General features: G+C 74.3%; 44 protein-coding genes and 1 tRNA gene. 28 read left to right on the top strand and 17 right to left on the bottom strand.

The genetic code is table 11. The features are described from left to right. The first annotated feature begins 124 nt into the window (after positions 1-124). Positions 125-1,423, top strand: coding sequence for a hypothetical protein (locus tag AB6N23_RS02970; RefSeq protein WP_412864618.1), 1,299 nt, complete (start codon positions 125-127; stop codon positions 1,421-1,423). A gap of 198 nt (positions 1,424-1,621) precedes the next feature. Then, a tRNA-Arg gene (locus tag AB6N23_RS02965) sits at positions 1,622-1,697 on the top strand. A gap of 117 nt (positions 1,698-1,814) precedes the next feature. Here the strand turns inward: AB6N23_RS02965 and AB6N23_RS02960 are convergent. Beyond that, positions 1,815-3,104 (bottom strand): type II toxin-antitoxin system HipA family toxin, encoded by a 1,290-nt coding sequence (locus AB6N23_RS02960; RefSeq protein WP_412864617.1) that lies wholly within the window; start codon positions 3,102-3,104, stop codon positions 1,815-1,817. Then, entirely contained in the window at positions 3,104-3,343 is a 240-nt protein-coding gene (locus AB6N23_RS02955) for a helix-turn-helix transcriptional regulator (RefSeq protein ID WP_412864616.1), read from the bottom strand. Before AB6N23_RS02955 ends, AB6N23_RS02960 begins: the two co-directional genes overlap by 1 nt. Before the next feature lie 496 nt (positions 3,344-3,839). Here AB6N23_RS02955 and AB6N23_RS02950 point away from each other — a divergent pair, with 496 nt between their 5' ends. The 8 genes from AB6N23_RS02950 to AB6N23_RS02915 all read left to right on the top strand — a co-directional run bounded on the left by AB6N23_RS02950 (position 3,840) and on the right by AB6N23_RS02915 (position 11,956). Next, positions 3,840-4,868, top strand: coding sequence for a 3-oxoacyl-ACP synthase III (locus AB6N23_RS02950; RefSeq protein WP_412864615.1), 1,029 nt, complete (start codon positions 3,840-3,842; stop codon positions 4,866-4,868). Further along, positions 4,868-7,576 (top strand): alpha/beta fold hydrolase, encoded by a 2,709-nt coding sequence (locus tag AB6N23_RS02945; protein WP_412864614.1) that lies wholly within the window; start codon positions 4,868-4,870, stop codon positions 7,574-7,576. Before AB6N23_RS02950 ends, AB6N23_RS02945 begins: the two co-directional genes overlap by 1 nt. Then, on the top strand, positions 7,573-8,553 hold the full coding sequence (locus AB6N23_RS02940) for an NAD-dependent epimerase/dehydratase family protein (RefSeq protein ID WP_412864613.1): 981 nt from the start codon (positions 7,573-7,575) through the stop codon (positions 8,551-8,553). Before AB6N23_RS02945 ends, AB6N23_RS02940 begins: the two co-directional genes overlap by 4 nt. Before the next feature lie 263 nt (positions 8,554-8,816). Beyond that, complete coding sequence (locus tag AB6N23_RS02935) at positions 8,817-9,017, top strand: hypothetical protein (protein ID WP_412864611.1); 201 nt, start codon at positions 8,817-8,819, stop codon at positions 9,015-9,017. A 513-nt stretch (positions 9,018-9,530) separates the two neighbouring features. Further along, entirely contained in the window at positions 9,531-10,085 is a 555-nt protein-coding gene (locus tag AB6N23_RS02930; RefSeq protein WP_412864609.1) for a hypothetical protein, read from the top strand. An 89-nt stretch (positions 10,086-10,174) separates the two neighbouring features. Next, positions 10,175-10,561: a hypothetical protein gene (locus tag AB6N23_RS02925; RefSeq protein ID WP_412864607.1), complete on the top strand. Its 387-nt coding sequence runs from the start codon at positions 10,175-10,177 to the stop codon at positions 10,559-10,561. Positions 10,562-10,573: 12 nt separating this feature from the next. Beyond that, a complete protein-coding gene (locus tag AB6N23_RS02920; RefSeq protein WP_412864605.1) occupies positions 10,574-10,765 on the top strand; it encodes a helix-turn-helix transcriptional regulator in 192 nt (63 codons plus the stop codon). 159 nt (positions 10,766-10,924) lie between these two features. Beyond that, the gene (locus tag AB6N23_RS02915) at positions 10,925-11,956 is read left to right on the top strand and encodes an aldo/keto reductase (protein ID WP_412864603.1); all 1,032 of its coding nucleotides are present in this window, start codon (positions 10,925-10,927) and stop codon (positions 11,954-11,956) included. Between the two features lie 106 nt (positions 11,957-12,062). Here the strand turns inward: AB6N23_RS02915 and AB6N23_RS02910 are convergent, their stop codons facing one another. After that, positions 12,063-12,671, bottom strand: coding sequence for a hypothetical protein (locus AB6N23_RS02910; RefSeq protein ID WP_412864601.1), 609 nt, complete (start codon positions 12,669-12,671; stop codon positions 12,063-12,065). Positions 12,672-13,202: 531 nt separating this feature from the next. On the opposite strand from AB6N23_RS02910, the gene AB6N23_RS02905 reads away from it, so the two are divergent. Together AB6N23_RS02905 and AB6N23_RS02900 are read left to right on the top strand one after the other, a co-directional pair. Further along, on the top strand, positions 13,203-15,383 hold the full coding sequence (locus tag AB6N23_RS02905) for a DEAD/DEAH box helicase (RefSeq protein WP_412864600.1): 2,181 nt from the start codon (positions 13,203-13,205) through the stop codon (positions 15,381-15,383). Between the two features lie 47 nt (positions 15,384-15,430). Beyond that, the gene (locus AB6N23_RS02900) at positions 15,431-16,522 is read left to right on the top strand and encodes an NAD(P)/FAD-dependent oxidoreductase (protein ID WP_412864598.1); all 1,092 of its coding nucleotides are present in this window, start codon (positions 15,431-15,433) and stop codon (positions 16,520-16,522) included. A gap of 279 nt (positions 16,523-16,801) precedes the next feature. Here AB6N23_RS02900 and AB6N23_RS02895 read toward each other — a convergent pair whose 3' ends face one another. Together AB6N23_RS02895 and AB6N23_RS02890 are read right to left on the bottom strand one after the other, a co-directional pair. After that, positions 16,802-17,152 carry a hypothetical protein gene (locus AB6N23_RS02895; RefSeq protein WP_412864596.1) on the bottom strand — a complete coding sequence of 117 codons (351 nt, stop codon included), beginning with the start codon at positions 17,150-17,152 and terminating at the stop codon, positions 16,802-16,804. Beyond that, on the bottom strand, positions 17,149-17,925 hold the full coding sequence (locus AB6N23_RS02890; protein ID WP_412864594.1) for a class I SAM-dependent methyltransferase: 777 nt from the start codon (positions 17,923-17,925) through the stop codon (positions 17,149-17,151). Before AB6N23_RS02890 ends, AB6N23_RS02895 begins: the two co-directional genes overlap by 4 nt. 165 nt (positions 17,926-18,090) lie before the next feature. Between AB6N23_RS02890 and AB6N23_RS02885 the strand changes: the two genes are divergently transcribed. The 7 genes from AB6N23_RS02885 (at position 18,091) to AB6N23_RS02855 (ending at position 24,244) form a co-directional block, all read left to right on the top strand. Then, complete coding sequence (locus AB6N23_RS02885; protein WP_412864592.1) at positions 18,091-18,441, top strand: hypothetical protein; 351 nt, start codon at positions 18,091-18,093, stop codon at positions 18,439-18,441. 114 nt (positions 18,442-18,555) lie between these two features. After that, entirely contained in the window at positions 18,556-19,107 is a 552-nt protein-coding gene (locus AB6N23_RS02880; protein ID WP_412864590.1) for a DUF4334 domain-containing protein, read from the top strand. A 131-nt stretch (positions 19,108-19,238) separates the two neighbouring features. Further along, positions 19,239-21,704, top strand: a complete 2,466-nt coding sequence (locus AB6N23_RS02875; protein WP_412864588.1) for a molybdopterin oxidoreductase family protein — start codon at positions 19,239-19,241, stop codon at positions 21,702-21,704. After that, positions 21,701-22,183 (top strand): hypothetical protein, encoded by a 483-nt coding sequence (locus AB6N23_RS02870; RefSeq protein ID WP_412864586.1) that lies wholly within the window; start codon positions 21,701-21,703, stop codon positions 22,181-22,183. The genes AB6N23_RS02875 and AB6N23_RS02870 overlap by 4 nt, the downstream gene beginning before the upstream one ends. Further along, complete coding sequence (locus AB6N23_RS02865; protein ID WP_412864584.1) at positions 22,183-22,848, top strand: hypothetical protein; 666 nt, start codon at positions 22,183-22,185, stop codon at positions 22,846-22,848. Before AB6N23_RS02870 ends, AB6N23_RS02865 begins: the two co-directional genes overlap by 1 nt. A gap of 271 nt (positions 22,849-23,119) precedes the next feature. Then, a complete protein-coding gene (arr, locus tag AB6N23_RS02860; protein ID WP_412864582.1) occupies positions 23,120-23,542 on the top strand; it encodes an NAD(+)--rifampin ADP-ribosyltransferase in 423 nt (140 codons plus the stop codon). 60 nt (positions 23,543-23,602) lie between these two features. After that, complete coding sequence (locus AB6N23_RS02855) at positions 23,603-24,244, top strand: maleylpyruvate isomerase N-terminal domain-containing protein (protein ID WP_412864580.1); 642 nt, start codon at positions 23,603-23,605, stop codon at positions 24,242-24,244. Between the two features lie 205 nt (positions 24,245-24,449). On the opposite strand, the gene AB6N23_RS02850 is transcribed toward AB6N23_RS02855, so the two are convergent. Continuing rightward, the gene (locus AB6N23_RS02850) at positions 24,450-24,698 is read right to left on the bottom strand and encodes a hypothetical protein (RefSeq protein WP_412864578.1); all 249 of its coding nucleotides are present in this window, start codon (positions 24,696-24,698) and stop codon (positions 24,450-24,452) included. Positions 24,699-25,288: 590 nt separating this feature from the next. Between AB6N23_RS02850 and AB6N23_RS02845 the strand changes: the two genes are divergently transcribed. Then, the gene (locus AB6N23_RS02845; RefSeq protein WP_412864576.1) at positions 25,289-26,161 is read left to right on the top strand and encodes a L,D-transpeptidase; all 873 of its coding nucleotides are present in this window, start codon (positions 25,289-25,291) and stop codon (positions 26,159-26,161) included. A gap of 24 nt (positions 26,162-26,185) precedes the next feature. Here the strand turns inward: AB6N23_RS02845 and AB6N23_RS02840 are convergent, their stop codons facing one another. The 3 genes from AB6N23_RS02840 to AB6N23_RS02830 all read right to left on the bottom strand — a co-directional run bounded on the left by AB6N23_RS02840 (position 26,186) and on the right by AB6N23_RS02830 (position 29,235). Then, the gene (locus AB6N23_RS02840) at positions 26,186-28,039 is read right to left on the bottom strand and encodes a glycoside hydrolase family 15 protein (protein ID WP_412864574.1); all 1,854 of its coding nucleotides are present in this window, start codon (positions 28,037-28,039) and stop codon (positions 26,186-26,188) included. 112 nt (positions 28,040-28,151) lie between these two features. Beyond that, positions 28,152-28,706 carry a putative glycolipid-binding domain-containing protein gene (locus AB6N23_RS02835; protein WP_412864572.1) on the bottom strand — a complete coding sequence of 185 codons (555 nt, stop codon included), beginning with the start codon at positions 28,704-28,706 and terminating at the stop codon, positions 28,152-28,154. A gap of 55 nt (positions 28,707-28,761) precedes the next feature. After that, complete coding sequence (locus AB6N23_RS02830; protein WP_412864570.1) at positions 28,762-29,235, bottom strand: LysM peptidoglycan-binding domain-containing protein; 474 nt, start codon at positions 29,233-29,235, stop codon at positions 28,762-28,764. A 579-nt stretch (positions 29,236-29,814) separates the two neighbouring features. On the opposite strand from AB6N23_RS02830, the gene AB6N23_RS02825 reads away from it, so the two are divergent. The 6 genes from AB6N23_RS02825 (at position 29,815) to narI (ending at position 39,829) form a co-directional block, all read left to right on the top strand. After that, positions 29,815-31,269, top strand: a complete 1,455-nt coding sequence (locus AB6N23_RS02825; RefSeq protein ID WP_412864568.1) for a hypothetical protein — start codon at positions 29,815-29,817, stop codon at positions 31,267-31,269. A 261-nt stretch (positions 31,270-31,530) separates the two neighbouring features. Beyond that, the gene (locus AB6N23_RS02820) at positions 31,531-32,682 is read left to right on the top strand and encodes an MFS transporter (RefSeq protein ID WP_412864566.1); all 1,152 of its coding nucleotides are present in this window, start codon (positions 31,531-31,533) and stop codon (positions 32,680-32,682) included. A gap of 56 nt (positions 32,683-32,738) precedes the next feature. Further along, on the top strand, positions 32,739-36,515 hold the full coding sequence (locus tag AB6N23_RS02815; RefSeq protein WP_412864564.1) for a nitrate reductase subunit alpha: 3,777 nt from the start codon (positions 32,739-32,741) through the stop codon (positions 36,513-36,515). A 31-nt stretch (positions 36,516-36,546) separates the two neighbouring features. Then, a complete protein-coding gene (gene narH, locus AB6N23_RS02810; RefSeq protein ID WP_412864562.1) occupies positions 36,547-38,367 on the top strand; it encodes a nitrate reductase subunit beta in 1,821 nt (606 codons plus the stop codon). Further along, positions 38,364-39,068 carry a nitrate reductase molybdenum cofactor assembly chaperone gene (narJ, locus tag AB6N23_RS02805; RefSeq protein WP_412864560.1) on the top strand — a complete coding sequence of 235 codons (705 nt, stop codon included), beginning with the start codon at positions 38,364-38,366 and terminating at the stop codon, positions 39,066-39,068. Before narH ends, narJ begins: the two co-directional genes overlap by 4 nt. After that, positions 39,065-39,829, top strand: coding sequence for a respiratory nitrate reductase subunit gamma (narI, locus tag AB6N23_RS02800; RefSeq protein ID WP_412864558.1), 765 nt, complete (start codon positions 39,065-39,067; stop codon positions 39,827-39,829). The genes narJ and narI overlap by 4 nt, the downstream gene beginning before the upstream one ends. 120 nt (positions 39,830-39,949) lie before the next feature. Here narI and AB6N23_RS02795 read toward each other — a convergent pair whose 3' ends face one another. Together AB6N23_RS02795 and AB6N23_RS02790 are read right to left on the bottom strand one after the other, a co-directional pair. After that, the gene (locus tag AB6N23_RS02795) at positions 39,950-40,078 is read right to left on the bottom strand and encodes a GrpB family protein (protein ID WP_412864556.1); all 129 of its coding nucleotides are present in this window, start codon (positions 40,076-40,078) and stop codon (positions 39,950-39,952) included. Between the two features lie 213 nt (positions 40,079-40,291). Then, positions 40,292-40,462 carry a hypothetical protein gene (locus AB6N23_RS02790; RefSeq protein ID WP_412864554.1) on the bottom strand — a complete coding sequence of 57 codons (171 nt, stop codon included), beginning with the start codon at positions 40,460-40,462 and terminating at the stop codon, positions 40,292-40,294. 168 nt (positions 40,463-40,630) lie between these two features. On the opposite strand from AB6N23_RS02790, the gene AB6N23_RS02785 reads away from it, so the two are divergent. Next, positions 40,631-41,005 (top strand): nuclear transport factor 2 family protein, encoded by a 375-nt coding sequence (locus AB6N23_RS02785; protein WP_412864552.1) that lies wholly within the window; start codon positions 40,631-40,633, stop codon positions 41,003-41,005. An 11-nt stretch (positions 41,006-41,016) separates the two neighbouring features. Here AB6N23_RS02785 and AB6N23_RS02780 read toward each other — a convergent pair whose 3' ends face one another. Continuing rightward, positions 41,017-41,865, bottom strand: a complete 849-nt coding sequence (locus AB6N23_RS02780; RefSeq protein ID WP_412864550.1) for a PhzF family phenazine biosynthesis protein — start codon at positions 41,863-41,865, stop codon at positions 41,017-41,019. Positions 41,866-41,890: 25 nt separating this feature from the next. Then, the gene (locus AB6N23_RS02775) at positions 41,891-42,259 is read right to left on the bottom strand and encodes a hypothetical protein (RefSeq protein WP_412864548.1); all 369 of its coding nucleotides are present in this window, start codon (positions 42,257-42,259) and stop codon (positions 41,891-41,893) included. A gap of 257 nt (positions 42,260-42,516) precedes the next feature. On the opposite strand from AB6N23_RS02775, the gene AB6N23_RS02770 reads away from it, so the two are divergent. Continuing rightward, complete coding sequence (locus AB6N23_RS02770; RefSeq protein ID WP_412864546.1) at positions 42,517-43,827, top strand: helix-turn-helix domain-containing protein; 1,311 nt, start codon at positions 42,517-42,519, stop codon at positions 43,825-43,827. 661 nt (positions 43,828-44,488) lie between these two features. On the opposite strand, the gene AB6N23_RS02765 is transcribed toward AB6N23_RS02770, so the two are convergent. The 4 genes from AB6N23_RS02765 to AB6N23_RS02750 form a co-directional block, all read right to left on the bottom strand. Next, positions 44,489-44,875, bottom strand: coding sequence for a mycothiol transferase (locus AB6N23_RS02765; protein WP_412864544.1), 387 nt, complete (start codon positions 44,873-44,875; stop codon positions 44,489-44,491). An 85-nt stretch (positions 44,876-44,960) separates the two neighbouring features. Beyond that, positions 44,961-45,731: an anti-sigma factor gene (locus AB6N23_RS02760; protein WP_412864542.1), complete on the bottom strand. Its 771-nt coding sequence runs from the start codon at positions 45,729-45,731 to the stop codon at positions 44,961-44,963. A 7-nt stretch (positions 45,732-45,738) separates the two neighbouring features. Beyond that, complete coding sequence (locus AB6N23_RS02755; RefSeq protein WP_412864619.1) at positions 45,739-46,344, bottom strand: RNA polymerase sigma factor; 606 nt, start codon at positions 46,342-46,344, stop codon at positions 45,739-45,741. A gap of 53 nt (positions 46,345-46,397) precedes the next feature. Then, on the bottom strand, positions 46,398-46,954 hold a 557-nt coding region (locus tag AB6N23_RS02750), incomplete at its 5' end, for a class F sortase (protein ID WP_412864540.1).

The raw sequence follows: 46,954 nt of genomic DNA, 5'->3' as shown, positions 1-46,954 counted from the left end.
TGATCCCACCCGCCGAGCACGAAGAGAACTACTACCGTCAGAACGACGCACCGACACCCGTCGACGCGTCACTTGCGGGCCTCCACTGAAGCCGGGGCGAGACAAGGTGTTGCGCGCACCGATCGTGTGGAAGCTCGTGAAGGCGCTGCCTCCGCGCGAAGAGAACGGTCCTGGCCGTCCCAACGAATATGACGCGTCGGTGTACGTACTTTTCATGCTCCTGGTCGCCGCACATGGCTCACACCGAGCTGCAGCCTCGTGGATGGGTACGCGCAGCGTCTGGCGCAGGATTCGCAAGCTCTGGAAGCAGCGCGGGATCGATCTGCCGAAGTACGGACCGACTCGGGGGCAATGCCTCTACCACCGCGACACCTACCTTGCTCCGCACTGGGAGAAGTTGATCGAAGTCTTCGAGGTCGAGGTGGCTCAGAGGGCCCAGGAGCACGGCATGTTGGTGTCGTCCATGACGATGGCCGCCAACCCCCCGCGCCACTGTGTCGTGTCCGGTGACGGGACCGTTCCGGCGATGCTGATGCGCCGTGAGGTGCTGAAGAATCGGCGCGCCGGCGGTCAACGCATCGACTTCGAGCACCACACGGAAGGTGGCGGGCACCCGGTGGACGGTACGAAGTTCTACCTGCAGTCTGCTCGCCTGATCGACGAGAATGGCGACACTCGACGGCACTCGCGGATGATCCTTGGCTTGGCCCTCGTCCCGAAGAAGGGCAGCGGGGGAGAAGCGGGCGTTGCGGCTCGCAAGCTTCTTGAGCTCAAGAGGCGTGCACCAGGCATGCTCGGGGTTCGGTACGACGGCGCGTTGCGCGGCGTCCACCTCGACGACCTCATGAAGGCCGGCTTGGCAGTCGTTAACCCTCCCCATAGCCAGACCGCGAGACGCGAAGAGTTCGAGCGAGTCACCTGCCAGCACGTCGACAGGTCCACCGGCGTCATCTGCGACGAGCGCACGCGTCTGTACAAGCAGAACGGCGCGCTCGGCGTCCTCGAGGTGCTCGCCGACGACGCCGCCACACGCGTCTTCCACATCCTGCCCCGCAAGGTCATCGCTCGAGGCAAGGCCCCCGAGGCCAGGTGGTACGTCGAGCTCACCCTCCCGTGCGGCCACACCTACCTCGTGCGACTCACCTCGTCGTCGACCGACGTGAACAACGGCTTCAACCGTGCAGAGCACCTGCGCATGCACCCGCCTGGCTCACCCGTCTACGACGACACGTACGGGTGGCGCAACGACACCGAGTCGACCCACTCCCAGCTCGACGACTGGCTCTACCGTGGCCGGATGGTCGCTCTGACCGCTGAGCGTCAGGCCCTGGTCATGCTGAGCTTCGCCGTGGCGCACAACGCCGTCGCTGACTGGTACCACCGTCACCGGCAACGCGCCAGGACGCGCGCCTCCGCTGCCTGAGCCTCTCAACACCTAGCACGCCACCAGCCCCCTCGAGGGGCTAGTGGCGCATCCACGAGCTGCGCGACGGTAGGCTGACGAGCGCGCCGAACAGCCCCGTGGGCCTGCCCGGCGCTGTTCGGGGCCACCAAGATGACGTCTGGACGTGTTCGGCACGAGCCTCGCCGGATTTTCGACCACGTTTCCAACATGGCTCTCGCGCCTGTAGCTCAGGGGATAGAGCACCGCTCTCCTAAAGCGGGTGTCGGCAGTTCGAATCTGCCCAGGCGCACCACAGCGTTCCGGAAGGTCAGAGGTGCTTCTCGGCGGCCACGGAGGGCCTGACGAGCCCGGATCTGGGGTTGCGACAGGGTCGAGGCCTCGTCGGATGACCTGGACCGATGTGACCCTGTCATGACGCCGACGTGCCGAGGGCCTCGACGTTCTGCCGGGTCCGCGCGTCGAGGGCCGGTACGAGCCGCTCGCGCAGTTCGGCCACCGCGCCCGTCCAGTCGTCGTCGTCGACCTCATCGAGTGCAGTTCGCATGGCGACCGGCGCCACCTCGGCCATCTCTCGCGCCCGGTCGAGCACCCGCTCCTCGTCCAGCTCGTTCTCGCCGGCGAACCGGGCCCAGTGCTCGCGGCCGATCTTGTCCGAGTGGAACTCCCCGCCGATGGACATGGAAAGCAGCCGGCTCTCCTGCGACTCGTAGACGAGGCCCGTCGAGATGTCGAACAGCGGAGCGAGTCGAACGCTCTCCCCGTCGAGCATCAGCGCGTAGTTGCGTGCGTGCGCGTCGGGGGCGCCGATGATGGTGTTGAAGATGAGGCCGTCGACGAAGTGGTTGACGTTCGCACGAGCCTCCCGAGCACGGGAGGAGTAGTCCCGCAGCATCGCGATGATCCGAGCGGCGGACGGACCGCCGTGCTCCTCGTACTTCTCCGACACGCCGAGTGCCTGGCAGAGGTCTTCCTGGTGCAGACGAGCGAGGCCTTCGCCCTCGGGGCGCCGGTCGAATCGCTTGATCACGATGGCGGACTCGGTCTTGAACTCGATGTGCTCGGTGAAGGCGACGTCCACTCCACAGGCGGCCGCGGCGCGCATCGAGATGTGCTCGACCAGCGCCTGCGCCTTCATGCCGTGCACGCCGGGCTTCAAGATGTGGCTCGTCGGCTGCGAGCCCTGGGCCTCGAACCACTTCTCGCCGACGCGGCGGAGGGCGAACTTGGCCTGGGTGCCGCCGAGGGACCAGTGCTCGCCGGGCATCACCCACGAGGCGTTCTCGTTGATGCGGAGTTCGGCTAGTCGCTGCTCGATGTCCGAGGCGGACTGCGGTTCGAGCGTGCCGCCGCGGGAGACGACCTCCGCGACCTCCAGGGGCGCGCAGAACTGGACGGCACCGGGGCAGTCCTTGCCGAGGGCAGCCAGGAGGCTGAGCGGGTCGCTCCGGTCGACGCCCGGATAGCGGCGTCCGACGGCGTTCAGCGCGCCGTTCGACTCGGGCAGCAGGGCCCGCAGCCACCGCTCGACGCGCTCGTCGGCGAACGAGAGGTCACCGGTCGGCATCGACAGAGACAGCGGCGTGCGACCAGGGAGCGTGGCATCGTCCTCGTACGTGAACCGCAGTCGGTTGGCGCGTGTGCGCTGGACCTGCCCGATGACACGCCCTTCGAGGATCACGACCAGGGGTGGCTGGGCCATCACGACTCCCCGGCGTCCACGCGCACGGCGAGCGAGGCGTCGAGCTCGTCGAGCAGCCGCATCACGAGTCCGAGGTCCGGGCCGTTGATCTGGCCTTGCTCGATGGAGATGAGCCACTGGCGCGACACCCCAGCACGACGGGCGAGCTCCACCTGCGTCAGGCTGCGGCGCAGGCGAAGTCGGCGGATCGCCTGCCCGAGAAGAGTCAGTGACCTCGCGTTGAGCGTCTCACTCTGCATGGTGTCATCGTACGCTTACGTCGCTGCGATGTCGCCGTACGCTTACCTCACTGTCGTGTCGTCGTTCCTGGACACCGTTGCGGTGTCGTGAAACGTGCCACAGCGTTGGTGTCGTGTTCGAAAGGACATCTGGATCAACGGCATGTGAGCAAGCCACACGCCCCGACACAATGTCCACCGAGCCACCAAGGCGCACGACCGTCCGAAGTCTGGCGCGCTCCTGAGTCATCTAGATCGAGCTGCTGAAGCGGGTGTCGGCTGTTCGAGTCGGCCGAAGCGCACGTGACCTCGCGCGGCAGACGCGACGCCTGCGGGGGAACGCGGTGCCTGTTGTCGGGGCCGTGCGGGCCCGCGTTCGCACGCGCAGTCGTCCCGGGATGAGCCACCGGACCTCGAAGACCGCGCACCCTCTCCCCGCTCCCTCGGAAGGCGCCGCCGTCCAGTTCGGGGCACGATCGTGCGGGCGAGGCGCAGCCATGCGTGCGCCAGGAGAGGGGTGGGTGTGAAGGGCAACGCGACGTCGGTCCACCGCAACGCGGCACTGCTGTCCTTGGCGACGACGGTGGCGGAGCGTGTGACGACGTCGGCCGACATCGACCGTCGGCTCGCGCCCGTGCTGGACCGCCTGCGGCTTCCCACCGGCCTGCTGCAGCGGGTCGCCGGTGTGCACGAGCGCCGCAACTGGGCCGAGGGGCAGAGCTTCGACGCGGCCGCGGTGGCGGCGGGGGAGAAGGCGCTCGCCGAAGCGGGCATCAACCCCAGCGACGTCGGCATGGTCATCAACACGTCGGTCACCCGCAAGCACCTCGAGCCCTCGGTGGCGGTGCGTCTGCACCACGGCATGGGCATGCCGCCGTCGGCCGTCAACTTCGACCTCGCCAACGCGTGCCTCGGCTTCGTCAACGGCATGACGCTTGCGGCGCAGCTCATCGAGGCGGGGCAGATCCGGTACGCCGTCGTCGTCGACGGTGAGGACGCCGACGAGATCCAGGGCATCACGATCGACCGGCTCAACCGGCCGGGCGTGACGCGCCGGGACTTCATGCGCGAGTTCCCGAGCCTGACGCTCGGTTCGGGTGCCGTGGCTGCGGTGATCGGGCCGGCCGACGCCCACCCCGAGGGCCACCGGATCCTCGGCGGGGTGACGCGCGCGGCGACGCAGTTCAACGAGCTGTGCGTGGGCAGCGTGAACGGGATGTTCACCGACGCCAAGGCGCTGCTCAAGGGCGGCCTCGACCTCGTCATGTCGGCGTGGAAGGAGGCGAAGGCGGACTGGAGCTGGTCGGACATGGACCGCTACGTCCTCCACCAGGTCTCCGACGTGCACACGAACGCGATCGTGAAGGCGGCGGGTCTCGACCGCAGCCGCGTGCCGCTCACCTACCCCCGGTACGGCAACGTCGGCCCCGCCTCGATCCCCATGACGCTCGCGGAGGAGGCGCGGCACCTCTCACCCGGTGACCGCGTGCTGCTCATGGGCGTGGGCTCCGGCATCAACACGGCGATGACGGAGATCGCCTGGTGATGGGCGCGCTGCCGGCCGCAGCCGGGGCGACCGCACCCGCCTCGCTGCCGCCGCGGGGTCTCGACGGCCTCGACCCGTCCTTCTCGCGCCTCGTCGCGGCGGGCGCCGAGCGCCGCACGTGGCACCTGCTCGACAACGCCGAGCACCTCGCCCGGCTGGGCGTCGAGCCGGTCGGCACCCTGCTGTGCGTGCACGGCAACCCGACGTGGTCCTACCTGTGGCGCCGCCTCGTCACGCGGGCGACCGACCGGGCCGCGGCCGGGGGGCAGGCGTGGCGGGTCGTGGCCGTCGACCAGCTCGAGATGGGCTTCTCCGAGCGCACCGGGACGCCGCGCGGGCTGCCGCAGCGGGTCGCGGACCTGGACGACCTCACGACCGCGCTCGGCCTCGACGGCCCCGTCGTCACGGTCGGGCACGACTGGGGCGGCGTCATCAGCCTCGGCTGGGCCGTCGACCACCCGGACCTGCTCGCGGGCGTCGTCCTGCTCAACACCGCCGTGCACCAGCCGACGCACCTGCGGGTGCCGGGCCCGCTGCGGCTCGCGCTGCGCCCGGCGGTCCTGGGCCGGGCCACCGTCGCCACGCCGGCCTTCCTCGAGACGACCCTCGCGCTCGCCCGCCCGCGCCTGCCCGGACCGGTCCGCGACGGCTATCGGGCGCCGTACCGCGGGGCCGAGCGGCGCGGGGGCATCGGCGGCTTCGTCGCGGACATCCCCGTGACGGCCGCGCACCCCAGCGCCGCCGAGCTCGACCGCCTCGCCGCGGGGGTGCGCGGGCTGGACGTCCCGGCGCTGCTGCTGTGGGGCCCCAGCGACCCGATCTTCGGCGACCAGTACCTCGACGACCTCGTCGACCGGCTGCCGCACGCCGACGTGCACCGGTTCGAGGGCGCCGGGCACCTCGTCGCCGAGGACGTGGACTACGCGACCGCAGCGCTCGACTGGCTCGCCGGCGCCACGACCGGCTCGGGCATCCCGGCGGCCGACGCGCCACCAGCCGACGCTCCGCGACCTGACGACGCACCCGAGGCCGGGGAGGCCGGCAGCACCGCGCCGCCCTACGAGCCCCTGTGGCACCACCTCGACGACCAGCGGGACAGCACGCAGACGGCCCTGGTCGAGATGGCCCCGCCCGGCGGCTCGGGACCGCGCGTCGTCACCTGGTCGCTGCTCGCCCGGCGCGTGCGCGAGCTGGCCGCCGGCCTGACCGCCGTCGGCGTACGGCCCGGGGACCGCGTCTCCCTGCTCGTCCCGCCCGGCGCCGACCTGACCGCCGTCCTGTACGCGTGCCTGCGCATCGGTGCCGTCGTCGTGGTCGCCGACGCCGGCCTGGGCGTGCGGGGCCTGACCCGGGCCGTCCGCGGTGCCCGCCCCGACCACGTCATCGGCGCCCTGGCCGGCCTGTCCGCCGCCCGCGCCCTCGGCTGGCCCGGCCGCCGCATCTCCACCACGCCGCTGCCGCCCGCCGTCGCCCGGGCGCTCGGCGTCGACCACGCCCTCGTCGACCTCGTGGACGCCGGACACGGGGTCGACCTCCCCGACGAGCCGAGCCCCGACGCGACCGCCGCGGTGCTGTTCACCTCCGGCTCCACCGGCCCGGCGAAGGGCGTCGTCTACACCCACCGGCAGCTCGCCGCCGTGGCCGGTGCGCTGCGCGCGCAGTACGACCTCGGCGTCGGCACCGGCCTCGTCGCGGGCTTCGCGCCCTTCGCGCTGCTCGCACCGGCGCTCGGCGCGCGCTCGGTCACGCCGGACATGGACGTCACCTCCCCGCGCACCCTCACCGCCCCGGCCGTGGCGGCCGCGGCCGCGGCGGTCGACGCAACGGTCCTCTTCCTGTCCCCGGCGGCGCTGGCGAACGTCGTCGCGACGGCCGACGACCTGACCCCCGACGACCACGCCGCCCTCGCGCACGTCCGGACCTTCCTCTCGGCGGGCGCCCCGGTGCCCGAGCACCTGCTCGCCGCCGCGGGCCGCCTCATGCCGAACGCGGAGCCGCACACGCCCTACGGCATGACCGAGGGGCTGCTCATGACGGACGCCACCCTCGCGGGCATCCGCGAGGCGACCGCCGCCCGCGCCGACGGCGACCCGGGCGGGGTCTGCGTCGGCCGCCCCACCGCGACCACGCAGGTCCGCATCAGCCCGCTCGACGACGACGGCGCCGCCACCGGCGAACCCACCACCGAGCCGGGCCGGACGGGCGAGATCCTCGTCAGCGCCCCGCACCTCAAGAACGGCTACTTCCGCCTGCACCTCACCGACCGCGCGGCGGCTCGCGACGTCCCCGGCCCCCGCTGGCACCGCACGGGCGACGTCGGCCACCTCGACGCCGAGGGCCGGCTGTGGGTCGAGGGGCGCCTCGCGCACGTCGTCACCACGGCCGACGGCGTGGTCACGCCCGTGGGTCTCGAGCAGCGCGTCGAGCAGGTCCCGGCCGTGGACCGCGCGGGCGTCGTGGGGATCGGGCCCAGGGGGACGCAGCTGCTCGTCGCCGTCGTCGAGACCCGGCCGCGGACCCGTCGTCCCGGCCTGGCGCCCGCAGAGCTGACCGAGGCCGTCCGCGCCGCGGCGGACGCGCCGCTCGCCGCGGTCCTCGCCGTGCCCGACCTGCCGACGGACGTGCGGCACAACTCCAAGATCGACCGCACCCGGCTCGCCCGCTGGGCCGAGGGCGTGCTGTCCGGCGGACGGGTGCGCCGCCCGTGAGGGTCCTGGTCACGGGCGCGAGCGGGCTCCTCGGCCGCGCGGTCGCCGCGCGCGTGCGCGACGCGGGCCACGAGGTGCGCACGTTCCAGCGCCGCCCGAGCGGCGTGCCGGGCGTCGAGGACGTGCGCGGCTCGGTGACGTCGGCGGACGACGTCGCCCGGGCGGTCGCCGGGGTCGACGGCGTCGTCCACCTGGCCGCGAAGGTCTCCCTCGCGGGCGACCCGGCCGACTTCGAGCGGGTCAACGTGCACGGCACCGAGCGGCTCCTGGGTGCCGGCGCGCGCGCGGGCGCGACGCGGTTCGTGCAGGTGTCCTCGCCGTCCGTCGCGCACAGCGGCCGATCGATCGTCGGCGACGACGCCCGGCCGGCGGACCCCGAGCACGCCCGCGGCGACTACGCGCGGACGAAGGCGCGGGCGGAGCTCGCGGCCCTCGCGGCGGACGGGGACCGCATGCGCGTCGTCGCCGTACGCCCGCACCTGGTCTGGGGCCCGGGCGACACCCAGCTGGTCGCCCGCATCGTCGCGCGGGCCCGGGCGGGCCGCCTGCCGCTGCTCGACGGCGGCCGCGCGCTCATCGACACCACCTACGTCGACAACGCGGCCGCCGCGATCGCCGCGGCGCTCGAGCGGGCCGACGACGACGCCGTGCACGGCAACGCGTACGTCGTGACGAACGGCGAGCCGCGCCCGGTGGCCGAGATGCTCGCGGGGATCTGCGTCGCCGCGGGCGCGCCGGCCCCGCGCTGGAGCGTCCCCGCCGGGCTGGCGCGCGCCGCGGGCGGCGCGGTGGAGGCGGTGTGGCGGGTGCGTCCGGGGCAGGACGAGCCGCCGATGACGCGCTTCCTCGCCGAGCAGCTCTCGACGGCCCACTGGTTCGACCAGCGGCGCACGCGCGCCGACCTGCGGTGGCACCCCGTGGTGACGATCGACGAGGGCCTGGCGCGCCTGCGGGCCGCGGCGGCGGGCGGCCGCTGAGCGTCGGCCCGCTCGCCTCCGGTGCCCCGCGTCGAGCAGCTTGACGACGACTTCGGCGCGGCTGACCTCCGCCTCGCGCCGGAGGAGATCGCCCGGAAAACGATGCCCGGCTGTACGTCGAGTACGGACGTGACGACCTCGGCACCTGATTCTTGGGGAATGAGTTCACGCCCCAGCCGTGACGAGCTACTCGCCTCTGGCGCGGGTTGAGGCCGCCGATCTGCCTTCGTGGCGAAATCGCACCCCCTCGCCTGCGGAACATCGTGGTGCTGTTGCACGAGCGGGCGCCGACCGCCTGTGGTGCCGAGAAGCGCTGCTGGAAGAGTGCGCACCGTGTCTCGGCCGACCGGAAAAGGCTCCGCGATGCGGTCGTGGCCGAAACCGGCCGTGTGAATGCCCCGATCAAGCAGTGCGCGTCGAACGTCGCGATCGCCGAGGCGCGCCTGCGAGACAGGGCCGCATGACGTCGACACCAAGGACGCAGATCGTGCGGGTGTCACCCGCGCCGAGGTCCGAACTCTGCGAGGCGAGCCGGCGCAGCCGGCGGTGGGAGCAGGAGAACGATGCGCTGCGCCGGGTGCCGGCGTACTCGTCGCAGGTGCGCTTGCTGGGAGAAGGCTCCAGCCGCCGGGAGGGAGCTCGCCGCCGACGGGCTACCCGTGACGGCGACGTGTCGGGTCTTCCTGCTCGCTCGCGTCGCACGCGCCGCCTGAGACTCTCCGTCATGTAGTTGTGCAGGCAACCTCGATCGGCTTAATACCGCATCGAACGGCCCGGATCAATAGCCGTCTCGCCACGGGCGGCAACCGTGAAATTGGACGGCCGGCCAGTTCGGAACGACAAAAGAATCGTCTGGATCCGGGGTTCCCAGCCGGGTGCTCCTTCTGGCAGCATGCTCGCGAGCGGTCGATAACCGCGGCTCCTCGCGGACACGCCGCCGTGCTAAAGGGGGAAGCGCAATGAATCGAGTTCTCGGAGTGCTCGGGGCGACCGTGGCGATCGTCGTTGCGATGGCAAGTGGCGCAGGGGCACAGCCGATCTCGGACCAATTGGTCCAGGATCGGGCCATCAAGCCCACCGTGGTCGCCGCCCAGGATGTGGCTCAGATCACGGAGGCGGACATCGACGCGGCCTTCGCGGAGCTCTCGAGCAGCGACCTGCCGCGGACCGTCACGCGCAGTGGCGGCACGGTTTCCACGACCTTCAACCTCGAGGGCATCGATTTCACGTTCACCGACAAGAACCGCCTCGCCGCAGGCACGAACGCGGCGACGCCTCAGATCGGCGGAGGCTGGGACACGCGCGGCCTCTACGTGTCGTTCAACACGACGGAGCAGCAGGCGATCGCCGCGGGCGCCACGGCTGCACTCGCGGCCGCGATCTGCTTCATCCCGGGCGTGGGCACGGTGGCCTGCGTCGTCGCGGGCGTCGTGATCGCAGTCGCCACCACCTTCCTGGTGGCGAACGGCATCTGCAGGGGTGGCAAGCACCTGCGCATCTACCCGACGAGCCGTACTGGTCGCTGCGTCTGACGAGGCGCTTGGTCAAGGTTCCTTGACACCAGGCTCGACTCCGGTCTACCCTTGGTGTCAAGGAACCTTGACGTTGGGAGGCGGTCGGCATGCGGGTGTGGGCAGGGTGGTTCGTCGCTCTGACGGTTGCCATCGGGCTGGTGGCGGTACTCAGCGGCCTCCAGGTGATCGGTGGAGCGCTCACGGCGGCGCTCTACGGGATCGTGGTCGTTGCCGCAGGTGTTGGTACCCGGCTCGTCGCGCAGCGTCGGCGCGGAGTGGTGAGATCGGATGCTCCCGACGGTGTCGAGCAAGAGATCGCCCTCAGGGCCGGCGCAGCCGCCTTCCTGGTGGCGGTACTGGTGATCGTCGCGCTCGGTGCGCTGGCTGCGATCCGCAGCGAGTGGGAGCTGGCCGCCTGGTGCTACGGCGCTGCCGTCGTGACGCTGGCGGGGTACGGGATCATCTACGCCGTCCTGCGGCGCCGGACCTCGTGACGGAGGGCGACGATGAAGAACACGCTCGCTCAGCGTCGGGCAGAGCGGAGCTGGTCGCAGGAGGACCTGGCACGCCTGGCCGAGGTCTCGCGCCAGACCATCAACAGCATCGAGCGAGGGCGTTACGAGCCACGCCTCGAGCTCGCATTCCGGCTGGCGCAGTTGTTCGATTGCGCCATCGAGGATCTGTTCGCCCCACGGTAGGCACCCGACGTATGCCCACCGGGCGGCGGTAGACCGACACGCGGTCACTCTGCGGACCGCCGCCCGGGGCGGTGAGCAGAAGGGCGTCCCTCGCTGGCCGCCCGCTCCTCACGGTGGTGGAGTGGTCAGGTCGGCACCCCGCCCACCCAGGAGGACCCCATGCAGTACCGCACCCTCGGCTGCAGCGGCACCGTCGTCTCCACGCAGACGCTCGGCACGATGACGTTCGGCGCGGAGGCCGACGAGGAGACGTCCGGCGCGATCCTCACGCGGTTCCTCGAGGCGGGCGGCACGTTCGTCGACACCGCCGACGTCTACAGCGCCGGGACGTCGGAGGAGATCATCGGGCGGTGGCTGGCGCAGCACCCGACGGAGGCGCGTCAGGTCGTCCTCGCGACCAAGGGGCGGTTCCCCATGGGGGAGGGGCCGAACGACCTCGGCCTCTCGCGCCGGCACCTGCGCGACGCCCTCGACGCGTCGCTGCGCCGGCTCGGCGTGGAGCACATCGACCTCTACCAGGTGCACGCCTGGGACGCCCACACGCCGGTCGAGGAGACCCTGCGCTTCCTCGACGACGCCGTCACCGCCGGCAAGATCGGCTACTACGGCTTCTCCAACTACCTGGGCTGGCAGCTGACCAAGGCCGTCCACGTCGCGCGCGCTCACCACTGGGCGGCGCCCGTGACGCTGCAGCCGCAGTACAACCTGCTCGTCCGCGACATCGAGCACGAGGTCGTGCCCGCCGCGCTCGACGCCGGCCTCGGCCTGCTGCCGTGGTCCCCGCTGGCCGGCGGCTGGCTCACCGGCAAGTACGAGCGCGACGTCGACCCCACCGGCGCGACGCGCCTCGGCGAGAACCCGCAGCGGGGGATGGAGGCGTGGGCGGCCCGCAACGAGGACGAGCGGACGTGGCAGGTGCTCGACGTGCTGCGCGAGGTCGCCGAGGCGCACGACGCCTCGATGTCGCAGGTCGCGCTCGCGTGGCTGGCCGCGCAGCCGGCTGTCACCTCGGTGATCCTCGGCGCGCGCACGGTCCAGCAGCTCGACGACAACCTCGGGGCGGCGGACCTGCAGCTCGCGCCCGAGGCGGTCGCGCGGCTCACCGAGGCCAGCGCGCCGCGGGTGGACGACTACCCGTACGGCACGGCCGGCGTGCAGCAGCGGCACCGGTCGCTCACCGGCGGCCGCTGAGCGCCACGGGCGACACACCGACGTGCAGCGCCGGTAGCGCCGGGCCGAGACGACGCAGGGGCCGGGGAGATCCGATCGATCTCCCCGGCCCCGGCTGCGGCGGACCTCAGACCTGCCCGGGCGAGGCCTGCGGTGCGCTCGGCGCCTGGCCGGCGGCCGGCGCCTGCGGGAGGGGCGGCACCTGGCCGGCGGTCGGCTCTGCAGCGGCCCGTGCCGCGGCATCCTCCGAGCTCGCGGTGGCGAACGCCGACCGCAGGACGGCGAAGGACCCGAGCGCGCCGAACCCGAGCGCCCACGCGAAGTCGGGCAGGTAGTCGGGCAGGGCCACGGGCAGGACCTCGGAGAACGCGGGCCAGAAGTCGGGGTGCGTCAGGGTCGCCCACGCGCCGAAGCCGCTGCCGTCGCTGAAGGCGAGGACGGCGTCGTAGACGATCCCGGCGAAGAACGCGAGCCCGAGGGTGACCACGGTCGTCGCCAGCACGACCACCGCGCCGGGCCGGCTGATGCGGCCGGCTCCCCACACGTAGAGACGCAGCGCGAGGAACGCGACGAGCGCGCCGACGAGCGACGCGATGAAGCCGAGGCCCCAGAGGATGACCCAGGCGGCGACGCCGACCGGGACGGTGATGAGCGCGGCGAGCGTGCCGCGGCTGAGGTTCTCGCGGACCGGTGCAGCAGGGGTGGGTGCGAGGGCGTCGGCGGTGGGCTCGGACATGAGGGCTCCTGGCGCGGGGCCCGGGACGGTCCCGGGCGAGCGGGAGAACGCTAGCGACCGGCGCCTCGGCGCACGGGTCGTTCGTCCGGCCGATCGCGACTTCACCCGTTCGAGCCGACGCTCCGGTTCCTCGACGACGCCGTCGCCGCCGACAGGGCCCGCTACTCGCGGTCGCCCGCCGCAGCGGCGCAGGCAGGACGCCGGGTCGGCTCCGTCCCCCCGCGCGTCGCGGCCCCCGTGCCGCCATCTCGCGATCCGGTCGGTACTCTCGAGGTGCTGCGGCGACCGCGAGCGCCAGGACGGCGCTCGGCGTGACCCGCTCCTGTGGTCCCCACCGGCTGCCCGGCGCGTCCTGCCGGGCCTGCGCACGGCCCCGCGGCCGGTGCGCGCCGGCGAGGTCCCCGGCCGCCGGCCGTCCGGCCGCAGCACCCGGTCCCCGGGGTCGCTCGCGGCAGGTCGTGCGGCACGACCGACCCGCTCCCGGCCGACGCACGTCTGCGTCGTCGGCGGCGGTGGCACGAAGGAGGAGATGTGGCACGTCCCGGCCAACGCCGGCCCGGCCGCGCGCGGAGCGACTCGCCCGCGCGGAGCGGCTCCGGCGCACGCACCGGCACCGGTGCGCAGCGCAGCCGTGCGAAGCGGCCCGTCGAGGAGGGGCTCGTCCCGGTCCTCGCCGGCATCGCGCGCGAGGTCGACGGCATCGTGCGGCGTCCCCCGACGCGCCCGGCGCTGCGCACGAAGTTCCAGGTCGTCGCGCTGCTCGTGCGCGAGGAGCGGGCCCGCGTCATGGCGGACACGACGCTCAGCGCCGCCGCGCGCACCAAGCAGCTCAAGGAGCTCGACGGGGTCGCGACGCAGCTCGCGCGGATCGCTGCGCGCGACACGTCGCTGCTGGCGCTGCTCGCCGAGGACGCCCGCGTGTCCGACGCCGCCCGCGCCTACAAGGCGACGGTGATGCGCGCCGGCGGGCTCGAGCCCGTCGAGGAGGAGGCGCCGCCCCCGCCGGCCGAGCCCGCACCGGGCGTCGAGAAGCAGGTCGTGCCCCGGTCGGTGATCTCGCACCGGATGGCGAACCCGTTCCTCGCGCCCGACTTCGAGGCCGCCGCCCAGCGCGTCGCGCGCCCCCGCCGGCTCGCCGGGTGGGAGCTGCTCGAGCCGCTGTTCCGGTCCTTCGAGGTCGCGGGTGCCGGTGCGCCCGCGTGCATGCCGCTGCCCGACCCGCGCACGGTGCCCGTGCCGGCGGGCCGAGAGCTCATGCGGCACCAGGCGCAGGTCGTCGCGGCCGCCGCGCGCGGGCACCGCACGTTCCTGCTCGCCGACGAGCCGGGGCTCGGCAAGACCGCGCAGGCGCTGCTGGCCGCGCAGGCCGCCGACGCCTACCCGCTGCTCGTCGTCGCGCCGAACGTCGTCAAGACGAACTGGGCGCACGAGGTCGGGCTGTGGACGCCCTTTCGGCGCGCCACGGTGGTGCACGGCGACGGCGACCAGGTCGACGCGTTCGCCGACGTCGTCATCGTCAACTACGACATCCTCGACCGGCACGCCGGCTGGCTCGGCGACCACGGGTTCCGCGGGATGGTCGTCGACGAGGCGCACTTCATCAAGAACAAGACGTCGCAGCGCTCGCAGCACGTGCTGGCGATCGCCGAGCGCATCCGCGCCCGCACGGCCCGCCCCCTGCTGATGGCGCTGACGGGCACGCCGCTCATCAACGACATCGAGGACTTCCGGGCGATCTGGCAGTACCTGGGCTGGATCGACGACGAGAAGCCGCTCGGCGCGCTGCTGATGGCGCTCGAGGAGACCGGGCTGACCCCGGCCGACCGCGAGTTCGCCGCGGCCGCGCGCACCGCGGTCATCGACATGGGCATCGTCCGCCGGCGCAAGGCCGACGTGGTCGCCGACATCCCCGCGCGCCGCGTCGCCGACCTGCCGGTCGAGCTCGACGGGGCCGTCGGGCGCTCGATCCGCGCCGCGGAGGAGACGCTCGCGAGGCGGCTCGTCGGCCGCTACCGCGCCGCCGTGGAGGCGCGCGCCGGGGCGGGCGTGGACGACGGCATCGACCTCGAGCTGGCGCGCCGGGTCGCGGCCGCGGAGCTCAAGGACTCCAGCGACAGGGCCGGCGGCGAGAACGTCTTCACGATGGTGCGCCGCATCGGCCAGGCGAAGGCCGGGCTCGCCGCGGACTACGCCGCCCAGCTGGCGCGCAACGTCGGCAAGGTCGTGTTCTTCGCCAAGCACGTCGACGTCATGGACCAGGCCGAGCAGACGTTCGCGGACCGCGGCATCCGGTACGCGTCCATCCGCGGCGACCAGACGCCGAAGGTCCGCGAGCGGAACGTCACCGCGTTCGTCGAGGACCCCGAGGTGCAGGTCGTCGTCTGCTCGCTGACCGCGGCGGGCGTCGGCATCAACCTGCAGGTCGCGTCGAACCTGGTGCTCGCCGAGCTGTCGTGGACGTACGCCGAGCAGACGCAGGCCATCGACCGCATCCACCGCATCGGGCAGTCCGAGCCGGTCACCGCGTGGCGCGTCATCGCGGCGCAGACCATCGACTCGCGCATCGCCGAGCTCATCGACAGCAAGTCGGGGCTGGCGGCCCGGGCGCTGGACGGCGCGGACGAGGACGACGTGTCGTCGTCGACGGACGTGCAGCTCGACGCCCTGGTCGGGCTGCTCACCGACGCGCTGGTGGAGGAGGGCGTGGTCTGAGGCCCCACGGCCGTGCGGTGCGCCGCCGGCCGTGATGGGCTGGCGCGATGGTGCGTGTCGCGGTCGTCGGTGCCGGGATCATCGGGCTGTCCACGGCGTTCGCGCTGCGGCGGCGCGGCGTCGAGGTGCTCGTCCTGGAGTCCGGCGCACCCGGCGGCGGGCAGTCGGCGGGGCAGGGGCGGATCTTCCGGCACGCGCACGACGACCCGCGGCTCGTCGCGCAGGTGGTGCGCAGCCGCGCGCTGTGGCGCGAGTGGGAGGACGAGCTCGGCGTCGAGCTGGTGGCGCCGGACGGGGCCGTCGCGATCGGCGACGGCGTGCCGGCCAAGCTCGCGACGCTGGCGCAGGTCCCCGACGCCCCCGCGCGCGGGCTGACCGCTGACGAGCTGCGCGCGCGGCTGCCGCTGCTGGCGCGGTACGACGGGCCGGCGATGCTCGACGTGCACGGCGGGGCGATCCGCACGCGGGCCGCGATCGGCGCGCTGAGCGAGCGGCTCGCCGGCGACCTCGTCACCGACCACGTCCTCGCGGTGCGGCGCCGCGACGGCGGTGGCGTGGAGATCCGCACCGGCACGGACGCGCACGTCGTCGACCACGTGGTGCTGTGCGCGGGGCGGGGCACGGCCGGGCTCGCCAGGGCGCTCGGGATGGACCTGCCCGTGGAGCTCGGCGCGCACGTGCGGCTCACGTTCGAGCGGTCGGACGAGTGCGGCGGGCCGCTGCCGACGTTCCAGGACGGCAGCGGGACGTTCGGGGAGACGGGCGTCTACGCGTCGCCGTACCCGGGGTCGGAGCGGTACGCGGTCGGCCTCAGCGGGCACACGCCCGCGCGTCCCGACGGTGCGGTGGAGCGGCCGGCCGCGCTCGCGGACCTCGCGGAGCGCACGGCCGCCTACGTGCGGCGCGCGCTGCCCGGCCTGCGGCCGGAGCCGGTGGAGCACGTCCACTGCTGGGTGACGGCGCTGCCGTGGGGCGAGGACGGCGTCGGCATCTGGCAGCACGACGGCGTCACGGCGGTGGCCGGGCACAACCTGTTCAAGCAGGCGCCGGTGCTGGGCGACGCGCTCGCGACGGCGGCCGTCACGGGCGAGGTGCCGGCCGACTGGCGCCCGGAGGCGGAGCTCGGCCGGGCCGCGTGACGGACGGGCATCAGCGGGTGCGGTCCGCCCCGTCGCCGAGCGTCGACGCCCGTCCGGCCCTACCGTCGTCGCAACGCCGAGACGAGGAGGAAGACATGGGATTCCTGGGCAAGGCGATCAAGAGCGGCATCGCGGTGAAGGCGGCGAACATCGCCCGCCGCGAGATGGCGAAGCCGGAGAACCAGCGCAAGGCCAAGGAGCTGCTGGGTCGGGTCACCCGCCGCGGCGGGTCCACCGGACGCGCCCGACGTCCGTCGCGTCGCCCGTCCGCGCGCCCGGTCAGGGCGCGCGGACGGCGACGACGTCGCACTGCGGCGGCCACGACTCCGCGCACCCGCCGGCGAGCCACACCTCGACCCGGTCGCCGTCCGTGAGGTCGGCGGCGTCGACCGCCTCGTCGCCGCGGAGCACGGCGGGGTCGTCCTGCAGCAGCCGGATCCCCTCGTAGGACCGGTCGGAGGCGTCGACGAGGACGGGTCCGCCGTCGGCGCCGAGGGCGACCGTGCCCGTGACGTCGGGGTCGCGCTCGGGGACGTCGGCCGGTGCGGAGCACGCGGCCAGGAGCGCGACGGTGGCGGCGACGACCCCGAGGTGTCTGCCCGTCGTCGGGGGCGCCGACCGCGCCCTCACGCGTGCACCGGCTTTCGCAGCCGCGCCACCAGGTACGTCGTGCGGCCCGACGCGAACGCCGCGAACCCGCGCGAGCCCTCGACGGCCGCGAACCGGCGCATGAGCGGGTGCGTGAACCGGGGCAGCCACGCGCCGATGAGGGCGCGCTTGCGGTCGTCGTCGCGGCGCAGGGCCGCGACCACCTGCGGCGTCACGTCGTCGTGCTGCTCGAGCACCAGGCCCGACGCGCGCAGGTCGGCGAGCAGCGCCGGCACCGCGTCGGCGGGCCGGAAGTCGGCGAACCGGAAGGTGCCGCCGGGGCGCAGGACCCGCGTGACCTCGCCGGCGAACGCCGCGAACGACGGGTAGCAGTGCGACGACTCGACGTTGAGCACCACGTCGAACGACGCGTCGGGGAACGGCATCGCCTGCGCGTCGCCGCGCACGAACGACAGCCCGGGTTCCCTGCGGTGCCGCCGGCTCAGGTCCACGGCCGCCGCCGAGAAGTCGAGCCCGACCACCGACCGCGGGCCGTGGTGCCGGGCGACGTAGGCGCTGCCGCCGCCACGCCCCGAGCCGACCTCGAGCACGTCGCGCCCGCTCAGGTCCGCGCCGGCCAGCGTCCGCTCGTACAGGTGGATCGAGTACCGGTCCGGCTCCTCGTCGGGCGACAGGGCGAGCGGTGGGGCGTCGTCGGACGCGTAGCCGTAGTTCATGAACGCCCACTCGGGGCGGCGCACGCGCAGCGCGAGCAGCTCGTAGGCCGCGCGCCAGCCGAGACGTCGTCCGTCCATGCCGGCCCCCTCGCCCGCGGCGGCGGGCACCGCACCCACCGCTCCGCGCACACAGTACGGACCGGTGGCCGGTGCGGGTGGCGCGACGTCCGGTCGCCGCGTCACGGCCGCCCGTCGGCGCGTGCCGAGGGGCGTCCTCGAGGGCTGCTGGGTAGCGTCGGGACCGTGGCGACGTACGAGGTCAACGACGCGGCGGTGAAGGCGGCCCGCCGGCTCATCGACGACGGCCGGTACGACACGACGACCGAGTGGTCGGACGCCGCGCCCAGCACCTCCGCGGAGAACGACGTCATCGACGCGCGCGGCTACGACGGCTACGGGGAGTGGCACCTCGCGATCGACACGGAGGCGTCCGAGGAGACCAAGGGGCGGTACCGCTTCCCGTACGGCGACTTCGAGCGGGTCAACCGCGCCGCGCTCATCCACGCGAAGCAGCGTGCGTCGCAGAACGACCACGACGACGTCGCCGAGGCTGCCGACTCGCTCCTGGAGCACCTGGACCGCACGGACGGCTGAGCGGTCGTCGTCCCGCCGATCACGCCGGCGGCTCCTGAGCGGTCCCGGGGTGATGGCGGACGCGCACGCGTCGGCATAGCGTCCACGACGACGCCATCCACCGCAGGAGCCCGCATGACGAGCACCGACGCCGCCGACCGCCTCCGCGCGCTCGAGCCCGGCACCACGCCCGATGCCGCGCTCGCCCTCTTCGACGCCCTCCCGCCGCTCGACGTCGACGACCTGCTCGGCAGGTGGACGGGCCGCGGCCTCCCCACCGGCCACCCCTTCGACGGCCTGCTCGAGGCGCTCGGCTGGCACGGCAAGCGCATGGTGACGCCGGAGGTGGTGCACCCGCTCGTCTTCCGCGCCGGCGGCGGCCGGCTCGTGGCGATCACGCCCACCCCGCTGCCCATGGGCATGGGCCTGCGGCTCGCGCCCGTCGTGCCGCGGGCGGTCGCGGCCCGGGCGTTCGCGCTCGTCCGGCCGCTGCTCACCACGAGCCGCCCGCACGCCCGCCTGCGCACGGTCGTCTACCGCGGCGTCGCGTCGGCCGCGATGGTCTACGACCGGCAGCCGATCGTGGACGCGTTCCGCCGCGTCGACGACGACACCGTGCTCGGCGCGATGGACCTGCGCGGGCAGCCGCACCCGTTCGTGTTCGTGCTGCGGCGGTCGGCCGGCTGAGTCGGCTCCGCCCGGCGCGGGTTCCCGGCCGCGGCTGGCGGCGGCACCGGCCCGGGTGCAGCGTGGGTCCGGCGCATCGGCCGGGCGGTGCGCCGGCGCGGAGGTCCCGGCACGGAGCCAGGAGGACGCCGGTGCCCCACGTCGACCGCATCGCCCAGCCATGGGGGACGCGCACCCCGTACGCGGCGGGCACGCCGTGGCCGCGGCGCGTCGACATGCACCTCGCCGACGGTGTCGAGCCGGACGACGTCGACCGCTGGGTGCAGACCGCGTCGATCCTGCACTCCAACGGCGACGCGATCGACATCGCGGTCAAGGACGGCCGGGTCGTCGGCGTCCGGGGGCGCGAGGTGGACCGCGTGAACCGCGGGCGCGTCGACGTGAAGGACCTCTTCGGCTGGCAGGCGAACGGCTCGCGCGACCGGCTGACGCGCCCGCTGGTCCGGGTCGACGGCGAGCTCGTCGAGACGGACTGGGACACCGCGATGGACCGCGTCGTCACGCGTACCAAGGAGCTGCTCGACGAGCAGGGCGCGAGCGCGGTCGGCTTCTACACGACCGGTCAGCTCTTCGCCGAGGAGTACTACACGCTCGGGCTCGTCGCCCACGGCGGCATCGGCACCAACCACGTCGACGGCAACACGCGCCTGTGCACCGCGACGGCCGCCGCCGCCCTCAAGGAGTCGTTCGCGTGCGACGGCCAGCCGGGGTCGTTCGCGGACATCGACCACGCCGACGTCATCGCGCTGTTCGGCAACAACATGGCCGAGACGCAGTCGGTGACGTGGATGCGGGTCCTCGACCGGCTCGCCGGCGACGACCCGCCCGCGGTCGTCTGCGTCGACCCGCGCCTGACGCCGGTGGCGAGGGCCGCGACCGTCCACCTCGCGCCGCGCCTCGGCACCAACGTCGCCCTGATGAACGGCCTGCTGCACGAGATCCTCGCGAACGGCTGGGTCGACCGCGACTACGTCGACGCGCACACCGTCGGCTTCGCCGAGCTCGAGAAGGCCGTGCGCGAGTACCCGCCGGACGTCGTCGCGCGCATCTGCGACGTCCCGGAGGACCAGCTGCGGGAGGCGGCCCGCGTCCTCGGCACCGCGCAGCGGCTGACGTCCACGGTGCTGCAGGGCTTCTACCAGGCGCACCAGGCGACGGCCGCGGCCGTCCAGGTCAACAACCTGCACCTCGTCCGGGGCATGCTCGGCCGGCCGGGCTGCGGGATCCTGCAGATGAACGGCCAGCCCAGCGCCCAGAACACGCGCGAGTGCGGCGCGGACGGCGACCTGCCGGCGTTCCGCAACTGGTCGAACGACGCGCACGTCGCGGACCTCGCGCGGGTGTGGAACGTCGACCCGATGGCGATCCCGCACTACTCGCCCCCGACGCACGTCATGCAGATGCTGCGGTACGTCGAGGAGGGCTCGATCCGCATGCTGTGGGTCACGGGCACCAACCCGGCGGTGTCGCTGCCCGAGCTGCGGCGCGTGCGGTCGGTGCTGTCCCAGGAGCGGCTGTTCCTCGTGGTGCAGGACCTCTTCCTCACCGAGACCGCCCAGCTCGCGGACGTCGTCCTGCCCGCCGCCACGTGGGGCGAGAAGACCGGCACCTTCACGAACGCGGACCGCACCGTGCACCTGTCCGAGAAGGCGGTCGACCCGCCGGGCGAGGCGCGCGCGGACCTCGACATCCTCGTCGACTTCGCGCGGCGCATGGACCTGCGCGACAAGCACGGCGGGCCGCTGGTGCCGTGGGACGACCCGGAGTCGGCCTTCGAGGCGTGGAAGGAGTGCACCCGCGGACGGCCGTGCGACTACACGGGTCTGACGTACGCGAAGCTCCGCGGTGGCAGCGGCATCCCGTGGCCGGTCGACGACGAGCACCCCGACGGCACCGAGCGCCTGTACGCGGACGGGCGGTTCTTCGCCCACCCCGACGTCTGCGAGGACTACGGGCGCGACCTCGTCACCGGGGCGCCCGTCGAGCCCACCGAGTACCGCGCCCTGAACCCCGAGGGACGCGCGATCATCAAGGCCGCCCGCTACCTGCCGCCGCACGAGGTGCCCAGCGAGGACTTCCCGCTCCAGCTCACGACCGGCCGCACGGTCTACCAGTTCCACACCCGGACCAAGACGGGCCGCGCGCCCGAGCTCGCGGCCGCGGCACCGGACGTGTGGGTCGAGGTCTCCGCGCACGACGCCGACGCGTTCGGGCTGGCGGAGGGCGACCTCGCCGAGGTGAGCACGCCACGCGGGTCGGTGCGGGCGCGCGTGCGCGTCTCGGGCATCCGCGCGGGCGTCGTCTTCCTGCCGTTCCACTACGGCTACTGGGACGAGCCCGGTGGCCACGAGCCGGACCGGCACGGGCCGCACGCGCACGGTCGCGCCGCCAACGAGCTGACGATCACCGAGTGGGACCCGGCGTCGAAGCAGCCGATCTTCAAGACCGCGGCGGCGGCGGTCCGGCGCGTCGAGCGGGCGGACGGGCAGGTGTCCGCCGCCCCGACGACGACCGCGTCGGCCCCGGTCCGCGGCACCGTCCCACCCACGCGGGGTCCGCGGACGGTCGTCGAGCACGCGCTGGAGGAGGCGCGATGAAGATCGGGCTGGCGCTGCGCGAGCTGCACCGCGCCGAGGACGACCTGGCGCACGAGCTGCTGCAGGTCGCCGACCGGCACGACGTGGACCACGAGATCTTCCACGTCGCGCAGGACCTCGCCGTCTGGTCGCGCGAGCACGTGCGCGCGATCGCCGGCATCGCCGGCCGGTACGGCGAGGACCTCGACCCCGAGCCGCGCGGCGTGCCGCAGCCGTCGGCGCGCGCGCTCGAGCGGTCGGCGGAGGCGCTCGGCCGGTCGTCGGGACCCGAGCTGCTGCTCCTGCGCGACCTGCGCGGGCTGTACCTGAGGGCCGCGGGCGTGTCGGTCGACTGGGAGCTCGTCGCGCAGGCGGCGCAGGGCGTGCGGCACCTCGAGCTGCTCGAGCTCGCCGAGCGCTGCCACCCGGAGACCGTCCGGCAGATGAAGTGGGCGAACGGCAAGCTGAAGGAGTCCGCGACGCAGGCGCTGGTGAGCTGATGGCGACCACGTCGCCGCAGGTGCGTGTCGTCGTCCGGCCGATCGGGACGCCGCTGCCCCTCGGCTTCCTCGGCCTGTTCCTCGCGACCACCGCGTTCGCCGCGGTGCAGCTGCAGTGGGTGCCGGCGGAGCAGGGCCGGGTCGTCGCCTTGGGGGTGCTCGCGTCGACGGTGCCGGTGCAGCTGCTCGCGTCCGTGCTGGGCTTCCTCGCCCGGGACCCGGTCGCGGGGACCGGGATGGGCGTGCTGGCGGGGACGTGGGGCGCGGTGGCCCTGGCGACGTTGACGAGCCCGCCCGGCGCCGTGAGCGCGGGCCTGGGCGTGCTGCTGCTCGCGGCCGGCGTCGCGATGCTCGTCCCCGCGGCGGCCGCGAGCACGAAGCTCGTCGCCGCGGCGATCATGGCGCTCGCGGGAGTGCGGTTCGCGCTCACGGGCGTCGCCGAGCTGACGGGGGACCGCGGCTGGTTCACGGTGGCCGCGGTCGTCGGCCTCGCGCTGGCGGCGCTCGCGCTGTACGGGGCGTTCGGGTTCGAGCTGGAGGACGTGCGGCACCGGACGGTGCTGCCGCTGGGACGTCGCGGGGCGGGGCAGGTGGCGCTCACCGGGTCCGCCGACGACGAGCTGAGCACGGTCGCGCACGAGGCGGGGGTGCGGCGGCAGCTGTGAGGTGCCGTGCCGGGAGGGCGCGCCGGTGCTCCTCGTCGGTCCGACCCGCGGCGTGTCGCGGCGTGTCGCGGCGGAGGCGGGACGTCGTCCGCGGGCGTACGCACGGGGTGCGTACGGGGTGCGTACGACGACGGACGAGACGTCCGCCGGCTGCTCGGGCGACAGGCTGCCACGCGGGCCATCGACATGCCGCGACTGCCGCGCCTGGGGTCGACGGCGACGGCGACGGCTGCCGCGGCGGCGGTCGTGGGAGCGACACGACGAGGTGCGCATGAGCGACGGACCGACCGGCGTCGACGACCCCGGGCCGTTCTTCCACGGCACCACGGCCGAGCTGCAGGTCGGCGACCTGCTCGTGCCCGGCCGGCGGTCGAACTTCGGCACCGGCCGGTCCGCGAAACACGTCTACCTGACCGCGACCCTCGACGCCGCCACGTGGGGCGCCGAGCTGGCGGCCGGCGACGGCCCCGGCCGCATCTACCGCGTCGAGCCGACCGGCCCGATCGAGGACGACCCCAACCTCACGAACACGCGGTTCCCCGGCAACCCGACCCGCTCGTACCGCACGCGCGAGCCCGTGCGCGTGGTCGGCGAGGTCGAGGACTGGGAGCCGCACCCGCCCGAGGTCCTGCAGCGCATGCGCGACCACGTCGCCGAGCTCGCGCGGCAGGGCGTGGAGGCGGTCGACGACTGACGGCGGACCGGTGCGGGTCGCCGTCGTGCGGGCACCGCCGGTGCTGCCACACTGCCGCCCGTGACGAGCAGCGCGCGCGACGCCTACCGGGAGGGCGCGGCCGTGGCCGTCGCGCTCGTGACCAGCGACGACGTCGCGACGACGTGGGACGAGCCGTCCGCGCTCGCGGGCATCACCGTCGGCGAGCTCGCCGCGCACCTGGCGCGCAGCGTCCTGCAGGTCGAGTGGTACCTCGACGGCCCGCTCGACGTCGACGCCGCGCCCGTCACCGCCGCCGGGTACTACGGCGACCTCGCGGGGACGTCCGAGCCGACGTCCGCGTTGAACACCGGCGTGCGGGCGCGCAGCGCGGAGACGGCGGCGCAGGGTTTCGCCGCGCTCGCGGACGCGGTCACCGCGGCGGCGGCGCGCCTGGGGGAGCGGCTCGTGCGGGAACCGGCCGACCGGCGGCTCACCGTGCGGCACCAGGGGCACACGCTGCTGCTCGACGAGTACCTGCGCACCCGGTGCGTCGAGCTCGCCGTGCACACCGAGGACCTCGCGCTCAGCCTCGGCAGCGACGTCCGCGCACCGGCCGCGACCGTGGGCGTCGCCGTCGAGGTGCTGGTCGGCGCGGCCCGCCACCGGCACGGCGACATGGCGGTGCTGCACGCGCTCGCGCGTCGCGAGCGCGACACCACGGACGCGCTCCGCGTCCTCTGACCCGGCGCCCGGACGCCGACCGCCCGGCCGCCGCGCCACCCGCACCCCGCCACCCCGCCACCCCGCCCGAGCCTGCCCCCTCTCACCCGCCGAGTTCGCCTGTCCGACGGCGAGGTCGGCGGTCCGGGCAGGCGACGTGGGCGTCGAACCGGCGAACTCGGCGGGTGGGGGGCGGTGGGGCGGTGGGGCGGGGTCGGTGGGGTCGTCACGGAGCGAGCGTGTCGAGGGTGTCGCGGAGCCAGCCGGCGCCGCGGACGTCGGCGCCGAGCGCCTCGACGCGTCGGCGCAGCTCCCGGTCGGACGTCACGACGACGACGTCGTCCTCCGCCGCGGAGACGACCTCCACGATCGTCGAGTCCCCGTCCCGCTCCGCCAGCACGACGTCGACCCCGGACCACCCGCCGGCGGGAGAGCTGTGCAGCGTTCGTCCCGCCTGGCGCGACGAACGCTGCACGCCCTCGTCGTCGGTGACGGGAGGGACGGCTGTGGACCCTGGGCGGTCGGAACGCTGCGACGGCCCGTCGTCCGGCGAGCCGTCGGGCACGGCGGCCCTCGCGTGACCGGCATGGTGCAGGGCCGGGTCCTCCGGCGTCGTGTGAAGCGTTGCGGACGGTGGGTGACCCGAACGCTTCACGGCCGCCCGGGCCCCGCCTTCCAGGACCACGACGACGCGTCGTCCGTCCCACGCGTCCGCGTCGACCGACGCCGCGAGCGCGTCCAGGAGGCGGGCCGCCGCGCCGGCGCGGTCCTTCCACCAGCCGTCGGGACGCGCGCCCACCACGTTCGCCGCGTCGACGACCAGCGTGCCCGCCCGTCCCGCACCCGCACCCGTCACGATCCGAGGTGTACCCGACCCCACGCCGCCGGACCAGTCCCGGCCGACCGCCGCGGGCCGAGCGACCAGCCGAGCGACCCGACCACCCGCGGCGGGACCGAACCGGACCGGTCGCCCGCACCGGACGACCCCCTCGCCGTCCCCCGTCCGCCGCACCACCCACCGGGCGCGTGGCGCGCACCGGCCCCGGCGCGGACGATGATGGTGTGGTGGGACGGGTGCGTGGAGGAGTGGTCGCGGCGGTGTGCGTCGCCGTGCTGGCGGCCGGGTGCGCCGCCGCGGAGCCGCCGGCGCCCGAGCCCGTCGTCGTGCGTGCGCCGGTCGAGGTGGCGAAGGCGGCCGTCGCCGCGCCCGCGGCTCCCGCGCCCGTCGACGTCGCCGCGCTGCCCCTCATCGACCCGCTGACCGTCGTCCCGGGCATGCCGGGCACGGACGGGCTCGAGCAGCGCCGCAACGACGACCCCGCGCTCGGCACGTGGCAGACCGCGACGGTCGTCCGCGACACCGCCGGGTACGACGCGCCCGGCGGGCGGGCCGTCGGCGCGGTGCCCGCCGTGACGCTCGACGTGCAGACGGTCCTGCCGGTGCTGGACCAGCGCGGCGGGTGGTTGCGCGTGCTCGTCGCGAGCCGCGGCGCGCTGCCCAGCCAGGACCGGGCGCAGGTGAACGGCCGGACGGTGTGGATCCGGGCGCAGGACACCGCACCGTCGGGCACCGACTGGCGCCTGCACCTCGACCTCGCTGCCCGCACGCTCACCATCGAGGACGGCACGACGACGCAGACGGTCCCCGTGATCGCCGTCGGCGCGCCGGACACGCCGACGCCCGCGGTGCCGCAGTTCGTCGTCGGGTCGCAGTGGGACCAGCCCGGCACGTACACGCCGCGCGTGCTGCTGCTGTCCAGCCAGAGCGAGACGATCGACGTCTACGACCGCGCGACGAACACGTCCGCCACGGCGATCCACACGACGCCGTTCCGGGCGACGGGCGCGATCTCCAACGGGTGCATCCGGGTGACCGACGAGGTGCTCGACATGCTGTGGGGCAAGGTGACGCCGGGCACGCTGCTCACGGTGTCCTGACGCGCGTCAGCCGTCCGTACCGCGTCAGCCGTCCGTACCCCGTGCCGCCGCGATCGCGTCCGCGGCCCGGATCAGGCCGAGGTGGCTGAACGCCTGCGGGAAGTTGCCGATGAGCCGGCCCGCGTCGGCGTCGTACTCCTCGCTGAGCAGGCCGAGGTCGTTGGCGTACCCGACGAGCTGGTCCATGAGCGCCTCCGCCTCGGGCAGGCGGCCGCTGTGCGCGTACTGCTCGACGAGCCAGAAGCAGCAGATGAGGAACGGGTGCTCGCCGCCCTCGAGGCCGTCGAGGCCCGCCTCGGTGCGGTAGCGGTGCACGAGGCCGTGCTCGTCGCGCAGGTCCGCCTCGATGCGGGCAACGGTGCCGAGCATGCGCGGGTCGTCGTAGGCGAGGTAGCCGGTGTGGGGGAGCTGCAGCAGGGACGCGTCGACCTCGGTGCCGTCGTACGTCTGCGTGAAGCTGTTCGTCGCCTCGTCGAAGCCCCGGCTGTCGATCTCCGCGCGCAGCCGGTCGCGCAGCTCGCGCCACCGGTCCACCGGCCCGTCGAGCCCGTGGTCCTCGACCGCGCGCACGCCCCGGTCGAACGCGGCCCACATCATCGCGCGGCCGTGCGTGAACATGTGCAGGTCGCCGCGCATCTCCCAGATGCCGTGGTCGGGGCGGTCGATGTTCGCCTCGCAGTACGCGAGCAGGCTCTTCTGCAGGCCCCACGAGTACTCGTCGTCGGCGACGCCGGCGTCGCGCAGCTCCGCGAGCGCGATCATCACCTCGCCCACGACGTCGGCCTGGTACTGGTCCGCGGCGCCGTTGCCGATGCGCACGGGACGCGAGCCCTCGTAGCCGTCGAGGTGGTCGAGCTCCTTCTCGTCGAGCTCCCGCTCGCCGCCGATGCCGTACATGATCCGGATGTCGTGCGCGTCGCCCGCGACGGCCCGCAGCAGCCAGTCCCGCCACAGCCGCGCGCCGCGCGTGAGACCGTGCGCGATCGCGACCTCGATGGTCAGCGCCGCGTCGCGCAGCCACACGTACCGGTAGTCCCAGTTGCGGCTGCCGCCGAGCTCCTCGGGCAGGGACGCGGTCGCCGCGGCGACGATGCCGCCCGTGCGGGCGTGGGTGAGGGCCCGCAGCACCAGCAGCGACCGCCGCACCATCGGGTCGTGGGCGTCGTGCGTGGTCAGCTGCGACGCCCAGTCGGTCCAGAAGCGGACCGTCTCCGCGAGCGCGGCGTCGGCGTCCGCGGGCTGCGGGTGCTCCTCCCAGGAGGGGAACCACGACAGGTCCCAGTCGAGCGTCTGCCCGGCCTCCAGCGGGAACCGGCCGGTGAGGCGCGGGGCGCGCGCGCCCTCCTCGGCGTGCGGGGCGCCGGCGGCGCCCGGCTGCTCGGCCGTCCCGTCGTCGTCCGCCGCGGGCCGCAGCAGCGGTCCGGTGACGAGCAGCCCGTCCGGCCCCGCGAGCGACAGCAGCGCCGGCGCACCCGCGTGGTCGACGACCCGCACCCACGGCGTCGCGCGCGCGTAGTCGAACCGCAGCCGCAGGTCGTGCTCGACCTCGACCGTGCCCTCGACGCACTCGACGCGGCGCACCAGGTCGGCGCGGTCGGTGCTCGGCGGCAGGAAGTCCGTGACCGTGGCCGTGCCCGTCGGCGTGCGCCACGTCGTCTCCAGGACGAACGTGCGCGGCAGGTAGCGGCGCTCGACGACCTCGCCGTCGACCAGCGACAGCTGCCAGCGCCCGTCGTCGGGCCCGCCGAGCAGCGCCGAGAACACCGCCGGCGAGTCGAACCGCGGCAGGCACAGCCAGTCGATGCTGCCGTCGCGCGACACGAGCGGGCCGGTGCTGAGGTCGGACAGGAGGGCGTAGTCCTCGATGTGGGTGCTCACCTCGTCCTTTGTACGGGGTGGGCGTCGGGTCCGCATGAGGGCCCCGGGGCGGACGCGGCGACGGGGACGCGTCGGTCGTCGCGCCGGCCGGGCTGCGCCGCCGGTCGAGCGGTCAGGCGAACCGCACCGCGATGCCGGGGTAGTCGACGACGAGCCCGCTCGCGTCGTACGTGAGCACGGCCCGGAACGCGCCGCCCTCCGACGTGTAGTCGAACGTGCGGGCGTCGCGGCGTCGGTACGTCTGCTCGAGGCGCCGCACCGACAGGTCGAGCGCCTGCACGTACGCGGCCGGCGCGGCGACGACCTCGCCCACGGGCAGGTCCAGCCGGTGCACGGGGAACGTGTTGGTGCACGCGGACGCCTCGAGGTCGACGTCCACCAGCCCGTCGAGGTGCGGCGCCGCGACGCCGTCGACCGTCCAGCTGCCTGCGCCGTCGGACGTCAGCACGGTCGAGCGCGGACCGTCGAGCGTGTCGTTCCGGACGCGGACCTCGCGCGTGCGCCAGGCGTCGTCGAGGTCGATCTCGTAGTCCACCGCGTACGCGCGGCCGTCCTCGACGGCGGACGTGTGCCCGCGGATCCGGCGCGGTGAGGGGTAGACCACCTCGAACCCGTCGACGGCCGCGACGAAGCGCCACGCAGCCATCGACGGCAGGTCGGCGAGCACCCCTCCAGTGCACCGCAGGGAGCGCGGATCGACCAGGGGTCCTGCGCCACGGGTGTCACACGGGGATCCGCAGCACCTGGCCGACGCGGATCAGGTCCGGGTCCGGGATGCCGTTCGCGGCGACGATCCACGCGACCTGCGAGCCGTGCTCGCGGGCGAGCGCGGACAGGGTGTCGCCCCGCACGACCTGGTGCGGCCGGTACCCGCGCGCGCCGGGCACGAGGACCACCCGCGCGCTGACGAGGTCGACGCCGGGCGCGTGCTCCCCGGAGGGGTCGTCGCCGAACAGCTCGAAGGTCGCCGGCCCGACGTGCGTGTGCGTCATCGGCACCGACTGGGCGAACGCCTCGAGCGTCCCCATCGAGCCCGCCTGGAAGAAGCCGTCCTGGACGACGTCGCCGGTGTCGGTGAGCAGGCGCCACCCGTAGGACGCCTCGAACGCCGTGCCGATCGCGGCGACGACGAGCTGCTGCCCGACCAGGTCGCCCGCCAGCGGGCTGCGCAGCTGGATGGTCCACGTATCGGCCATGGGGAGCTCTCCTCCGTCGGAGTCCGGGCGAACCACGCTAGTCGCGTCGGCGTGCGCCCCGACAGGGGGCCGCGCACGTGGCGCGGGTGAGATCACGACGTCGACACCCTCGTGCCATGCGCACCGTGACCGACACGCGCGCCGCAACTGCTCTCGCCGAGCTGCTCGACGCCGTCGAGCGCGGAGAGACGACCGGGATCACGCGCGCGGGGAACGTCGTGGCGGAGATCCGTCCCGTAGCTGCATCCACTGGGCTTGCCCTCCGAGACGCGCTCCAGGGGGCCCCCGCGTGGACGCCGACATCGACAGTGACATCGCCACCGCCACGGCCCTTCTCCGTTCACCTCATGAAGGGCTGCAGCCGTAAGGCGAAGACGCGCCGGCGGAGCGCGCTGACGCGAGCGACTGGGTCCCGGTGCCATGTACCGGGAGCTCGCACTCAACCGCGCGGACGACTGTGCCGAAGTAGCAGCCACGCCCCTCGTCGGGCCGGCCGCTGCCGTCCGCTACCCACGAGCAGCGACCGTGAAACGGCAACACGGGGTCGGGTGGATCACGAGAGAGCGAGGGCGGTCGACGATGGCCGAAGAGGCGTGGCACGAGGCGAGGCTCATCCCGACGTCGGGCATCAACGGCGCCGAGGAGCAGGAGCGACGTGCGACGTCGGCCCTCCTCGCGGTGATGAGCGCGGTTCGTGAGTTCGGCCGGGCGCTGACGAAGCCGTACGGTGCGCCCGCGGGTGCTGTCGAGACCTACATCGAGGTCCCGTTCGTCCTCGGGGACAAGCGTCTCTATCCGGACGGGCTCATCCGCGTGTCCCGGGGGCAGAGGGCCTGGACGGCCCTCGTCGAGGTCAAGACGGGCACCAACGAGCTCGCGACCGATCAGCTCGAGAACTACCTCGACATCGCGCGCGAGAACGGCTTCGACGCAGTCATCACGATCTCGAACGAGATTCCCGCTGTGGCCGGGCAGCACCCGACGAAGGTGGACAAGCGGCGTCTGCGCAAGGTCGCGCTCCATCACCTCTCGTGGACCCAGGTTCTGGCCGAGGCCGTCATGCAGAAGGAGTTCCGCGGCATCGCCGACCCGGACCAGGCGTGGATCCTCGGTGAGCTGATCCGGTATCTCGAGCACCCGCGATCTGGAGCGCTGGAGTTCGACGACATGGGCGACTCCTGGGTCGGTATTCGTGACGCCGTGAGGGCCGGCACCCTGCGCGCAAGCGACAAGGGCATCGGTGAGGTCGCGAGCCGTTTCGATGCGCTCCTGCGCTTCGCGAGCCTCTCGCTGGGTAGACGCCTCGGCGCGGAGGTCACGCCGGTGCTGAGCCGGAAGGAACTGGCGGACCCCACCCTCCGTACGCAGGACCTCGTCAACGGCCTGGCATCGGCGGGCATCCTGTCCGGCGCGATCCGGATCCCCGGCACCGTCGGGAACCTCCAGGTCACTGCCGACCTGCGAGCCGGGACGGTGACGGCGCTCGTGGAAGTCGATGCGCCGCGCGAGGGGCGTTCCACCACCCGCGTCAACTGGCTCGTCCGACAGCTGAAGAACGCACCGGAGACCGCACGCGTCGAGGCGTACGCCGCTCACGCGAGGGGAGCGGGCGCCGCCGAGCTGCTCCGGGACGTGCGCGCCGACCCCACCGTGCTGGTCGCCGACCCGGCGAAGGAGCTTCGGACCTTCAAGATCGCGATCACGAAGCCGATGGGCGCGAAGCGTGGGCGCGGTCGTGGCACGTTCATCGACTCGGTCCTCGACGTGGTCGACGCCTTCTACGCCGAGGTCGTCCAGTACCTCAAGGCGTGGTCGGCCGCACCGCCGCGTGTGCGGCAGGAGTCCGACTCGGGTACGACCGACGGCGTGCCTGCGGCCCTGGTGTCGACCGCGCTCTCGTCCCAGGACGGGCCGGAGCCGGCCAGCACTCCCGGCGACGCCCCCGTGCCACCGGACGACCGAGGCGCTGACACGTCGGATGGGTCCACGTACGTCGACGTGGCCGACCAGACCGTCGTCGACGCAGAGGTGTAGGTCCCGGTCGTCCTCGTGGTCGGCCTCCGGCACGGTCCGAGGGCCCCCTGGGCGTCCCCACGGGGTCGCTGCTACGTTCGCCCCAGGCGACTGACGCCCCGGCGTCGGTCCTCGTGACGATGCGAGGGGGCCGACGTGGCGACGTCGGGACGCAGAGCACACGGCGACGGTGCCGGCAGCAGCACCGCGAGCCCGCGCACGGGCGTGTCCGGGGCGAGCCCGCCGCCGTCCACCACCACCGCCCCACCGCAGGGCACCCGCATGCTCGTCCTCGCGACGGTCGGGTTCCTCGTCAACTTCTGGGCGTGGGCGCTCATCAGCCCGCTGGGGTCGGCGTACCGCGACCGGCTGGACCTGACGGGGTTCCAGCAGTCGGTGCTGGTGGCAGTCCCGGTGATCGTCGGGTCGCTCGGCCGGATCCCCGTCGGCGCGCTGACCGACCGCATCGGCGCACGCGTGATGTTCCCGGTCGTCAGCCTGCTCACCGTGCTGCCGGTGCTGTTCATCGGCCTCGTCGCCGAGTCGTTCGTGTCGCTGCTCGTCGGCGGGTTCTTCCTCGGCCTCGGCGGGACGACGTTCGCGATCGGCGTCCCGTTGGTGAACGCCTGGTACCCGCCGGCCCGCCGCGGCACCGCGTTGGGCCTGTTCGGCATCGGCATGGGCGGCACCGCCGTCTCCGCGTTCACCACCGTGCGGCTCACCGAGAGCGTCGGGCCCGAGGCGCCGTTCCTCATCGTCGCCGGCGTCCTCGTCGTCTACGCCGCGATCGCCGCGGCCCTGCTCCGCGACGCCCCGACCCGCACCCTGCCGAGCGGCAGCTTCCTCGCCCGCACGTGGGCGACCGCGAAGCTCCCCGCCACCGGCCAGCTGTCGTTCCTCTACGCCGTGGGCTTCGGCGGGTTCGTCGCGTTCAGCGTCTACCTGCCCACGTACCTGGGCAACGCGTTCGGCCTCACGCCCGAGGACGCGGCGTTCCGGACCGCCGGCTTCGTCGTCCTCGCGGTCGCGATGCGGCCCGTCGGCGGCGCGCTGTCCGACCGGATCGGCCCCGTCCCCGTGCTCGTGACGTCGTTCGTCGGCATCGCCGTGCTCGCGGCGCTCGCAGCCGTCGAGCTGCCGCTCATGCCCGTCGGGACCATCGCGTTCCTCGGCCTGGCGGCGCTCCTCGGCGCGTCCTCCGGGGCGACCTTCGCCGTCGTGGGGCGGCTCGCACCGCCGGAGAAGGTCGGCGCCGTCACCGGTCTCGTCGGTGCGGCCGGCGGGCTCGGCGGGTTCGTGCCGCCGCTCGTCATGGGCGCCGTCTACGACCGGGTCGGCGACTACACCATCGGCCTCGCGCTGCTCGCCGTCGTCTCCCTCGGCGCGGCGCTGTTCACGCGCGGACCCGTCGCCCGCTCCGCCCGCACGGGCTGACCCGCACCCCCTCGCACGCACCCCGCAGCGCCCGCACGCGACGAGAGGCACCACCGGTGACGACGGACGAGAGCACCACCCCGGCGCGGACGGCGCGCGCCGCCCCGCCCGGCCTCGACGGGCCCGCCTCCGACGCGATCCTGCGCCTCGGCCGGCACCTACGGCGCGGCGAGGTCAGCGACGACCTGCGCACGCTGCACCAGGCGGGCGGCCGCGACGCCGACACCTTCTACCGGGACCGGTGGAGCCACGACAAGGTCGTCCGCTCCACGCACGGCGTCAACTGCACGGGCTCCTGCTCGTGGAAGGTGTACGTCAAGGACGGCATCATCACGTGGGAGGCCCAGCAGACCGACTACCCGTCCGTCGGCCCCGACAGCCCCGAGTACGAGCCCCGCGGCTGCCCGCGCGGCGCCGCGTTCAGCTGGTACACGTACTCGCCGACCCGCATCCGCTACCCCTACGTGCGCGGCCGCCTGCTCGAGCTGTTCCGCGAGGCCAAGGCACGCCAGGGCGGCGACCCGGTCGCGGCGTGGGCCAGCATCGTCGACGACCCGGAGGCCGCCCGGCGCTACAAGCGCGCCCGCGGCAAGGGCGGGCTCGTGCGGGCGACGTGGGACGAGGCGGTCGAGATCGTCGCCGCCGCGCAGGTGCACACCATCCGGGCCTACGGTCCGGACCGCATCGCGGGCTTCTCGCCGATCCCGGCGATGTCGATCGTGTCGCACGGCGTCGGCGCCCGGTACCACGCGCTGCTCGGCGCCCCGATGCTGTCGTTCTACGACTGGTACGCCGACCTGCCGGTCGCGAGCCCGCAGGTGTTCGGCGACCAGACCGACGTCCCCGAGTCCGGCGACTGGTGGGACGCGGCCTACCTGATCATGTGGGGCTCGAACCTGCCGGTCACCCGCACGCCCGACGCGCACTGGATGGCCGAGGCGCGCTACCGCGGGCAGAAGGTCGTCGCCGTCGCGCCCGACTACGCGGACAACGTGAAGTTCGCCGACGAGTGGCTCGCCGTCGCCCCGGGCACCGACGGCGCCCTCGCGATGGCCATGGGCCACGTGCTCCTCAAGGAGTTCTACGTCGACCGGCGCCCGAAGTACTTCGCGCAGTACGCCGCCCGCTACACCGACCTGCCGTTCCTCGTCCGCCTCGACCGCGCCGACGACGGCACGTACGCCCCGGGCAAGTTCCTCACCGCGGAGGACCTGCCCGGCGCCGAGGCGGGCAGCGAGAACGCGGCCTTCAAGACGGTCCTGGTCGATGCGGACACCGGCGCGCCGACCGTCCCGAACGGCTCCCTCGGCTTCCGCTACGGCGACGCCGGCGTGGGCCGCTGGAACCTCGACCTCGGCAGCACGCGTCCTGCGCTGAGCCTCGCCGACGAGGGCGGCGGCGCCACGGACGCCGTCGCGGTCGCCCTGCCGCGCTTCGACTCCGCCGACGGCGCCGCGGGCACCGTCGTCCGCGGCGTGCCCGTCCGCGAGGTCGGCGGGCACCTCGTCACCACCGTCCTCGACCTCATGCTCGCCCAGTACGGCGTCGCCCGGCCCGGCCTGCCGGGCACGTGGCCCACGGGCTACGACGACGCGACCGAGCCGTGCACCCCGGCGTGGCAGGAGCAGTTCACCGGCGTCCCGGCGGCCAAGGCGGAGCGCATCGGCCGCGAGCTCGCGCAGACCGCCGAGGAGTCGGGCGGCCGCGTCATGATCCTCATGGGCGCGGGCACGAACCACTGGTTCCACTCCGACACGATCTACCGGGCGTTCCTCGCGCTCACCACGCTCACCGGCTGCCAGGGCGTCAACGGCGGCGGCTGGGCGCACTACGTCGGGCAGGAGAAGGTCCGCCCCGTGACGGGCCAGCAGATGTACGCGACGGCGTCGGACTGGGCGCGCCCGGCGCGCACGATGATCCAGACCGCGTACTGGTACCTGCACACCGACCAGTTCCGGTACGACCCGTTCGCCGCCGACACCCTGTCGGCCGGCCGCACCGGGAGCGGCCAGCTGTCCGGCAAGACCACCGCCGACGTGGTCGCGCAGTCGGCGCGGTCGGGCTGGATGCCCTCGTACCCGACGTTCGACCGCAACCCGCTCGACCTGGCGGACGACGCCGCGGCGTCCGGCGAGCCGGTGCCCGACCACGTCGTCCGCCGGCTGCAGGACGGCACGCTCCGTTTCGCCGCCGAGGACCCCGACGCGCCCGAGAACTTCCCGCGCGTGCTCACCGTCTGGCGCGCCAACCTGCTCGGCTCGTCCGGCAAGGGCAACGAGTACTTCCTGCACCACCTGCTCGGTGCCGACTCCAACCTGCGCGCCACGGAGGCGCCGCCCGAGCACCGGCCCCGCGACGTGGTCTGGCGGGACGAGGCGCCCACCGGCAAGCTCGACCTGCTGGTCAGCCTCGACTTCCGCATGACGAGCACGACCGTGTTCTCCGACGTCGTCCTGCCCGCGGCCACCTGGTACGAGAAGCACGACCTCAACACGACGGACATGCACCCGTTCGTGAACTCGTTCAGCCCGGCCATCGCCCCGCCGTGGCAGACCCGCACCGACTTCGACATCTTCCACACGATCGCGCGGACGTTCAGCCGGCTCGCGGAGACGCACCTGGGCACGCGGACGGACGTCGTGGCGGTGCCGCTCATGCACGACACGGCTGACGAGCTGGCGATCCCGCACGGGCGCGTCCGCGACTGGAGGGCGGGGGAGTGCGACCCCGTCCCCGGCAGGACGATGCCGAAGCTGGTCACGGTCGAGCGCGACTACCCGGCGGTCGCCGCGCAGCTCGCGGCCCTCGGGCCCGTCCCCGACACGGCCGGCCTGACGACCAAGGGCGTGACGTTCGACGTCGGGCCGGAGATCGAGCACCTGCGGCGCCGCAACGGCGTCGCGCGCGTCCCCGCCGGCCGTCCGGGTGCGCGCGCCGACGGACGCCCCCTGCTCGAGCGCGACGTGCACGTCTGCGAGGCGATCCTCACGCTGTCCGGGACGACCAACGGTCGCCTCGCGGTGCAGGGCTTCCACACGCTCGAGCGGCGCACCGGCACACGCATGGCCGACCTCGCCGCCGAGCACGAGGGCAAGCACGTGACGTTCGCGGACACGCAGGCCGCGCCCGTCACCGTCATCACGTCGCCGGAGTGGTCCGGCACCGAGGCGCACGGGCGCCGCTACTCGCCGTTCACGGTGAACGTCGAGCGGCTCAAGCCGTGGCACACCCTCAGCGGTCGGCAGCAGCTCTACCTCGACCACGACTGGATGACGGAGATCGGCGAGGGGCTGCCGGTCTTCCGTCCACCGCTCGACATGCAGCGCCTCTTCGGCGAGAACGCGCTCGGCACGACCGACGAGGACGGCGTCGGGCTGGGCGTCACCGTGCGGTACCTGACGCCGCACAACAAGTGGTCCATCCACTCCGAGTACCAGGACAACCTGTTCATGCTGTCGCTGTCGCGCGGCGGGCCGGTCATCTGGATGAGCGACCGCGACGCCGACCGCATCGGCGTGCGCGACAACGACTGGGTCGAGGCGGTCAACCGCAACGGCGTCGTCGTGGCGCGCGCGGTCGTCTCGCACCGCATGCCCGCCGGGACGGTCTACATGCACCACGCGCAGGACCGGCTCATCGACGTCCCGCGCACGCGCACCACCGGCCGGCGCGGCGGCATCCACAACTCCCTGACGCGCCTGCTCATGAAGCCCACGCACCTGATCGGCGGGTACGCGCAGCTCACCTACGCCTTCAACTACCTCGGCCCCACGGGCAACCAGCGGGACGAGGTCACGGTCGTGCGGCGCCGGACGCAGGAGGTCGAGTACTGATGGCGACGACGACGACGCCCGGGGGTGCCCGATGCGCGTGATGGCCCAGATGGCGATGGTCATGAACCTCGACAAGTGCATCGGCTGCCACACCTGCTCGGTGACGTGCAAGCAGGCGTGGACGAACCGCACGGGCACCGAGTACGTGTGGTTCAACAACGTCGAGACCCGGCCCGGCCAGGGCTACCCGCGCACCTACGAGGACCAGTCGGTGTGGGAGGGCGGCTGGACGCTGAACACGCGCGGGCGCCTGCAGCTCAAGGCCGGCGGGCGGCTGAAGAACCTGCTGACGATCTTCGCGAGCCCCAAGCAGCCGTCGATCGACCAGTACTACGAGCCGTGGACGTACGACTACGAGAACCTCACCGACGCCCCGCTGCAGGAGCACGTACCGGTCGCGCGCCCGACGTCGCTGCTCAGCGGCGAGGACATGCAGGTGCGGTGGAGCGCCAACTGGGACGACGACCTCGGCGGCGGCCCGCAGCTGCTCGCCGACGACCCGGTGCTCGCGAAGGTGTCCGACAAGGTGAGGCTCGAGTTCGAGCAGACCTTCATGTTCTACCTGCCGCGCATCTGCGAGCACTGCCTCAACCCGTCCTGCGCGGCGTCATGCCCGTCGGGAGCCATCTACAAGCGCGCCGAGGACGGCATCGTCCTCGTCGACCAGGACGCGTGCCGCGGCTGGCGCAAGTGCGTCACGGGCTGCCCGTACAAGAAGGTCTACTTCAACCACCGCACGGGCAAGGCCGAGAAGTGCACGTTCTGCTTCCCGCGCGTCGAGGTCGGGCTGCCGACCGTCTGCTCGGAGACGTGCGTCGGCCGGCTGCGGTACATCGGGCTCGTCCTCTACGACGCCGACCGCGTGCTCGAGGCGGCGAGCGAGCCGGACGAGACGAAGCTGCTCGCCGCGCAGCGCAGCGTCCTGCTCGACCCGCGCGACGCGACCGTCCAGCGCGAGGCGGAGCGCGCGGGCATCCCGCGCGACTGGGTCGAGGCCGCGCAGCGCTCTCCCGTGTGGGACCTCATCAGCCGCTACGAGATCGCGCTGCCGCTGCACCCCGAGTACCGCACCATGCCGATGGTCTGGTACGTCCCGCCGCTGTCGCCCGTGGTCGACGTCGTCGCGGAGACGGGAGAGGACGCCGAGCGCGCGGACAACCTGTTCGCCGCGATCGAGCACCTGCGCATCCCCGTCGAGTACCTCGCGGAGCTGTTCACCGCCGGCGACACGGCACCCGTCACGGCCGTCCTCAAGCGGCTCGCGGCCATGCGGTCGTACATGCGCGACATCAACCTCGGCCGCGAGGCCGACGCGTCGATCCCGGCGTCCGTCGGCATGGACGAGGACACGATGTACGCGATGTACCGGCTGCTCGCGCTGGCCAAGTACGACGAGCGGTACGTCATCCCGTCCGCGCACGCCGAGCAGGCGCACGGCCTGGAGGAGCTGGCGACCGAGTGCTCGCTGGACTACGACGGCGGGCCCGGCATGGGCGGGTCCGGGCCGTTCGGCGAGGGGTCGGGCGGCGCGTACCTCAACGACCCGATCGCGGTCGAGAACTTCCACATGCTCCAACAGCGGCAGACGACCGACACGGTGGCCGAGCCGGCGACGCGCACGGCACGGGTCAACCTGCTCAACTGGGACGGGAAGTCCGCGCCCGACGGGATGTTCCCGCCCCGCCCCGGGCCCGACGGCGCGAACCTGCGGGAGCCCGCGTCCGACGACGACGCGGCGCACGTGCAGCCGCGGCCCGCGGGCGGCGAGCCGGGCGGACCGGCGGGCGCCGGGGGAGCGGGTGGGCCGGTCGACCCGGGCCGGCCGACGGGTGCGTCGGAGGACGACCGATGAGCCTGTTCACGCGCCCGCGCTCGCGGGCGGCGACCGCGCGGGAGACGGCCGTCGTGCACCGGCTCGCGTCGCTGCTGCTGGAGTACCCGACGGACGACCTCCAGGCGCTGCTACCCGTGCTGCGCGCGGCGGCGGCCGAGGTCGGCCCCGGCGCGCGCGAGCCGCTCGACCGGCTCCTCGACCACGTCGCCGCCACGCCGCTCGGCGAGCTCCAGGCCGACTACGTCCGCACGTTCGACCTGCGCCGCCGCTGCTCGCCCTACCTCACGTACTACGCGCACGGCGACACGCGGAAACGCGGCATCGCCCTCGTCGAGGTCAAGCAGGCGTACCGCGCGGCCGGGCTCGAGCTCGGGAGCGACGAGCTGCCCGACCACGTCGCCGTCGTGCTGGAGTTCGCGTCGACCGAGGGGCCGGCGCAGCAGGCCGGGCTGCGGCTGCTGCAGGACCACCGCGCCGGTCTCGAGCTGCTGCGCATGGCGCTGCGGGACGCCGGGTCGCCGTGGGCGGACGCGCTCGTCGCGGTCGGCGCCACGCTGCCGCCGCTCGGCGAGGACGAGCGCACGGCCGTCGCGCGTCTCGCCGCCGCCGGCCCGCCGGGTGAGGAGGTCGGGCTGGAGCCGTTCGGACCACCCACCACGATGGAGGCCGCCCAGCCGGCCGGCCCTGTCTTCCTGCCGACCCCGGGAGTGCGCCGATGACCGCCCTCGACACCGTCCTGTGGGTCGTCGTGCCGTACGTCTGCCTCGCGGTGTTCGTGCTCGGGCACGTCTGGCGGTACCGCTACGACAAGTTCGGCTGGACGACCCGCTCGTCGCAGCTCTACGAGAGCCGGCTGCTGCGCTGGGCCAGCCCGATGTTCCACTTCGGCATCCTCGCCGTGTTCCTCGGGCACGTCATGGGCCTCGGCATCCCGAAGTCGTGGACGGAGGCCGTCGGCATGAGCGAGGAGGTGTACCACTTCCTCGCCGTGACGATCGGCGCGGTCGCGGGCGTCTGCACCGTCGTCGGGATGGCGCTGCTCATCTACCGGCGGCGCACCGTGGGGCCCGTGTTCAGCGCGACCACGCCCATGGACAAGGTCATGTACCTGGTGCTCGCGGTCGTGATCGCCCTCGGCATGTGGAACACGGTCGCCGGCTCGATCCTCAACCTCGGCGGGCACTACGACTACCGCGACGGCGTCTCGGTGTGGTTCCGCGGCATCTTCCGGTTCGACCTGCACCCCGAGCTCATGGCCGAGGCGCCGCTCGGGTTCCAGCTGCACGGCATGTCCGCGATGCTGCTGTTCGCGCTGTGGCCGTTCACGCGGCTCGTGCACGTGTTCAGCGCGCCGGTCGGGTACCTGTGGCGCCCGTACGTCGTCTACCGCTCGAAGGGCCCGGCGCGGCTCGGCACGCGCGCGGACCGCCGGGGCTGGGAGCGCGTGGGCGCCGGCGACCGACCGGACGCCCGCCGCTGACCGCGCTGCCCCCAGCCTCCACGCCTCCACCTCGCCGAGGTCGCCGGTCCGGCGGCGAGGTCGCCTGCCGGGACCGGCGACCTGGGCGCGGCACAGGCGAGCTCGGCGGGCGGGGCCGGGTCAGGGGGCGGACTCGAGGAGGCGGGTGACGAAGGCGGACTTGGCGTCCTCGTACGCCGGGGTGCCGTCCGCGCGGCGTTTCACCGCGTCGTACTCGGCGAGCAGGTGGGGGTGGGCGCGTCGCAGCACACCCACCTCCGTCCCGGCGCCGCGCCCGAGCCACCACCTCGCCGAGGTCGCCCGTCGCGCGCCGAGGTCGCCGGTCCGGACCGGCGACCTCGACGGCGGACCGGCGACCTCGGGCGACATGCCTCGACCTCGTCACTCCTCCCTGACGAGGTCGAGGCCGGAGTGACGAGGTGGGCGTCCGGGGGGACGAGCTCGGCGGGGGAGCGGTAGCCGTCAGCCGGCGTCGAAGCGCTGGTCGTCCTCCGGGTGCTCGGCCGACTCGCCGACCGACTCCTGGTTCACGTCGGCCTCGTTCGGGCCGGTGCCCGTGTCGACGGGCGCGCCGCGCTGCTCGTCGCCGTGGGTGCCGCCACCCGTCGACGGGGGGCCGGGGTTCTCGCTCATGCGTGCTCCTCCGATGTCGGTGGTGCCTCGGGCGGGGACCGCCCACGTCGAGCATCCCCAGCCGGGCCCCTCCGCGCACCTCGAGCAGGGTCGGTCCGTCGCACGACACGCGGGCGCGGGACGGGTCGACCGTGCCAGGCTCGGAGGGTGGAGCGGAGGGGGTTCGCGATGGACGCCACGGACGTCATGACGTGGGTGCGGGAGTACGAGCGCGCGTGGCGCGACCAGGACGTGGCGGCGGTCGACCGCCTGTTCACGCCGGACGCGCTCTACCTGCGGGGCGCGTACGACGAGGGCCTGCGCGGGCGCGACGCGATCGCGGAGTTCTGGTCGGACCCGACGCCGTTCACGATGACCGCCGAGCCGCTCGCGGTCGACGCGCACACGGCCGTCGTGCGTGCGGAGGTGCACTACCTCGGCGACGAGCCGCACGAGTTCCGCGACCTGTGGGTGATCCGCTTCGCCGTCGACGGGCGCGTCGAGCACTTCGAGGAGTGGGCGCACTGGCCGGGCCTGGAGTACACGGGCCCGGGCGCGGACTGACACCGGACGGCTCAGAGGCGCGTCGCCGTCCCCGTGACCGTGACGCCGCCGGTCGCCGGCACGTCGACGAGCAGCACGCTCGGCCGGCCGACGTGCCGGCCCTGGTGGACGCGCACGCGCGCGGGCGGAGCGACGAGGCCGAGCGCGCGCAGGTAGGCGCCCGTCGCTGCGGCCGCGGAGCCCGTCGCCGGGTCCTCGGTGAGCGTGCCGACGGGGAAGAGGTTGCGCGCCTCGTACTCCGGCGGGGCGTCCGTGGCCGCGCCGCGCGGGTGCAGGACGGTCACCGTGCCGGACCACCCCTCGCGGTCCATGAGGGTGCGCAGGGCGGCGGGGTCGAACGTGAACGCGTCGAACGTCGTCGCGTCGCGCAGCGCGACCACCGGGTGCACGTTGCCCGCGTACGCCGCGCGCGGCGGGTGCGCCGGGTCGACGTCGGCGCGCGTGACGCCGAGCAGGCCGAGCAGCTCGTCCAGGACGTCGTCGGCGAGGTCGTCGACGCGCGGCTCGACGCTCGTGAACGACGCCGTCAGGACGCCGCCAACCTCCCGCGTCACGATGGTCACCGGACCGACGGGCGTGCGGAGCACCAGGTCACCGGGGCCCTGGCGTGCCGCGAGCGCCACCGCCGTCGCGACCGTCGCGTGCCCGCAGAACGGCACCTCGGCGACGGGCGAGAAGTACCGGACGGTCAGCGTGCCGGGGTCGGTGACGAACGCCGTCTCCGCGTAGCCGACCTCCGCGGCGACGGCGAGCATCCGCGCGTCGGACCACCCCCGCGCGTCGAGCACCACGCCCGCGGGGTTGCCGCCGCCCGGCGCGGCCGCGAAGGCGGCCCACCGCTGCACGTCGTCCGTCGTCATGGCCGCACCCTACGGACGCCGCGGGTCAGATCGTGAACCGGTCGCCCGCGTACGGCCGCAGCACGTCCGGCGCGGGGAACGGCAGCGTCCACGTGCGCATCTCGGCGTCCACGGCCCCGAAGTCGTCCATCTTGACGACGACCCGCTCCGGGCTGACCTCCACCAGGCGCACGCGCAGCCACCGGCCGTCCTCGACACGCAGCTGCCACAGGTCCGCGAGCCAGTGCAGGCCGCGCTCCTCGAGGGCCGCCTCGGCGACGTCCCAGTCGACGGCGTCGGTCACCGCGCGGCCCAGCCGGTCCACCGCGACGAACCCGTCGCCCTCGGGGCGCAGCCAGCCGACGAGCTCGCGGTCGCCCGCGCGGCGGTGCTCGATCCAGTTCTGAGGAAGCATCCGGCGAGCGTAGGCGGCGGGCCCCTCCGACGGCACGGGTATACGGCGGCGGCGGTGGCGTCGCGCCCACGTCGTGGGACGACTCGTGTCACCCGCTCCTCCAGGTCGGTCGTCCAGTCATGGGAGGACGTGAGGGGTGCTGGCACCCGCGCAGATGTCGCCGTCGACCTGATTGCCCGATCTGTCTGCGCGATCGTGACTTCCAGTGGTGCCCGTCCCCCTTCCGTGTGGCGGATCCCGTGCCTATCGTGAGAGACGTGCACCCAGTCAGTGAGAGGCTCCGTGACGCCCGAGAGCGGTCCGGCCTGAGCCAGGCCGACCTCGCCCGGGCGGCGATGATGCATCCGAGCTACGTCTCGCACCTCGAGCGCGGCATCCGGGGACCCGGTCCGGCGGCGCTCGAGCGGCTCGCGAGCGCGCTCGGCATCACCACCACCTACCTGGAGCAGGGCGACCGGTCGCCGGCGTACCAGGCGTCCGAGGCCGCCGTCGTCCGCGCGCGCCAGCTCGTGCGCTCGGGACGTCCCGGCGCCGCCGCGGCCGAGCTCGCCGCCGTCGACCTCGACGCCCTCGACGTCGACCAGGCCGGCCGCGTCCTGCTCGCCCACGCCGACGCGCTCGACCGGGTCGGCGAGCTCGAGGAGGCGTGCCGCCTGCTCGCGGACGCGACGCAGCGGTTCGCCGACGGGCACCGCCCGGTCCGGGCCGCGCAGGCGGCGACCCGCCTCGTCATGGCGCTCACCGAGGCCGGGGAGCTCACCGCGGCGGTCCAGGCCGGCGAGCACCACCTCGCCGCGCTCACCGAGGGCGCGGACGGCAGCGACGCGCTGTTCCGGCTCGAGTCCACCCTCGTCTGGGCGTACGTCGCCCGCGGTGACAACACGTACGCGCTGGTGCGCGGCAAGGACCTCCTCGCGCGGGCGCTGCAGAACGGCTCGGCGCGCGCCGTGTCGTCCGTGCACTGGAACCTGGCGTTCGTCGAGGACGCGTACGGCCACGGCGACGAGGCGCTCGCGCACCTGCGGGCCGCCCTCGCGGTCTCGGGCAACGACGAGGCCGACAGCGACGTGCCGCTGCTGCGGCTCGACCTCGCGCAGCTGCTGCTGGAGGTGACGCCGCCGCGTCCCAAGGAGGCGCTCGCCGAGCTCGACGCCGCGCGCCTCGCGCTGGAGATCGGCGAGTCCCAGGTCGACCTGGCCCGTGCGGCGACGTTCCGCTCGCGCGCGCAGCTCCTGCTCGGGCAGACCCGTGCCGCGCTGACCTACGGGCTCAAGGCCGTCGAGCTGATCGGGCCCGGCGAGCGCCGTGACGGCGCCGCCGCGCACGAGGCGCTCGGCGACGCCCTGCTGGCGTCGGGCGAGCGCGTGGCGGCCCTCAAGGCCTACCGGGAGGCGGCGAGCCGGCTCGAGTCGATGCCGCCCGGGCGTCCCGCCGCCGCGGCGTGGCGCCGGCTGGCCGACCGCCTGCGCGTCGCGGGCGACGGCATGGACGCGGTGGTGGAGACCTACGGCCGCGCACTGGCGGCCCTCGGCGCACGGACGACGTTGCGCCTGCCCGTCGCCCGCTGAGGCGCACGGCTCGATCGGTACGACGGCGGTCCCGCACGGGGCCGCCGTCGTCGTTTCCGGCACCGGCCGGCCCGGGTGCGGCACGGCCTGCGCGCGGCCGGGGACGTCGCACGGCCGCATGCCGCCGGAGGTCCTCGGGTCGCGGGCTGCGTTGGCGCCGGGGGCGGTTCGGCGCAGAGGGGGGCGGATGTGCCCCGACCGGGGGACGGGCGCGCCGGATCCGGACGTTCGCCATCTGACCCCGGGGGGCGGTCCGCGACACGCCCGGGCGACCAAAATTCGGGGAGAGTCTATACCAGTATTCCGAGAGTCATTGCGGGCGCGACACCCGGGTCGGGAACATCTCCGTCGTGCCGGACGGACCGGCGCACCAGACCGGAGGTCCTCCCATGAAGAAGAAGCTCGTCGTCGCCGTGTTCGTCGCCCTCACCGCCGTCACGGGTGTCACCGGTGCCGCCATCGCCCAGGCCGACTCCGCGGTCGCCGCGCCCTGCTGCAAGTCCTGACACCACGCGCGCCCCGCACACCGGGGCTCGACGCGAACGCGCCGCACCCGGCCGGACCTCCGGCCGGGGCGGCGCGTCGTCGTTTCCCCGGCGCCGCCCGTGCCGGCCACGTGGTCGCCCCGCCGACGTGATCGGCCCGCTGACGCCGGCCCGGGTCAGTCCCGCGGCTCGCGTCCCGCCGCCCGGCGCGCTGCCTCCTCCAGCCGCGCCCGGTGCGCGGCCCACCCCTCGGGCGTCCGGCCGCTGACGTCCGCGTCGCCGGGACGCTGACCCGCACGGCCGTCCGGCCCCTCACGCAGGACGTCGGCGTGCCCCGCGTGCCGGGCCACCTCCCCGAGCAGGTGCACCCGCACCGCGTGCAGCGTGACGTCCCGCCGCTGCGGCCCCCACCACGGCACGACGCCGCAGGTGGCGAGCATCAGCGCGGCGACCGTCGCGTCCGCGTGGGCCGCGGACCCGGCCCAGAACGCCGGCACGCACGCCACCGACACCGCCTCGTCCCCGGCGACCCCCGCCCCCGCCGACCGCGGTCCATGCGTCACGACCGCGGGTGTTGCACAGGCCGCGCTCGTGACGCATCGACCGCGGTGGTGGGACGGCGGTGGCGAGGCCGGGGACGCGCCCGGGTCAGACGTCGAGCGTGCCGCGGACGATCGAGTCGCCCGAGTGGGCCGGGTCGCCGTCGAGGGGCTCGGCGGAGACGTCCACCACGGGGAACTCGCCCACGTCGAGGTCGTCGGGCAGCGCGAACCGGCCGGAGGTCCCCGTGAGCGGGCCCAGGCTCACCAGGCCCGACACGTCGGGGCGCAGCAGCCACACCTCGCGGTAGCCCGCGTCGGGGGCGCCGTCGGCGACGTCGACCACGAGCACGCGTGACCCGTCGGACGCGGTCTCGAGCTCGGCGGTGCCCTCCGCCTGCCAGCCGGGCAGCGCGTCGAGCGTCGCGCGGGCGACGACCGTCGTCGCGGGCTCGCGCGCGGTCGTCCACCACGCGCCCACCCCGCCGACGAGCACGCCCGCCGCGGCGGCTCCCGCCACCCAGGCCCACCGGCGCGCGCGCAGCGGCACGACGGGGGCGAGCCCGGCGTCGGGTGCGGGACCGGCGGCGAGCGTGCCGCCGCCGACGGGCGCACCCGTGCGTGGCGCACCCGCGTCGTCCGCCGGCACCGTCGCGACGGGCGTCGCGTCCAGGCCCAGCTCGGCCGCGACCCGCTCCCACACGTGCGGGGCCGGCGCGACGAGCGGGCCGTCCGCCTGCGCGGCGCGGGCCACCCCGACCAGCTCGCGCAGCTGCGCCAGCTCGTCGGTGCACCGCGCGCACGCGGCCACGTGCGCGCGCTCGGCGTCGCTGCCGGTGTCCTCGCCGAGGGCGAGGAGGCTCAGCACGTCGTCGTCCACGTGCGCGTCACTCGGCGACACCCTCCACCTCCCATCGGCTCCGCAGCCGGGCGAGGCTGCGTCGGACGTGACTCTTCACGGTGCCCAGCGGCAGGTCCAGGCGGCGCGCGATCTGCTCGTGCGTCAGGTCGTCGTAGAACGCGAGGCGCAGGATCGTGCGCTGCGGGTCGCCGAGCCGGTCGAGCTCGTCCCGCACGACGACGCGGTCGACGACGCGGTCGTCGTGGGCGGGTGCCGCCTCGGTGCCCGCGGCGACGGTCGACGTCTCCGCGGCCACCTCGAGCCGGCCGTCCCGTGCGCGGCGGGCGTGGGCGTCGGCCACCGCGTGCTTGGTGATGCCGAGCAGCCAGGCGGGCAGGCGCGCGCGGGTGGGGTCGAAGCGGTGCCGGCCGCGCCAGGCGTCGACGAAGACCTGCTGCGTGACGTCCTCGGCCTCCGCGACGCTGCCCAGCGAGCGCAGCGCGACGGTGTGCACGAGCGTCGCCCAGCGGCGGTACGCCTCGCGCACGGCCGCCTCGTCGCCCGCGGCGAAGGCCGCGCCGAGGGCGCCGACGCCGTCGTCCGCGGCCGGCTCGGGCGGCACGGCGGACAGGCCGGACGGGGGTACTGCCACCGGCACGGACCGCTCCTGTCCCGTCGTCCGTTCCCGGACCTGCTGCAGCACGGTCAGCCACCCACGGGGAGGGCGGTGACGACGACGTTGTCCGCATAGTGTCCGACCTGGCGGTCGAACGCACCTCCGCAGGTCACGAGCACGAGCCGCGGGGCGCCGGTGCGGTCGAACCACTCGCCGACGGGCGCGGTGTCCTTGGGCACGCGCACCACGTCCTGCACGCGGTACTCGTAGGTGGTCCCGTCGGCGGTGGTGACGACGACCGCGGCGCCCGCCGCCACGTCCCGGAGCCGCGCGAACGGGCCGATGCCGGTGGTGGCGGAGTCGACGTGCGCCGCGACGAGCGTCGAGCCCTCGGGCGCCGCGGGCGCCGGGCCGAACTCGTACCAGGCGGCGACCTCGGCGGTGTCGGGGAGGGCCATGTCGCCCGCGGGGGCGACGCCGGCCGGCTCGACCGGCATGTCGATCCCGAGGTCGGGCACCTGCACCCGGACCGGCGGGACCACCGCCGGCTGCGGCGTCGCGCCGAGGGACGCGTCCCGCAGCGGCACGGCCGGCACGGCGGCGGGCGGGGCCGCGGGCGGCGTCGGCGTGGCGGACGCCGTCGCGG

Origin of the sequence: Cellulomonas pasadenensis (genome assembly GCF_047229365.1) — a bacterium.
In the GTDB taxonomy this organism is placed as follows: Bacteria; Actinomycetota; Actinomycetes; order Actinomycetales; family Cellulomonadaceae; genus Cellulomonas.
The sequence above is the reverse complement of the archived record's forward strand: the minus strand, read 5'-3'. Positions and strand labels throughout refer to the sequence as shown.

What these genes read in the sequence shown, in the direction of transcription:
- AB6N23_RS02920 (WP_412864605.1), top strand. Translation starts at nt 10,574, where the DNA reads ATGAAGAACACGCTCGCTCAGCGTCGGGCAGAGCGGAGCTGGTCGCAG.
- AB6N23_RS02775 (WP_412864548.1), bottom strand. Translation starts at nt 42,259, where the DNA reads ATGCTTCCTCAGAACTGGATCGAGCACCGCCGCGCGGGCGACCGCGAG.
- AB6N23_RS02785 (WP_412864552.1), top strand. Translation starts at nt 40,631, where the DNA reads ATGGACGCCACGGACGTCATGACGTGGGTGCGGGAGTACGAGCGCGCG.
- AB6N23_RS02825 (WP_412864568.1), top strand. Translation starts at nt 29,815, where the DNA reads ATGGCCGAAGAGGCGTGGCACGAGGCGAGGCTCATCCCGACGTCGGGC.
- AB6N23_RS02915 (WP_412864603.1), top strand. Translation starts at nt 10,925, where the DNA reads ATGCAGTACCGCACCCTCGGCTGCAGCGGCACCGTCGTCTCCACGCAG.
- AB6N23_RS02790 (WP_412864554.1), bottom strand. Translation starts at nt 40,462, where the DNA reads ATGAGCGAGAACCCCGGCCCCCCGTCGACGGGTGGCGGCACCCACGGC.
- AB6N23_RS02820 (WP_412864566.1), top strand. Translation starts at nt 31,531, where the DNA reads ATGCTCGTCCTCGCGACGGTCGGGTTCCTCGTCAACTTCTGGGCGTGG.
- AB6N23_RS02870 (WP_412864586.1), top strand. Translation starts at nt 21,701, where the DNA reads ATGAAGATCGGGCTGGCGCTGCGCGAGCTGCACCGCGCCGAGGACGAC.
- AB6N23_RS02830 (WP_412864570.1), bottom strand. Translation starts at nt 29,235, where the DNA reads ATGGCCGATACGTGGACCATCCAGCTGCGCAGCCCGCTGGCGGGCGAC.
- AB6N23_RS02880 (WP_412864590.1), top strand. Translation starts at nt 18,556, where the DNA reads ATGACGAGCACCGACGCCGCCGACCGCCTCCGCGCGCTCGAGCCCGGC.
- AB6N23_RS02900 (WP_412864598.1), top strand. Translation starts at nt 15,431, where the DNA reads ATGGTGCGTGTCGCGGTCGTCGGTGCCGGGATCATCGGGCTGTCCACG.
- arr (WP_412864582.1), top strand. Translation starts at nt 23,120, where the DNA reads ATGAGCGACGGACCGACCGGCGTCGACGACCCCGGGCCGTTCTTCCAC.
- AB6N23_RS02890 (WP_412864594.1), bottom strand. Translation starts at nt 17,925, where the DNA reads ATGGACGGACGACGTCTCGGCTGGCGCGCGGCCTACGAGCTGCTCGCG.
- AB6N23_RS02945 (WP_412864614.1), top strand. Translation starts at nt 4,868, where the DNA reads ATGGGCGCGCTGCCGGCCGCAGCCGGGGCGACCGCACCCGCCTCGCTG.
- AB6N23_RS02910 (WP_412864601.1), bottom strand. Translation starts at nt 12,671, where the DNA reads ATGTCCGAGCCCACCGCCGACGCCCTCGCACCCACCCCTGCTGCACCG.
- AB6N23_RS02925 (WP_412864607.1), top strand. Translation starts at nt 10,175, where the DNA reads ATGCGGGTGTGGGCAGGGTGGTTCGTCGCTCTGACGGTTGCCATCGGG.
- AB6N23_RS02955 (WP_412864616.1), bottom strand. Translation starts at nt 3,343, where the DNA reads ATGCAGAGTGAGACGCTCAACGCGAGGTCACTGACTCTTCTCGGGCAG.
- narH (WP_412864562.1), top strand. Translation starts at nt 36,547, where the DNA reads ATGCGCGTGATGGCCCAGATGGCGATGGTCATGAACCTCGACAAGTGC.
- AB6N23_RS02960 (WP_412864617.1), bottom strand. Translation starts at nt 3,104, where the DNA reads ATGGCCCAGCCACCCCTGGTCGTGATCCTCGAAGGGCGTGTCATCGGG.
- AB6N23_RS02865 (WP_412864584.1), top strand. Translation starts at nt 22,183, where the DNA reads ATGGCGACCACGTCGCCGCAGGTGCGTGTCGTCGTCCGGCCGATCGGG.
- narJ (WP_412864560.1), top strand. Translation starts at nt 38,364, where the DNA reads ATGAGCCTGTTCACGCGCCCGCGCTCGCGGGCGGCGACCGCGCGGGAG.
- AB6N23_RS02780 (WP_412864550.1), bottom strand. Translation starts at nt 41,865, where the DNA reads ATGACGACGGACGACGTGCAGCGGTGGGCCGCCTTCGCGGCCGCGCCG.
- narI (WP_412864558.1), top strand. Translation starts at nt 39,065, where the DNA reads ATGACCGCCCTCGACACCGTCCTGTGGGTCGTCGTGCCGTACGTCTGC.